Annotated in this window: 50 protein-coding genes and 2 pseudogenes; 31 read left to right on the forward strand and 21 right to left on the reverse strand. The window is 74.7% G+C overall.

Features of this window, described 5'->3' with window-relative positions:
* The 9 genes and pseudogenes from ACFXPX_RS18960 to ACFXPX_RS19000 all read left to right on the forward strand — a co-directional run.
* Positions 1–269: pseudogene (locus ACFXPX_RS18960) on the forward strand (hypothetical protein); the annotation flags it as partial.
* Positions 266–556 carry a hypothetical protein gene (locus tag ACFXPX_RS18965; RefSeq protein WP_375884252.1) on the forward strand — a complete coding sequence of 97 codons (291 nt, stop codon included), beginning with the start codon at positions 266–268 and terminating at the stop codon, positions 554–556. The pseudogene ACFXPX_RS18960 and the gene ACFXPX_RS18965, both read left to right, overlap by 4 nt.
* 263 nt (positions 557–819) lie before the next feature.
* On the forward strand, positions 820–960 hold the full coding sequence (locus ACFXPX_RS18970; protein WP_380642328.1) for a hypothetical protein: 141 nt from the start codon (positions 820–822) through the stop codon (positions 958–960).
* A complete protein-coding gene (locus ACFXPX_RS18975) occupies positions 957–1,913 on the forward strand; it encodes a trypsin-like peptidase domain-containing protein (protein ID WP_380642330.1) in 957 nt (318 codons plus the stop codon). Before ACFXPX_RS18970 ends, ACFXPX_RS18975 begins: the two co-directional genes overlap by 4 nt.
* A gap of 4 nt (positions 1,914–1,917) precedes the next feature.
* Positions 1,918–3,471 carry a hypothetical protein gene (locus ACFXPX_RS18980; protein WP_380642332.1) on the forward strand — a complete coding sequence of 518 codons (1,554 nt, stop codon included), beginning with the start codon at positions 1,918–1,920 and terminating at the stop codon, positions 3,469–3,471.
* Positions 3,472–3,592: 121 nt separating this feature from the next.
* Positions 3,593–4,678 (forward strand): AAA family ATPase, encoded by a 1,086-nt coding sequence (locus tag ACFXPX_RS18985; protein ID WP_380642334.1) that lies wholly within the window; start codon positions 3,593–3,595, stop codon positions 4,676–4,678.
* An 11-nt stretch (positions 4,679–4,689) separates the two neighbouring features.
* On the forward strand, positions 4,690–10,602 hold the full coding sequence (locus tag ACFXPX_RS18990; protein WP_380642336.1) for an SAV_2336 N-terminal domain-related protein: 5,913 nt from the start codon (positions 4,690–4,692) through the stop codon (positions 10,600–10,602).
* On the forward strand, positions 10,599–11,006 hold the full coding sequence (locus ACFXPX_RS18995; protein WP_380588493.1) for a hypothetical protein: 408 nt from the start codon (positions 10,599–10,601) through the stop codon (positions 11,004–11,006). The genes ACFXPX_RS18990 and ACFXPX_RS18995 overlap by 4 nt, the downstream gene beginning before the upstream one ends.
* A complete protein-coding gene (locus ACFXPX_RS19000; protein ID WP_380642338.1) occupies positions 11,003–11,317 on the forward strand; it encodes a DUF3027 domain-containing protein in 315 nt (104 codons plus the stop codon). The genes ACFXPX_RS18995 and ACFXPX_RS19000 overlap by 4 nt, the downstream gene beginning before the upstream one ends.
* A gap of 17 nt (positions 11,318–11,334) precedes the next feature.
* Here ACFXPX_RS19000 and ACFXPX_RS19005 read toward each other — a convergent pair whose 3' ends face one another.
* From ACFXPX_RS19005 to ACFXPX_RS19045, 9 genes are all read right to left on the reverse strand, one after another.
* Positions 11,335–12,222, reverse strand: coding sequence for a 2OG-Fe(II) oxygenase family protein (locus ACFXPX_RS19005; RefSeq protein WP_380642340.1), 888 nt, complete (start codon positions 12,220–12,222; stop codon positions 11,335–11,337).
* A 121-nt stretch (positions 12,223–12,343) separates the two neighbouring features.
* Positions 12,344–13,279, reverse strand: coding sequence for an SAM-dependent methyltransferase (locus ACFXPX_RS19010; RefSeq protein ID WP_380642342.1), 936 nt, complete (start codon positions 13,277–13,279; stop codon positions 12,344–12,346).
* Positions 13,276–13,917 carry a cysteine hydrolase family protein gene (locus ACFXPX_RS19015; RefSeq protein ID WP_380588482.1) on the reverse strand — a complete coding sequence of 214 codons (642 nt, stop codon included), beginning with the start codon at positions 13,915–13,917 and terminating at the stop codon, positions 13,276–13,278. The genes ACFXPX_RS19010 and ACFXPX_RS19015 overlap by 4 nt, the downstream gene beginning before the upstream one ends.
* Entirely contained in the window at positions 13,914–14,180 is a 267-nt protein-coding gene (locus tag ACFXPX_RS19020; RefSeq protein ID WP_380588478.1) for a hypothetical protein, read from the reverse strand. The genes ACFXPX_RS19015 and ACFXPX_RS19020 overlap by 4 nt, the downstream gene beginning before the upstream one ends.
* Before the next feature lie 28 nt (positions 14,181–14,208).
* Positions 14,209–14,742 carry an EF-hand domain-containing protein gene (locus ACFXPX_RS19025; protein ID WP_380588475.1) on the reverse strand — a complete coding sequence of 178 codons (534 nt, stop codon included), beginning with the start codon at positions 14,740–14,742 and terminating at the stop codon, positions 14,209–14,211.
* Positions 14,743–15,014: 272 nt separating this feature from the next.
* Positions 15,015–15,770, reverse strand: coding sequence for an FAD:protein FMN transferase (locus ACFXPX_RS19030; protein WP_380642393.1), 756 nt, complete (start codon positions 15,768–15,770; stop codon positions 15,015–15,017).
* A gap of 30 nt (positions 15,771–15,800) precedes the next feature.
* A complete protein-coding gene (locus ACFXPX_RS19035) occupies positions 15,801–16,310 on the reverse strand; it encodes an FMN-binding protein (RefSeq protein ID WP_380642344.1) in 510 nt (169 codons plus the stop codon).
* A 24-nt stretch (positions 16,311–16,334) separates the two neighbouring features.
* Positions 16,335–17,702, reverse strand: coding sequence for a ferric reductase-like transmembrane domain-containing protein (locus ACFXPX_RS19040; protein ID WP_375884283.1), 1,368 nt, complete (start codon positions 17,700–17,702; stop codon positions 16,335–16,337).
* Between the two features lie 265 nt (positions 17,703–17,967).
* Entirely contained in the window at positions 17,968–18,933 is a 966-nt protein-coding gene (locus tag ACFXPX_RS19045) for an NAD(P)-dependent alcohol dehydrogenase (RefSeq protein ID WP_380642347.1), read from the reverse strand.
* A 99-nt stretch (positions 18,934–19,032) separates the two neighbouring features.
* Here ACFXPX_RS19045 and ACFXPX_RS19050 point away from each other — a divergent pair, with 99 nt between their 5' ends.
* Together ACFXPX_RS19050 and ACFXPX_RS19055 are read left to right on the forward strand one after the other, a co-directional pair.
* The gene (locus tag ACFXPX_RS19050; RefSeq protein ID WP_375884286.1) at positions 19,033–19,719 is read left to right on the forward strand and encodes a TetR/AcrR family transcriptional regulator; all 687 of its coding nucleotides are present in this window, start codon (positions 19,033–19,035) and stop codon (positions 19,717–19,719) included.
* Positions 19,720–19,774: 55 nt separating this feature from the next.
* On the forward strand, positions 19,775–20,947 hold the full coding sequence (locus tag ACFXPX_RS19055; RefSeq protein WP_380526568.1) for a macrolide family glycosyltransferase: 1,173 nt from the start codon (positions 19,775–19,777) through the stop codon (positions 20,945–20,947).
* Positions 20,948–21,005: 58 nt separating this feature from the next.
* Here the strand turns inward: ACFXPX_RS19055 and ACFXPX_RS19060 are convergent, their stop codons facing one another.
* The 3 genes from ACFXPX_RS19060 to ACFXPX_RS19070 all read right to left on the reverse strand — a co-directional run bounded on the left by ACFXPX_RS19060 (position 21,006) and on the right by ACFXPX_RS19070 (position 23,225).
* A complete protein-coding gene (locus ACFXPX_RS19060; protein ID WP_375884291.1) occupies positions 21,006–21,422 on the reverse strand; it encodes a nuclear transport factor 2 family protein in 417 nt (138 codons plus the stop codon).
* A 14-nt stretch (positions 21,423–21,436) separates the two neighbouring features.
* Positions 21,437–22,438 carry an ArsR/SmtB family transcription factor gene (locus ACFXPX_RS19065; protein WP_380642349.1) on the reverse strand — a complete coding sequence of 334 codons (1,002 nt, stop codon included), beginning with the start codon at positions 22,436–22,438 and terminating at the stop codon, positions 21,437–21,439.
* 196 nt (positions 22,439–22,634) lie between these two features.
* Positions 22,635–23,225 carry a cysteine hydrolase family protein gene (locus ACFXPX_RS19070; protein ID WP_380642351.1) on the reverse strand — a complete coding sequence of 197 codons (591 nt, stop codon included), beginning with the start codon at positions 23,223–23,225 and terminating at the stop codon, positions 22,635–22,637.
* A 207-nt stretch (positions 23,226–23,432) separates the two neighbouring features.
* Between ACFXPX_RS19070 and ACFXPX_RS19075 the strand changes: the two genes are divergently transcribed.
* A complete protein-coding gene (locus ACFXPX_RS19075) occupies positions 23,433–24,494 on the forward strand; it encodes a GlxA family transcriptional regulator (protein WP_380642353.1) in 1,062 nt (353 codons plus the stop codon).
* Here the strand turns inward: ACFXPX_RS19075 and ACFXPX_RS19080 are convergent.
* From ACFXPX_RS19080 to ACFXPX_RS19090, 3 genes are all read right to left on the reverse strand, one after another.
* Positions 24,460–25,950 carry a sensor histidine kinase gene (locus tag ACFXPX_RS19080; protein WP_380642355.1) on the reverse strand — a complete coding sequence of 497 codons (1,491 nt, stop codon included), beginning with the start codon at positions 25,948–25,950 and terminating at the stop codon, positions 24,460–24,462. The two genes, ACFXPX_RS19075 and ACFXPX_RS19080, sit on opposite strands and share 35 nt — an antisense overlap.
* Before the next feature lie 20 nt (positions 25,951–25,970).
* A complete protein-coding gene (locus tag ACFXPX_RS19085; RefSeq protein ID WP_380397058.1) occupies positions 25,971–26,687 on the reverse strand; it encodes a response regulator transcription factor in 717 nt (238 codons plus the stop codon).
* Between the two features lie 270 nt (positions 26,688–26,957).
* Positions 26,958–28,232 carry a citrate synthase gene (locus ACFXPX_RS19090; RefSeq protein ID WP_380526576.1) on the reverse strand — a complete coding sequence of 425 codons (1,275 nt, stop codon included), beginning with the start codon at positions 28,230–28,232 and terminating at the stop codon, positions 26,958–26,960.
* Positions 28,233–28,389: 157 nt separating this feature from the next.
* Between ACFXPX_RS19090 and ACFXPX_RS19095 the strand changes: the two genes are divergently transcribed.
* From ACFXPX_RS19095 to ACFXPX_RS19115, 5 genes and pseudogenes are all read left to right on the forward strand, one after another.
* Positions 28,390–29,541, forward strand: a complete 1,152-nt coding sequence (locus ACFXPX_RS19095) for a citrate/2-methylcitrate synthase (protein ID WP_380588448.1) — start codon at positions 28,390–28,392, stop codon at positions 29,539–29,541.
* Positions 29,542–29,706: 165 nt separating this feature from the next.
* Positions 29,707–30,165, forward strand: a pseudogene (locus ACFXPX_RS19100) ((5-formylfuran-3-yl)methyl phosphate synthase); the annotation flags it as partial.
* 152 nt (positions 30,166–30,317) lie between these two features.
* Complete coding sequence (locus ACFXPX_RS19105; protein ID WP_380642357.1) at positions 30,318–30,464, forward strand: SDR family oxidoreductase; 147 nt, start codon at positions 30,318–30,320, stop codon at positions 30,462–30,464.
* A 108-nt stretch (positions 30,465–30,572) separates the two neighbouring features.
* Positions 30,573–31,046 (forward strand): hypothetical protein, encoded by a 474-nt coding sequence (locus ACFXPX_RS19110; RefSeq protein WP_380588436.1) that lies wholly within the window; start codon positions 30,573–30,575, stop codon positions 31,044–31,046.
* Positions 31,047–31,507: 461 nt separating this feature from the next.
* Positions 31,508–31,675, forward strand: coding sequence for a hypothetical protein (locus ACFXPX_RS19115; protein ID WP_380642359.1), 168 nt, complete (start codon positions 31,508–31,510; stop codon positions 31,673–31,675).
* A 296-nt stretch (positions 31,676–31,971) separates the two neighbouring features.
* Here ACFXPX_RS19115 and ACFXPX_RS19120 read toward each other — a convergent pair whose 3' ends face one another.
* Positions 31,972–32,790 (reverse strand): alpha/beta hydrolase, encoded by an 819-nt coding sequence (locus ACFXPX_RS19120; protein ID WP_380642361.1) that lies wholly within the window; start codon positions 32,788–32,790, stop codon positions 31,972–31,974.
* 223 nt (positions 32,791–33,013) lie between these two features.
* On the opposite strand from ACFXPX_RS19120, the gene ACFXPX_RS19125 reads away from it, so the two are divergent.
* Complete coding sequence (locus tag ACFXPX_RS19125; protein ID WP_380588430.1) at positions 33,014–33,820, forward strand: hypothetical protein; 807 nt, start codon at positions 33,014–33,016, stop codon at positions 33,818–33,820.
* A gap of 291 nt (positions 33,821–34,111) precedes the next feature.
* On the opposite strand, the gene ACFXPX_RS19130 is transcribed toward ACFXPX_RS19125, so the two are convergent.
* Complete coding sequence (locus tag ACFXPX_RS19130) at positions 34,112–34,465, reverse strand: DUF6401 family natural product biosynthesis protein (protein ID WP_375884320.1); 354 nt, start codon at positions 34,463–34,465, stop codon at positions 34,112–34,114.
* Positions 34,466–34,607: 142 nt separating this feature from the next.
* On the opposite strand from ACFXPX_RS19130, the gene ACFXPX_RS19135 reads away from it, so the two are divergent.
* On the forward strand, positions 34,608–35,534 hold the full coding sequence (locus ACFXPX_RS19135) for an LLM class F420-dependent oxidoreductase (RefSeq protein WP_375884322.1): 927 nt from the start codon (positions 34,608–34,610) through the stop codon (positions 35,532–35,534).
* Positions 35,535–35,779: 245 nt separating this feature from the next.
* Here the strand turns inward: ACFXPX_RS19135 and ACFXPX_RS19140 are convergent, their stop codons facing one another.
* On the reverse strand, positions 35,780–36,139 hold the full coding sequence (locus tag ACFXPX_RS19140; RefSeq protein WP_380642363.1) for a hypothetical protein: 360 nt from the start codon (positions 36,137–36,139) through the stop codon (positions 35,780–35,782).
* Positions 36,140–36,474: 335 nt separating this feature from the next.
* On the opposite strand from ACFXPX_RS19140, the gene ACFXPX_RS19145 reads away from it, so the two are divergent.
* The 3 genes from ACFXPX_RS19145 (at position 36,475) to ACFXPX_RS19155 (ending at position 39,650) form a co-directional block, all read left to right on the forward strand.
* Entirely contained in the window at positions 36,475–37,710 is a 1,236-nt protein-coding gene (locus tag ACFXPX_RS19145; protein ID WP_380642365.1) for a helix-turn-helix domain-containing protein, read from the forward strand.
* 275 nt (positions 37,711–37,985) lie between these two features.
* Positions 37,986–38,549, forward strand: coding sequence for an AAA family ATPase (locus ACFXPX_RS19150; RefSeq protein WP_380526686.1), 564 nt, complete (start codon positions 37,986–37,988; stop codon positions 38,547–38,549).
* Between the two features lie 114 nt (positions 38,550–38,663).
* The gene (locus ACFXPX_RS19155) at positions 38,664–39,650 is read left to right on the forward strand and encodes a zinc metalloprotease (RefSeq protein WP_380588415.1); all 987 of its coding nucleotides are present in this window, start codon (positions 38,664–38,666) and stop codon (positions 39,648–39,650) included.
* A gap of 59 nt (positions 39,651–39,709) precedes the next feature.
* Here ACFXPX_RS19155 and ACFXPX_RS19160 read toward each other — a convergent pair whose 3' ends face one another.
* Positions 39,710–40,105 (reverse strand): hypothetical protein, encoded by a 396-nt coding sequence (locus ACFXPX_RS19160; protein ID WP_375884337.1) that lies wholly within the window; start codon positions 40,103–40,105, stop codon positions 39,710–39,712.
* 148 nt (positions 40,106–40,253) lie between these two features.
* Between ACFXPX_RS19160 and ACFXPX_RS19165 the strand changes: the two genes are divergently transcribed.
* Both ACFXPX_RS19165 and ACFXPX_RS19170 read left to right on the forward strand, forming a co-directional pair.
* Positions 40,254–40,706, forward strand: coding sequence for a universal stress protein (locus tag ACFXPX_RS19165; protein WP_380526690.1), 453 nt, complete (start codon positions 40,254–40,256; stop codon positions 40,704–40,706).
* A gap of 64 nt (positions 40,707–40,770) precedes the next feature.
* Entirely contained in the window at positions 40,771–41,673 is a 903-nt protein-coding gene (locus ACFXPX_RS19170; protein WP_380642366.1) for a DNA-formamidopyrimidine glycosylase family protein, read from the forward strand.
* Here the strand turns inward: ACFXPX_RS19170 and ACFXPX_RS19175 are convergent.
* Both ACFXPX_RS19175 and ACFXPX_RS19180 read right to left on the reverse strand, forming a co-directional pair.
* Positions 41,621–42,256, reverse strand: coding sequence for a uridine kinase (locus tag ACFXPX_RS19175; protein ID WP_380526694.1), 636 nt, complete (start codon positions 42,254–42,256; stop codon positions 41,621–41,623). The two genes, ACFXPX_RS19170 and ACFXPX_RS19175, sit on opposite strands and share 53 nt — an antisense overlap.
* Positions 42,257–42,338: 82 nt before the next feature.
* Positions 42,339–43,664, reverse strand: a complete 1,326-nt coding sequence (locus tag ACFXPX_RS19180; protein WP_380642368.1) for a PQQ-binding-like beta-propeller repeat protein — start codon at positions 43,662–43,664, stop codon at positions 42,339–42,341.
* Positions 43,665–43,813: 149 nt separating this feature from the next.
* Between ACFXPX_RS19180 and ACFXPX_RS19185 the strand changes: the two genes are divergently transcribed.
* The 7 genes from ACFXPX_RS19185 (at position 43,814) to ACFXPX_RS19215 (ending at position 52,632) form a co-directional block, all read left to right on the forward strand.
* Positions 43,814–44,350 carry a Uma2 family endonuclease gene (locus ACFXPX_RS19185; RefSeq protein ID WP_380642370.1) on the forward strand — a complete coding sequence of 179 codons (537 nt, stop codon included), beginning with the start codon at positions 43,814–43,816 and terminating at the stop codon, positions 44,348–44,350.
* 135 nt (positions 44,351–44,485) lie between these two features.
* The gene (locus ACFXPX_RS19190; protein ID WP_380642372.1) at positions 44,486–47,083 is read left to right on the forward strand and encodes a SpoIIE family protein phosphatase; all 2,598 of its coding nucleotides are present in this window, start codon (positions 44,486–44,488) and stop codon (positions 47,081–47,083) included.
* A gap of 36 nt (positions 47,084–47,119) precedes the next feature.
* Positions 47,120–48,790 carry a sensor histidine kinase gene (locus tag ACFXPX_RS19195; RefSeq protein ID WP_380642374.1) on the forward strand — a complete coding sequence of 557 codons (1,671 nt, stop codon included), beginning with the start codon at positions 47,120–47,122 and terminating at the stop codon, positions 48,788–48,790.
* Between the two features lie 127 nt (positions 48,791–48,917).
* A complete protein-coding gene (locus ACFXPX_RS19200) occupies positions 48,918–49,586 on the forward strand; it encodes a response regulator (protein WP_375884477.1) in 669 nt (222 codons plus the stop codon).
* A 554-nt stretch (positions 49,587–50,140) separates the two neighbouring features.
* The gene (locus ACFXPX_RS19205) at positions 50,141–50,911 is read left to right on the forward strand and encodes a transglycosylase family protein (RefSeq protein ID WP_380526703.1); all 771 of its coding nucleotides are present in this window, start codon (positions 50,141–50,143) and stop codon (positions 50,909–50,911) included.
* Positions 50,912–51,028: 117 nt separating this feature from the next.
* Entirely contained in the window at positions 51,029–51,733 is a 705-nt protein-coding gene (locus tag ACFXPX_RS19210; RefSeq protein ID WP_380642376.1) for a class I SAM-dependent methyltransferase, read from the forward strand.
* 143 nt (positions 51,734–51,876) lie between these two features.
* The gene (locus ACFXPX_RS19215; protein WP_380642378.1) at positions 51,877–52,632 is read left to right on the forward strand and encodes an SDR family oxidoreductase; all 756 of its coding nucleotides are present in this window, start codon (positions 51,877–51,879) and stop codon (positions 52,630–52,632) included.
* Positions 52,633–52,754 lie beyond the last annotated feature (122 nt).

Genomic DNA, 52,754 nt, shown 5'->3' on the forward strand with positions numbered 1-52,754 from the left:
TCACCGCGGCGGGCCTGACCCTGTCCGCCGCGTGGTGGCTCCAACTGCGCAGCTACCGGGACCTCAACGCCGCGAAGTTCAAAGTCATCAACGAGCTGGAGAACGGCCTGCCGGCCAAGGTCTTCACCGACGAGTGGAACCACCTCAAGCAGACCCCGCGCCAGGCCGGGCGCAAGCGGTACGCGGAACTCGGCATCTCCGAACGGCTCGTCCCCTGGGTGTTCGCCGCGGTGTATCTGGTGATCCTCCTGGGAACGCTGCTCGAATGACCTACCTCGACGAGCTCGCCGACCTCATCCGCTCGTGCCTTCCGGCCGCCGCCGCGCCGCCGGCCGACTCCGACGACCTCTTCCGCAGCTACGCCGTACTGCTCCGGGCGAAGGGGACGCAGGTCACGGACGAGGACGTCCACGACGCCTGGTCGGCGTGGATGCAGTCGACGAACGCCGACCACGGCGCCCTGGTCCCCTTCCAGGACCTCACCCCGGAGACCAGGGCCCTCGACGCCCCGTACGCGGAGGCGATCCGCGCCGCGGCGCGCAAGGCCGGACGGTGACGACCGGCGGCCGGCCCCGGCCCGGGGAGCGCGGCCACTGAGACAGGAGTCCTCGCGCTCCGAAGGGCCTCGTCACTCGACAAGGCCGCCTGCCGGAAGGAGGCGTGAGTGACCGTCACCCACCGGAAGCGGGGAACTCCGGACGGGCGGAAGACGGCCGAACGGCCCGCGCGCTCGCGGTAGGGTGGCGCGCGCGGTCGGGGAGGCCGCAGGCAGGCACGGCGGTTCGGGCGTACGGCCCGGACGTTCGGGAGGGGAGCGGCGTGGCCGGGGACGTGACGGTGGAGACGATCGACCTGGGGGACGGCACCACGGTACGGGCCGAGATGATCGGCGAGGTGGGCTTCGCCGAGGCCGAAGGAGCCGGGGCCGCCCCGGCCGCCACCCCCGCCGCCGCGGAGTGACCGGCCCGCACCTCGACGGCGCTCGGGCCGAGGCGCTGCACCGCTGCGCCGTCCGGATCGAGGCCGCGGGCGCCTTCCTGGGCAGCGGCTTCCTGGTCGCCCCGGGCCTGGCGGTCACCTGCGCGCACGTGGTGCTGGACCGGCGCGGCCCGGCCGAGGGCCTGGTGGTGCGGCACGGGGCGAGCACGCACCCCGTGCCGCCCGACGCCGTCCGGGCCGAACCCGCCGAGCTGGGCACCGGCCCCTTCGAGGCGTTCCCCGACCTCGCGCTGCTCGCCGTCCCGGCGCTCGGCCCCGGCCACCCGGTGGCCCCGCTGGCGGGCGCCGAGGCCGAGCCGGGGACGTGGCTGACCGCCCTCGGGCACTCCACGGCCACCCCGACACCGGGGGTCAACGAGGACACGGTGGCCCTGCGGGTCGTCGGCCGGTCCGGGGAGTTCACCGCCGTCACCGGCTTCGTGCAACCCGGCCTCAGCGGCAGCATGCTGGCCGGGCCGGACGGGCTGGTGCGCGGCGTGCTCAAGAGCACCCGCTCGCACAAGCAGGACCTGGGCGGCTGGTACGTGCCGCTGGCCGCCCTGGTCGCCTTCCTCGGCCCGGAGGTTCGCGCAGCCGCGCCCCCACCGCCGCCCACCGACGCCGACCTGGTGACGGCGCTGATGGCCCTCCCGTACACCGCGCGCGCCGACGGCCGGTTCGACCTGCTGGAGCGGATGGGCGAGCACCTCGGCCTGCCGAACTCCTTCGAGGTCGAGGAACGCTCCGACCGCCGCGACCACCTGTTCCGCATCGTGCGCCGCTGCCGCCACCACCGCGACGCCCCGGCGGCCCTCCGCGCGCTGTACACGGCACTGGAGGAACTCGCCCCCCACGACGGCGCGTTACCGCACCTGCGGGACGTGCTCGGCCGGGCCGCCGGGGACCGCCCCGCGGACGGTCCGGGGAGCTGGTAGGCCGATGCACCCAGGCGCGAACGGCGGCAGGCCGCCGCAGGCCGCCGTCGAGCGGGGCCCCCACCCCGCCGTCGAGCGGGGCACCCACCTCGCCGCCCCGTTCGAGGAGGCCGAAGCCCTGCTGGCCGATATCCTGTTCGACTTCCAGGGCATCTCCCGACGGGACTTCCGCCAGGGCGTGCTGGAGACGATGGGCCGCTCCCCGGCGTCCCGCCTCTTCCACCTGGACGTCAAGGAGGCCGACACCCCGCGCGAACACGTCCTGGAGATCCTGCGGAGCATCCGCTGCGCCCGCGACCCCCGGGCCGTCCTCGGCTCGCTCGGCGAGGCGCTCAGGGACCACGACCCGTACGGCGGCGCCCTGCCCTGGCTGGAGGTGACCGTGCTCGCGCTGACCGCCGAGACCGGCCTCCCCGCCCGCGCCCTGCTCCACGCCATCACCCTGCTGCGCACCCTGGACCCGGCCCCCGGCCCGCACCAACTGCTCCTCCACGTACCCCCGAACGCGCCCGGCCGCCACCGGATCGACGAGCGGACCACCCTGCCCGAGGTCCTCACCCGCCTGCTGGACCACTTCGGCGGCCCCGACGCCGGCTACGCCCTGGCCTTCCTGGACGGCCTCGCCCGGGACCGCGACCTGCTGCTCCGGCACCCCCGGCTCGGCGACCTGGGCGCCCTGCTGTGCAGCCTCCCAGTCGCCCGCCCCGCGCCCCGGGAGGAGACGGCCGTCCGCCTGATCGTGCAGATCCGGCTGGAACCCGAGACCCCGGAGCACATCGAGGCCGGCCGCTACCACCTCCGGGCGTCCTGCTACCGGCAACCGCTGGCCGGCGGCCCGATCGCCCGCCTCCACGACCTCGTCGCCACCGACTCGCTCGCCCTGGAGGACCTGGTCGCCGAGGGCAGCGCCCGACTGGCCGGCTGGCAGACCCTGCTCGCCGAACTCGGCCGGAACCGGCGCAGCCCCGTCCGGATCGAGTTCCTGCTGCCCAGGGAACTGCTCGGCCACAGCGCCGAACTGTGGTCCCCGACCCTGGACGGACGCCGGATCGGACTGCTGCACCCGGTGGTGGTCCGCTACCTGGACCGCTACATCAACCCGTGGCTGCAGACCGAGGCCTGGTACGACCGGTGGGAGCACCTGTTCGCCGACACCCTCGACCGCGACGCCGCCGACCGGATCGACTGGCCGCCCCTGCACCCCGAACGGGTCGCCGACCTGCCCGGCTGGCTCGACGGCCGCCCCACCGTCGCCTGCCTCGCCCTCGACACCCCGTACGACGAACTCGACCCCCGGGTGCGCGCGGCCGTGCTCGACGCCGTGGAGATCGACGGCGTCCCGGCCATGCTGTGGCGCCGCACCCCCGGCGCCCCGACCGAGGTGGTCGACGCCCTGCTCCGCAACCGCCCGCGCTCCCTCGCCCACCTGCCGGAAGCCGTCCACCGGCACCGCAAGGTCACCCGGGAGGCACCCACCCAGGACGGCGTCGCCCTCTTCTGGGACGACCCGAACTGCATGGACCCGGACCAGGACGCCGGGTTCCCGGGGATGGTGTGAGGCGGAGGGTGTGAGGCGGAGGGTGTGAGGCGGAGGGTGTGGGCCGGACGATGCGAGGCGGATGGCCGGCGGTGAAGCGTGAACCGACGGCGCGGGAAACGACCGCACACAGGGCCGAGGAGTGGGAAACGATGAGAACGAGAACGAGGACGAGGACGAGGCGGTAACGATGCCCGAGAACTGGTGGATCTACCGGGGCACCGGCGTGCCCCACGGCGGCATCGCCGCGCTCCCGCCCGCCCCGGCCTGGCGCTCCTTCGGCGACTGGCTCGACGGCGACGAGGAACTCCCGCCGCCCCCCGTCCAGGAGGCCGCCGGCTTGACGGCCCGCCGCCTCGGCCGCGTCCAGCAGGCCACCGCCTACCAGGCCGACGAACGCGAGGTCCACCTCGTCAACCTGGCCCTCCACCTGCGCCGCCCGCTGCTGATCACCGGCAAGCCCGGCGTCGGCAAGTCCACCCTCGCCTATGCCGTCGCCCACGAGCTGGGCCTCGGCCCGGTGCTGCGCTGGCCGATCAGCAGCCGCTCCACCCTGCGCGACGGCCTCTACACCTACGACGCCATCGGCCGGCTCCACGAGGCCGGCCTGCACGCGCCGCAGGACGGCCCGCACCGCAGGCCGCCCGCCATCGGCCGGTTCCTGCGCCTCGGCCCGCTCGGCACCGCCCTGCTGCCCTGGCGCACCCCCCGCGTCGTCCTCATCGACGAGATCGACAAGAGCGACATCGACCTGCCCAACGACCTCCTCAACGTCTTCGAGGAGGGCGAGTTCGAGATCCCCGAACTCCAGCGCCTCGGCCCGGGCCCGCAGGAGGTCGCCGTCGCCGACCCCGGCCGGCGCGCCGTCGTCCGCGGCGGCCACGTGCGCTGCGCCCACTTCCCGCTGGTCGTCCTCACCAGCAACGGCGAGCGGGAGTTCCCCTCCGCCCTGCTGCGCCGCTGCGTGCGGCTGGAGATCCAACCGCCCACCGAGGAACGGCTGGCCGCCATGGTCGCCGCCCACCTCGGCGCGGACGGCAGCCCGGACGGTACCCAACGCGCCGAGCTCATCACCGAGTTCCTGCGCCGCCAGCGCGAGGACGGCGCCGACCTGGCCAACGACCAGCTGCTCAACGCCCTGCTGATGGCCGAACGCGGCCTGTGGGGCAGCGGACCGGGGCGCGACGTCATCCAGGACGTCCTGCTGCGCCCGCTCAACGAGAGCTGAGGCGGCGGCCGGTGGACGGGTTCGGTACGGACGGCGAGCCGGCGGTGCACGCCGCGCTGCGGCAGGCGCTGGCCGCCCTCGTCGCACCCGAGGACGGCGCGTCGCAGCCCCAGGATCTAGCCGACGTGCTGTGGATCTCCCAACTGGCCGGCCTCGGCCCGCTCACCGCCACCGCCACCGACGCCGATGCCGATGCGGACCCGGAGTCGCCGGGCGGCCACCCCGCACCCCCGGCCACCCCGCACCCGAACCCGCACCAGCCGTCCGCCGACCCCCGCCAGGACCCCCGCCGCCCCGCCGACACCGACCCCGACCCCGACCGGCCCCGACCGCCCGCCCCCACCACCCCGCGGCCCGGCCCCAAGGTCGAACTCCACCCCCGCCACGCCCCCGCCGAACCCGCCGACCCCGACCACCCCGGCGGCCCCGCCCGCGGCGCCGAGGTCGTCCAGGTCACCCGGCCCCCCGCCCTGCCCGGCGCCCTCGCCATCGCCCGCGCCCTGCGGCCGCTGCGCCGCCCGCTCACCCAGCGCCCCGGCGGCCGCAGGCCCTCCCACCTCGACGAGGAGGCGACGGCGGAGGCCACCGCCGAGGCCGGGGTGCTGCTGCCGGTCTGGCAGCGGACCGAGCCCCGCTACTCCGTCGACCTGCTGGTCGACACCGGCGCCACCATGGCCGTCTGGCACGACCTCGCCGGTGAACTCGCCACCCTGCTCGAACGCCACGGCGCCTTCGAGGAGGTCCGCACCTGGTCCCTCGACACCGACCGGGGCACCCCGCACCTCACCCCCTTCCGCCGCCGCCGCACCGCCGCCCCGCCCCCCGCCGCCCCCGACCCGAACTGGTCCCGCCCGCTCGCCGACCCGCACGGGCGCCGGCTCCTGTTCGTCCTCACCGACGGCGTCGGACCGGCCTGGTACGGCAGGGAGTTGGTGCCCTTCCTGGTTTGCGCCGCAGCCGCCGGACCGGCCGCCGCCCTTCAGGTGCTGCCCCGCCGGCTCTGGCACCGGACGGCCCTGCGCGCCGCCCCCGTCGAGGCCCGCGCCGCCACCCACGGCCGGCCCGTCCCGCGGCTGCGCACCGAGAGCACCCTGCCCGGCATCCCGCGCGGCCGGGCCGGCGCGTCGGCCCGGGCCTCGGTCGGCTGGCTGCCGGTCCTGGAGATCGACGCCGACTGGATCGCCCCCTGGGCCGACCTCACCGCCGGCCGCACCACCGGCTGGACGCCCATGCTGGCCGCACCGCTCAGCGGGATCCCGCGCCCGCCGCGCCCGCGCACCAGGGACACGGCCGCGCGCCCGCCCGCCGACCGGGTCGCCGCCTTCCGGGCCGGCAGCTCCCCGAACGCCCACCGGCTCGCCTGCCACCTGGCGGCGGCGCCGCTCAGCCTGCCCGTGATGCGGCTGGTCCAGCGGTCGACCGTGCCGGAGTCCGGGCAGCGGGAACTCGCCGAACTGTTCCTGTCCGGGCTGATCGAGGTGCGGGAGAAGGCCGCCGACCCGGACGAGGTGGTGTACGACTTCGTCGACGGCGTCCGGGAGGAACTGCTGGGGGAGCTGACCCGCACCGAGTCGGTCCGGGTGCTGGAGCACGTCCTCGCCAAGGTCTCCGGCCGGGTCGCCGCGACCTTCGGCGGCACCCTCGACTTCCGCGCCCTCGCCGCCGCGACCAAGGACTCGCGGCACCGGCTCCCGGAGCGCAGCCGCCCGTTCGCCGAGGTCGCGGCACGGGTCCTGGCCGGGGCCGGCGGCCAACACGTCACGATCGCCCGGCACTTGAGCAGCGCCGTCGGCGACCGGACGTTCCGGCGGGAGCTGCTGACCCCGCCCCCACCGGTCACCAGCCCGCCGGACCCGCCGCGGATGATCGGACGGCAGGAGGAACTCGACCGGCTCGTCCAGGCCTGCGAACGAGGGGGCACGAGGACCCGGCTGATCGCGATCGAGGCGGCCCAGGGCATGGGGAGGCGCCGCCTCCTCCAGGAGTACGTCCGGTTGCACGGCGGGCAGCACCCCTTCATCCACTGGATCAACGGGCAGACCGCCGACACGATGGCCACCGGCTTCGAGCGGTTGCGGGCCGCCCTGGGCGCGGAGAGCGCCGACCGCCTCGACGAGCGGCTCGACGCCCACCCGAACTGGCTGGTCATCGTGGACGACCTGTGGTCGGACGACCTGTACCCCCGCGAACTCGCCCGGCTCCTCGACTCCGAGGGGGGCCGGGTGATCGTCACGACCAACTCCCGCGAGGGAAAGCCCTTCCTGCAGTCCGCGACGACCATCGTCCTGGCCTTCCTCACCGAGGACGAACTCCGCGAGGAGATCCGCCACCGCCTCGGCGACGCCTACCGGCGGATCGAGTACGCCCAGGAGTTCCAGCACCTCCTCGACCGGATGCCCCGCCGCCCGGAGGAACTGGCGACCTGGCACCTGGACGAGAAACTGGCCGTGCTGGTCGGGCCGGAGGGGGCGGGGGACTCCTACTCCACCGTCCGCAGCTTCCGCCTGCCCAGCCCGGCCCTGGCGATCGCTGCCGTGGGCCGCCTCGACAGCGTTCACGTGCACGTCGCCGTGTACGGCGTGGACGGCGTGGTCCGCTCCATCGACGTGTCGACAGGGCAGGAGATGGGCCGTCGACTGACCCTGGCGGCAGCCGTCCCGTCGATCGTCGCGATGGCGCAGGTCAGCGAGAACCCGCCCCTCCTCTGCACGGCGGACTCCGCCGGCGGACTCGCCTACTGGGACGGCTACGACGGAACGCTCGTCTCTACGCAGAGCAGCGTTCTCGTCTCCCCGGCGGCCATGGCGCCCTTCGTCGGTAGCGACGGGGAGCAACTCCTCTGGACGTCCGACACCGACGGGCGGATGCATGTCCGGAGCCCCCAGGACGGCGATGCGAGCCTGGAGCTGAGGGGCCTGCCCGGAGGCCATCGTTCCTGGGCCATGACCGTGCTGCCCCAACAGGACGGGCGGCAGCTCCTGATCGGCGTCGACCCGACCGGACGCCTCCACCGCTGGCAGCCCGAGGACCCGTCGACCGTCGAGTTCTTCGCCGCCGCCGTGGTCGACCCCGGCCGGGCGCGGACGATCGTCGGGATCAGCGGCGATGACACCCGCTGCGTGCTCGCCTCGATCGGCGACCGGGACACCCACATCCACATCTGGGAGTTCGAGGGCCGCTGGCGCGGCGACCAACGACGCGAGGCCGAAGCACCGTTGCTCGCCCAGCGCTACCGCCTCACCGAGCGGATCGCCCGAGGACGGCAGAGCGAGGTCTGGCGGGCCCGGGACGAGCAGAACGGTACGACGGTCGCGGTGAAGATCTTCCACCGGAGCCGCCTGCCGTCCGCCATGGACGAGGACTCGTTCCTACGACAGGCCGGAAAGCTCACCGAGCTCGACCACCCGGGCATCGTCGCCTGCCACCGCGCGGGCGTCGACGGTGAACGCCTCTACCTGGTCCTCGAATTCATCGACGGCCCGGATCTGGAACACGTCATCAACGGGGGCTCGGCGTCCACGGACGAGATCGCGGTGGTGGTCCACGGTGTGGCCGAGGCACTCGCCTACCTCCACGGCAAGGGGATCGGGCACGGCAACATCGACACCTCCAACATCCTCGTCCGCCCTGACGGCAGCCCGGCCCTCTGTGACTTCGGGATCGACTTCAGCGGGACCGGATCGGCGTACCTGACCAGCGACCTCCGGGCCCTCGGCGGCCTCCTCCAGGAGGCCGGAGGGCCCGAAGCCCTGCAGCGGCTCGCACGTGAACTGTTGGACACGGACCCGCGCCGACAGCCGTCCGCCCTCGAAGCCGCCCTGCGGATCGAATCCGCAGGGACCCTTCGACCCGCCGAACGTCTGGTGGCACAGCCGCTGAGGTTCGCACTGCTCGGAGCCGTCCGGGTATGGCGGGGGAGGGAGTCGATCGAACTCGGCCATCCGGTTCAGCGGGCAGTGCTCGCCGCACTGTTGAAGTACCGTGGTCGCCCGGTCCGGGCCGAGGTGCTGATCGAGGCGGTGGGGGAGCGGTCGGCGGGGTCCGAGCGCGAACTCGACCGGATGCGGCTCCACGTGCGGGAGTTGCAAGCCGCGCTGAATCCTCCTGCGGCCCGGCGCAGGGTGCTGGAGGAGTTGTCGGACGGACACACCTGGGTGCTGAACGTCCGTCCCGAACAGATCGACGCCGAGCTCTTCGAACGATCCCTGCGGCACGCCGAGGCGGCCTGGGCGGGACGCGATCCGGCAACCGCCCGACAGCACGCCGTGGAGGCGCTCACCCTCTGGCGGGACCCTCCCCTGGCCGACGTGCCCGGGCCGTCGGCGGAACAGGAACGGGCCCGCCTCGACGAACTCCACCGACGCGCTGTGGAACTGGGCGCACCCGCTGGTGCTCGCCTGCGCTACTCCTTGCTCGGCCCGTTGCGTGTGCGGTTGGGCGACGCGCAACTGTCCATCGGCAACCCGCAGGACCGGGCACTCCTGGCCACGCTCCTGCTGCACGCTCCGGAGCGGGTGTCCACCGCCGCGCTGATCGATGCGGTGTGGGACGATTCGTCGTCGCGCCGACCGGACGTGGACCTGCGGGCCCAGGTGCGGCGGTTGCGCTCCGTCCTCGGCGACCGTACCGACCCCGGCGACGAGGCCGAGGTCCTCCAGACGGTCGCCGACGGCTACCGGCTGAACGTCGAGCCGGAATCGGTGGACCTGGCCGTGTTCGAGCAGCGCCTGGCCGAGGCCCGGCAGACGCAGGAGGCCGGGGACGCGTCCGAGGCGTACACCCTGCTGCGATCCGCGCTCGACCTCTGGGACGGCCCGGCGCTGGACGGCGTCCCCGGGCCGTACGCCTCCGGCGAGCGCACCCGGCTGACCGAGCGGCGGATGGCGGCCACCGAGGAGATGTACGCCACCGGCCTGGCACTCGGGCAGCACTCGGAGCTCGCGAACGCACTCGAACGGCTCGTCCACGAGAACCCGTTGCGCGAGCGGTTGTGCGCGCTGCTGATGCTCGCCCACTACCGGTCCGGTCGGCGGACCGTGGCACTCGTCGCCTACGGGCAGCTCCAGCGCGCGCTGCAACAGGAGTTGGCCGTTGTGCCGAGCCCGTTGGTGACGCGGCTGTACGAGATGATCCGCACGGACGATCCCGAACTTCGCAGCCCCGGTGGGGTCGAGGCGGTCATCATGGCCCCCGGTTGGGTGGACGCGTCCATGATCGCGGCCCCCGACCGGTCCTCCCACGGCAGTACCTCGCAGGGCGTGGTGATCGGGCTCGACGACGTCCGACAGGCCCCGGTGTCCGTCGACTTCCAGGCCGGCCCGCTGTTCGCCGTCTTCGGCGACACCGGGTCCGGGAAGACGGCGCTGCTCCGCCTGCTGGTCAAGCGGCTCACCGAGCGCTTCACCCCGGACGAAGTGGGCTTCCTGGTGGTGGACTTCGAGGCCTCGCTGCGGGCCGAGGTGCCGCCCGAGTACCTCGTCCACTACGCGGGGGACATGTCGAGCCTGGCCACCCTGGCCCGGATCCTGCGCATCGCGGTCACCAGCCGGACACCCGGGTCACGGGGGCACAAGGACATCGTCCTCGTCGTGGACGACCTGGACGTGGTCGCCGCGAACGAGGACAACCCGTTGCCCTCCCTGGCCGCATTCCTGCCGCGGGCCGGGGAGCTCGGCCTCCGCGTGATCGTCGCCGACCACTCCGTGGGCGCCGGCCAGGCCCGCACCGCCGACCCGTTCCTCGGGGTCGTGTGCGGCTACGGGGGGCAGGGCGTGCTGCTGTCCGGTGACGGCCGGGAGGGCTACCTGCTCGGCAGCGTCACGCCCCGGCCCCTCCCGCCGGGCCGGGGAATCCTGGTGACGTCCGATCGCCCGTCCGGAACACTGTTCCAGGCCACCTGGGTGCCGGACGGAAGAGACCGATGACGACTGACGACGACGCGATGCCACTCTTTCGAGCCGTCATGATCTTCGACTGGTACGACGGTCCCCGGGCAGGGGTCGCCCGGGTGGAGACCGAACGCGGGAACTGGTGGTACTTCCGCACGCTCGCGACCCGCTTCGACCCGGACGACCTCGACCACGTCCTCTACGCCCTCTCGGCGATCCCGGTGGAGGGATCGGCCCTCCTGGAGTCCGAGTTCGGCGATCCAAGGCTCGGGCCGTTGATCTGGCCGGGCGACCCGGGGGAGGTGTCCGCGCGGGTGGCCGAGGTGGTCGAGGCGGCGGAGGCGGACGTGTCCGACCCGATGTACGTCGGGCGAGTGGCCGGGAGCGACCGGCGGTGCGAACTGTGGAATGCGCACGGGTCGTTCGCCCTCGGGCGATGACCGGGGGTGGCGAGGAGGCGGACACGGCGACGCATGCGGCGGAGAACCCGGAGGAGCTGGACGCGGTCCACGGCCGGTGGATCACTCGGCGTCACCGTGGAGCTTCGGACGACGATGAGTACCCGGACGAGTGGTACCGCCAGCAGTGCGGCTTCTGCCGTCACTGGTTCCCGTTGGCCGGCACCCTGGGGCTGGACTACGGGGCGTGCGCGAACGGGGAGTCGGAGTTCGACGGGACGGTGCGGTTCGAGCACGACGGCTGCGAGCGCTTCGCGCGCTCGGGCCGGTGGTCCGTCCCGTCGGACTTCTGACGACGGCCGGCGGGGGATCAGAGTGCCGGGACCTCGGGGAGGCCGAACATGCCGGGGTTGGTGCGGATCTTCTCCCGCAGGTCGACCCGCAGGTCGACCCGCTCGGCTCCCCGCTGCGCCCCCGGCTCCGCCGTCCAGGCGTACACGGGCTCGGTGAGTTCGGGGTTGACGAAGTACATCAGTGCGGTGCGCTCGGGCAGGCGCAGGTTGCGGACCTGGTGGTAGAGGGCGGGGACGCGGCCGGCGGTGAGGTCGGTGAGGACCGAGCCGGGCATCAGGATGACGTCGTCGGGGGCGGTGTCCACCGGGCGGGGGGTGCCGTCGAGGAAGAGTTCGAGGCCGGGGGCGGTGGCGTGGATGACGGTGACCAGGTGGCCGTCCTCGTGGCGGTCCTGGAGCAGGTCGCGGTCGGAGCCGGTGGCCGCGTAGTCGTTGAGCTGGAGGTAGGAGGCGGCTTCGAAGGCGGGGGCCCGGTGCCCGCCGAGTCGGGTGGCGAGCTCGCCGACGGTGTGGGTGACCAGTGCGGCGAGGTGGCGGCGCCAGGCGAGCAGGGCGGCGGTGAGGTCGGGGAGTTCGGCCGCGTGGGGGATCAGGTCGAGGCGGTCGTGCCAGAGGGTGAAGCAGTCGTTGAGGTCGGGGCGGTCGGAGCGGACCGAGAACTCGCGGCCGAGCGGGCGGTAGCCGGAGTTGAAGTCGCCGGTCGAGTAGCGGAACTTGCGTTCTGTCGGCCGGCCGAAGAACGTCCGGCTCTCGCCGAGCACCCGGTGCAGCAGGTGCGCCGCGCCGTCGTCGAGCGTGACCCGGGCGTAGCCGTCGCGCAGCAGATCGTCGGCGGCCTGCGCGGCGGCCCGCACGGCGGCCTGCGCGGCGACGTGGGTGGCGGTGTGCGTGGCAACGGTGTGCATGGTGCGTCCCTCCTCCGTACCCGGGCCCTTGATCGGGCCCCGGATCGACGGTACGCGGAGAAGATGCCGGGATTTTGAACCGTTGACGGAACGTGTGTACCGGGCGTGCGTCAGGAGTGTGTCAGGGCCGGACGGCGAAGACCCAGCGGTTGGCGGCGAGGGTGTCGTCCGGTTCGGGGAGCGGCCCGCGGCCGTAGTGGCGGGTGAACTCGAAGGGGGTGTGGTCGGTGGTGGACCAGCCGTGCGCGCGCAGGTCGGCGGGGGTGTCGGGGCGGGGTTCGGCGTCGAAGAGGGCGAGCAGGTCGATGCCGGTCCGGTCGCGGGTGGCGGTGTAGACGGGGTTGGTGCGGACGGCCGCGGACTCGATGCCGAGCTTGGCCTCGTAGGCGAGGGTGGAGCCGGGGGCGCTGAGCCGGGCGACGGTGGCGAAGAGCTCGCGTTCGGCGGTGCCGGGCAGGTAGAGCAGCAGGCCTTCGGCGAGCCAGGCGGTGGGCCGGTCGGGGCGGAAGCCGGCGTCGGTGAGCGCCTGGGCCCAGTCGGTGCGCAGGTCGGTGCCGACGGTGACCCGGTGGGGGGTGGTCGGACGGGCTTCGATGCCGTCCAGGACACCCTGTTTGAAGGCCAGTACCTCGGGCCGGTCGACCTCGTAGAGGGCGCAGTCGGACGGCCAGTCGAGCCGGTACGCCCGGGCGTCCAGTCCGGCGCCGAGCAGGACGACCTGGCGGGCGCCGAGTTGGACGGCGCGCAGCAGCTGGTCGTCCAACGCCCGGGTGCGCAGGGCGAAGTAGCGGCCGAGCCGGCCCCACAGCGGGTCGGCCTCCCCGGCCGGGACGTCCTGGGGGTGGAGCGGCCAGTCGGCGGCGGCGGGGACGGCGCGGACGAAGTGCTCCGCGTACGGGTCCCGGGCGAGGGCGTCGGGGCGGTGGGTCTCGATCGCCCGGGCGGCGGCGACCAGGACGGCGGTGAGGGCGACGCCTTCGGTGACGGCGTGGCCGTCGGTGCCGGGGGTGCCGGGGGTTCCGGTCGGGTCGAGGGTCTCGGTCGCGCCGACACTCATGTGCGCTCCTGTGGTCGGGGGGCGGGGGTCTCGGGAGGGTTGGTCCAGACGTCGAGCCGGTCGCGGGTGGTGACGCGGGCGCCGTACACCCGCTGCATGAAACCGAGGACGGCCTCGTCGGGCAGGTGCAGCGCTGCCGTGCAGTCGGCGAGGACGGTGATGTGGAAGCCCTTCTGGAAGGCGGTGCGCGCGGTGGTGTCGACGCACACGTCGGCGAACACGCCCGTCATGGCGAGGTGGTGGACGCCGCCGTCGACGAGGTGCCGTTCGAAGCCCGCGCTGAGGAAGGCGTCGAAGCAGGCGTGCTTGGTGAACACGGCCTCGTCCGCCCTCGGCGTCACGGCGTGGAACTCGGCGCCCCAGCTGCCGTCGAGGCACTTGGGCCGTTTGCCGAGCGCGGCGTCCCGGTGGCGCCAGCTCGCGCCCTGGTGGGCGGGGTCGCCGAGGAAGCGGACGAAGACCACCTCGGTGCCGTGGGCGCGGGCCGCCTCGACGGCCCGGGCGGTGTTGGCGGCGACGGTGGCGAGCCGGGTCGGGTCGCCGGGGTAGCGGGCGGCGGCGACGGGCCCGGCGCAGAAGTCGTTCTGCAGGTCGACGACGACCAGGGCGGTACGGCCGGTCGGCGGCGCGGCGTTCACGCGACCGCCCCGGGCAGGGCGCCGGCGGCGGTGTCGGCGGTGTCTGCGGTGGCGTAGGCGGTGACGTGGCAGGCGTCGGCGTGCCGCTCGGTGTCCGCGGCCTCCTCGCGCAGCGGGACGGAGGAGTGGTACGTCCGGGGGGAGCGGGTGATCTCCACTGCGGTGTCGTGGAGTTGGGCGATCCGGTGCGGGGTCTGCTCGAAGACGGTCGCGAGTTCCGCGCCCGTTCCCCGGCCGACGGCGCGTGCGACGACGGGTGCCAAGGTGCCTCCTCGGGGCAGGGTCGAGGGTTCAGGCGATCGGGGTGCCGACCAGCAGGTCGCCGGGGATGCCGGCCTTGTCCGGGGCGTAGAAGTCGCGGATCCCGTCGGCCCAGGTGGCGACGGTGATCCGGTCGTCGGGGGTGGGGCCGAAGGCGTCGAACAGGGCGTCGATGTTGGCGGGTCCGAAGCCGATCGCGGTCATCAGCGCGACGAACAGCGGCCGCTCGACGTACCCGTCGCCGTCCGGGTTGCCGAGTGCGGACAGCGCCTGGGCGAACTCGGCGGCGGTCGGGCCGAAGCGCTCGGGCGCCAGGACGAAGGCGCGGAACTCGTCGCGGCTGACCACGCCGTCGCCGTCGACGTCCAACTCGCGCTCCAGGGTGGCCCAGTAGCGTCGGAAGGCGGCCCGGATGGCCTGCTTCGCGGGCTCGCCGGAGTCGGTGGCGGCCTCGACCACGCGGGCCGACATCAGCGCGAAGTCCTCGGCCTCGATCACTCCGTTGCGGTTGGCGTCGAAGAGGGTGAAGACCAGTTCGACCCGCTGGGCGGCCTCGGTCAGCATGAACGGCTCCTGGGACGTGGTGCGTCGGGGAACGGGGCGCCTCGGCGCCCGGTGGTTCCCCCACTATCGACGACCGGGCGGGTGTGAGCGGGGGCATGATCGTCGTGTTCACCTGATGGGGTGAAATCGTCCGAATGGCCCGGAGGTTGCCGGTGCCGCCCGCGCGTCGTAAGGACTCGCCCGCGCGTGAGGACAGGCCCGCGCGTGGGGTACTCGCGCGCACGCAGGCCCGCCCGCGCGTGGTCCCGGCCGCGCGGCGCCGGTCGCGGGCGTCAGCGCGCCGTGGCGAGCTGCCAGTCGGCGGGACCGGCCGGCGGCAGGTGGCCGGGCAGGCCGGGGGTCCAGCGCTTGGTGCCGTCCGGCAGGACGGCGAGCGCCTCCACCCCGGGCCGGCGGGCCGCCCAGGCGAGGGCCCGGTCCGGGCCCATCGCGAAGGCGGCGGTGGCCCAGGCGTCGGTGCGGGCGATGCCGGTGCCGGGGGCGCCCACCAGGGTGAGCGAGGCGAGGCCCTCCGCCGGTCGGCCGGTGTGCGGGTCCAGGACGTGGGCGCCGCGTTCGGCGGTGCCGGAGGTGGCGATCGCGAGGTCGCTGCCGCCCAGGACGGCGGCGAGTGCGCCCGGCCGCCCGGGGTGGGCGACGCCGATCTGCCAGGGCCCGCCGCAGGTCTGCACGTCGCCGCCGCCGTTGACGCAGAACTGCCGTGCCCCGGCGGCGCGCAGCAGCCGGGCGGCCTCCTCGACGGCCCAGCCCTTGACCCAGCCGCTGGGGTCGAGCCGGCCGCCGGGGCGCTCGGTGAAGTAGCCGTCGGTCTCGGTCGCGACCTCGCGGCAGGCGTCCAGGACCGTGCGGACCTCGGGATCGCAGTCCGCGAGGGCCAGTTCGCCCCGGTCGAGCCGGCTGATGTCGCTCCCCGGCCGGTACGGGGAGAACACCGCGTCGATCCGGTGCAGCCGGTCGGCGACCTGCCGCAGCGCCTCGGGGGTCCCGGGGCCGGGGTCGCGGACGGCGATCGAGAACACGGTGCCCATCACGGGCTCGGCGTGCCGCAGCACCGGGCGTCAGCCCTTCGCCCGGTCGAGGGCGCTCTGCAGCGAGCGGATGTAGCCGTCGCTGGTGTAGGTCGCGCCGCTGACGGCGTCGATCTGGGCGTTCTGCGCGGAGATCGCCTCCTGGTTGAGGGTGGGGAGGGCGTCGGCGTTGATCTCGCGGTCCCGGCGGTCCTCGGTGGGGTACTTGACCACGTCGACGCCGGTGATCCGGCTCCCGGCCAGGGTGACCTGCACCTGGACCGGGCCGTACCGGGTGTTGATCGTGTCGCCGCTGACCTTCCGGGTGGCGCCGCCCGCCGGCGCGGGCGCGGGGGACGCGGACCCGGTCCCGCTGCCCGAGGACGACCCGGACCCGGACCCGGACGTGGACGCGGACCCGGAATCGGCCCCGGCCCCGGACGAGCTACCCGCCCCCGAGCTGATCACGGGCGCGTTCCCGGTCGCCTGGTGCGGTTTGAGGGAGAGCAGCAGCACCACCCCGGCGGCGGTGGCGGCACTGGTGACGACGGCTCGGCGCATGGACGGCTCCTCGTGTGGTCGGGCTCAGAAGGCGAAGGACTCGTGGTGGATCCGCCCCGGCCGTACCCCGGCCGCCCGCAGCGCCCGGACGGCCTCCGCGGTGACGGCCTCGGGCCCGCACAGGTACACCTCGTGCTCCGCGAGCCCCGGCACCAGCCGGGCCAGCGCCGCCCCGAGGTCGCCGACCTGCTCGCGGGGGCCGAGCAGCTCGTGCACCGTCGCGCCGCGCCGCCGGGCGATCTCCGTCAGCTCCGCCCGGAACAGCACGTCCTCGGCGCGCCGGGCCCGCTGGACCAGGGTGACCTCGCCCGGCAGGGTCTCGAACAGGGCCCGCAGCGGGGTGATCCCGACGCCCACCCCGAGCAGCAGCACCCGGCGCCGGCGCTGCCGCCGCCCGGTGAACGCGCCGTACGGCCCCTCGGCCCGGACCGGGGTGCCCGGGCGCAGCCGGGCGACGGCGGCGCTGTGGCCGCCGAGGTCCTTGACGGTGAACCGGAGGAAGTCCGGGCGGGCCGGTGCGGACAGCGAGTACGGGTTGGCGGCCCAGCGCAGTCCGGGGGCCTGGAACTGGAGGCGGAAGAACTGGCCGGGCTCGGCGCGGAGTTCGTCGAGCCGCCGACCGGACAGGAACAGCGACACCACGCCCGGTCCCTCCGGCCGGATCTCGGCGACCCGCAGCCCGTGCCGCCGGTCGAGCAGCCAGGGCCGCAGCAGCCGGAACCAGCCGAGCAGCGCCGCCGTCCCGAAGTAGAGCGCGTACCAGGCGGCCCGGCCGGGCCCGCCGCCGAGGTCGGCGCCGGTGGTCAGCTGGTGGGCGAAGGCCAGCGCCACCGCGAGGTAGGTGGCCAGGTGCAGGTGGTACCAGGTCTCGTAGGAGAGCCGGCGGCGGGCCGCCCGGGCGGAGACCGCTCCGGTGCCGAGCATCAGCAGGGTGCCGAAGGCGGCCTTGAGCATGTCGGGGTAGTGGAAGACGATCTCCACGCCCTCGTCGAGCGGCCCGCGCCCGTCGGTGAGCGCGTACCCCCAGACCACGGTCAGCAGGTGCACGGTGACCAGGCCGACCAGCCAGCGGCCGCCGTACGCGTGCCAGCGGGCCAGCCGGTCGGCGCCGACCCCGCGCTCCACGGCCGGCAGCCGGGCCATCAGCAGGAGCAGCACCGGTGCGGCGTACCCGGCGAGCAGTCCGGTGATCCGCCCGGCGCCGGTCAGCCAGCCGGCCGCGCCGGCCACCGAGGAGGTGTCCGCCCACCACAGTCCGAGCACGCCGAGCGCGCCGGCGGCGATCAGGCCGAGCGCGGCGCCCGGCGGCAGCGCGAGCGGCGGGCGCTCGGCCGCCCGGTGACGCGGGCCGGCCGGCGCCTGCCGGGACTTCGGTGCGGTGGCAGTGGCCATCGGGGAACCTCCTTGACTCCCGGGGGCGGCACGGCCCCGCCCGGGCGGTCCACGATCGCACCGCAAGCTCTGAGTCGCCTCTGAGCGGGCCCGCCGCCGGCGCCCGCCAGAACCACCGTTTCCCCTGGTCAGAGGCCGTATGGGGCCCACGAACGGCCCCCGCTGATCTCACGGCTTTCTCATCGCGGCAGCCCGGAAGCCCGGCAACCCGGCAACCCGGCAACCCGGCAACCCGGCAACCCGACAGCCCGGCAGCCCGGAAGTCCTAGCCGACCCGGACCACGTACTTGCCCCGGACCCCGCCCGCCTCCAGCGCCCGGTGGGCCGCCGCCGTCTCCTCCAGGGGGAAGACCGTGTCCACCGCGGGGCGCAGCTTGCCCTCGACCACGTGGCGGGCGAGGTCGTCGAAGTCCGCCTGCCCGGGGTTGCCGCTGAAGAAGCGCACCCGGCCGCGTCCGTGGACGGTGCTGGCCGCGAGGTAGCCGAAGGACGCGGCGGGCCGTTTCGGGTCGAAGGCGAGGGTGACCATGCGCCCGCCGGGCGCCAGTCGGCGCCGGTAGGCCCGCAGGTCGGTCCCCGCCGTGTCCAGGACCACGTCGAAGCGGTCCAGGTCCGCGGCCCGCACCGTCCGGTGGTCGATCGCCCGGTGCGCGCCGAGCCCGCGGACGAAGTCGAGGCCGGTGGCGCGGGCGAGGGCCGTGACCTCGGCGCCGTAGGCCCGTCCGAGCTGGACGGCGGCGTTGCCGACACCGCCCGCCGCGCCCCGGACGAGGAGCCGCTCGCCGAGGCGCAGCCCGGCCTTGTCCCGCAGGGCGGTGATGGCCGCGGTGGCCACCGGCAGGGCGGCGGCGTCCACCAGGTCGATGCCGTCGGGGAGCCGCCCGACCCGTGCGGCCGGCACGCTCACGTACTCGGCGGCGCTGCCGAACCCGGAGGTGCGGCCCAGGACTCCCCACACCCGGTCGCCGGGCGCGAACCGGGTGACTCCGGCACCCGGTTCGGCGACCTCGCCGGTGAAGTCCAGGCCGACCCGCTGGGGGAAGGTCCGGCCGCTCAGGAGCCGCAGACGGCCCGAACGGACGGTCAGTTCGCCGCCGTTGACGCTGAACGCGCGCACCTTCACCAGCACTTCGCCGGGGGCCGGCTCGGGGCGTGGCACGCGGCCCACGTACAGCACCTCGGGGCCGCCGTAGCGGTCGTACAGGACGGCCTTCATCATCCGGTCGTTCATCGTTCTCCCTTTCCGGCCCGGGGACTTGCGGGTCCGGCAGCGACCGTAGGCTCTCAAGTGGACGCAATCGTCCGTTTGGACCGGAAGCGAGAGACAGTGATGGTGGATTCCTCTCGGATCACAGCCCGGGGCGGGGTGCGGGCGGACGCCCGGCGCAACCGGGAGCGCGTCCTCGTCGCCGCCCGGGCGGTCTTCGCGGAGCACGGGATCGACGCCCCGATGGCCGCCGTGGCCCGTCGGGCCGGGGTCGGCGTGGCGACGCTGTACCGGCACTTCCCGACCCGGGACGCCCTGGTGCGGGGCGCGTTCGCGCAGCAGATGCAGACCTGCGCGCGGGCGCTCACCGAGGCCCTGGCCGCCCCCGACCCCTGGCAGGGCTTCCAGCGGTTGATCGAGACGGTCTGCGCGCTGCAACGGGAGGAACGCGGGTTCCCGGCCGCGTTCGTCACCGCCTTCCCGGACAGCGGGTCGCAGCACGCGCACGCCCGCCGACGGGCCGAGCGCGACGTCGCGACCCTGGTGCGCCGGGCGCAGGCCTCGGGCGCGCTGCGGCCCGACTTCCACCCCTCCGACCTCGCCGTGGTGCTGCTGGCCCACTGCGCCCTGGTCACCGCCCTGCCCGACGACGGTGCGGCGTCCCGGCGCCTGGTGGCCTACCTGCTCCAGTCGTTCCGCGCCGACGGGGCCCGCGGACCGCTGCCGCCGCCGGCCGCGCTGACCCTGCGCGACCTCCCGACCGCGGCCGACGGCCGAACCCCCTCGCCGCCCGCCCACCCCGGTACATGACGTAACGTCAGAAGCTCACGCGCAGGATTCTGACGACCACGTGAGAGGTACCGACATGCCCCGCCCAGCACACATCGCGATGGTGAACATCCCGGCGCACGGCCACGTCAACCCCAGCCTGGACGTGATCCGGGAGCTGGTCTCCCGCGGCCACCGCGTCAGTTACGTCAACGACCCGACCTTCGCCGAGCAGATCGGGACCACCGGCGCCCGGCTCGTGCCGTACGAGACCGGCCTGGAGATCCTCAAGGGCCGTGCGGTCGTGCCCGGGACCAATGTGCACGGCATGGTCTTCGGCGAGGCGCAGGCCATGCTGCCCCGGATGCGGGAGGCCTTCCACGACGACCGGCCCGACCTGGTGCTGTACGACTTCATGGCGTACGCGGGACGGGTCCTGGCCGACGGCTGGGGCGTCCCGTCGATGCTGGTCTCGCCGTCCCGGATCGCCCAGGCCGACCCCGAGGCGGAGCCGTTCCGGACGGTCATGGCGGCCCTGGAGGCGGAGGGCGTACCGGAGCGCTTCGCCAAGTGGCTGGCCGAGAACGGGGTGGCGCCCCGCGACATGTTCTCGTACATGCTGCGCCCGGACCGCGGGCTCGCGCTGATCCCCCGGGCGCTCCAGAGCGCGGTCGACGAGGTCGACCCCGAGGTCTTCTCCTTCGCCGGCCCCTGCCTCGACAACCGGGAGCACCAGGGCGGTTGGACCAGGCCGCAGGGCGCGCAGAAGGTCCTGCTGGTCTCGCTCGGCTCCGCCTTCACCCACCAGCCGGCCTTCTACCGGGCGTGCCTGGAGGCCTTCGGGGACCTTCCCGGCTGGCACGTCGTGCTCCAGGTCGGCAAGGCGACCGACCCGGCGGAGCTGGGGCCGATCCCGGCCAACGTCGAAGTGCACCCCTGGGTCCCGCAGTTCGCGGTGCTGCGCCAGGCCGACGCGTTCATCACCCACGCCGGGATGGGCGGGTGCAGCGAAGGCCTGTACTGCGGGCTGCCGATGGTGGCGGTGCCCCAGGCCGCCGACCAGTTCGAGAACGCGGACCGGCTGGTCGAACTCGGCGTCGCACGGCGCCTGGACACCGAGCAGGCCACCGCCGAGGCGCTGCGCTCCGCCGTACTGGAGCTCACCACCGACCCGGCGGTGGCGGCCCGGCTGGCCGAAATCGGCGGGGAGGTCCGCGCGGGCGGCGGCGCGTCGAGGGCCGCCGACCTGATCGAGGCCGCCCTGGTCTGACCCGGCCCGCGCGCTGCCCCCGCCCCCGCCCCCGCCCCTGGCCGGGGGCGGCGTGCGGTCAGCGCGGCGCCGTCGCCCCGCCCAAGGGGGCCCGGCGCGGCGAGACCCGGCGGTGACTGATCCGCCAACCGTCCGCGGTGCGCACCACGGTGTCCTCGTAGGAGACGGAGCCGCAGGAGCCGTCCGCCCGGACCCCCAGCCCCTTGGAACGGACCCGCACCCGGCCGTCCGCCCCCGCCGTGACGACGACATTGGTGACGTGGTGCGCGACCGGGTTGCCCGCGCCCAGCGCCCGTGCCGCTGCGCGGACGGCCGCCACTCCGGACAGCGGCTCCTGGCCGAACTCGGTGAGGTCGTAGACCGCGTCGACGGTGAACACCTCGTCCAGCCGGTCGAGGTCTCCGTCGTCGACGAGGTGACCGTGCATCGAGACCAGGTCGACGACGGCCCAGCGGTCCTCCGGGGTGAGCGACACGAGCGTCCTTCCGGTCAGACCGAGTCGGGGGTCGGGGCGGGGGTCGGGGTGGGGAGGCGGCCGGTGAGGAGGGCGCGGCCGAGGGGGGTGGGGCGGTGGGTGACGGTGCGGCCGTCGCGGTCCTTGGTGGTGAGGCCGGAGTCGGCGAGGACGGTGGCGTGTTCGCTGGCGGAGGCCGTGGAGATGTCCAGCAGCCCGGCCAGGTCCTTGGTGGAGCACGGGCCGTGGGTGGCGATGGCCTCCAGGGCGGCGGCGCGGGTCTGGCCGAGCAGGGCGGTGAGGTTGCGGCTCGGGGCGGGTTCGGGCTCGGGCTGCAAGGGGCCGCTGATCCTCGCCGGGTAGAGGAGGACGGGCTGCTGCCCAGGGTCCTCGAAGCGGGCGATGACGGGGCGGCGGGGGCCGAACACGCAGGGCTGGAGCAGGAGTCCGCGACCGTCCAGCCGGATGTCGTGCCGGCAGGCCCCCACCAGCGGGAAGCTGAGCACCGGGCGGCGCCAGGAGACGGACGGGTGCAGCGAGGCGAGGACCCGGTCCGGTTCGCCGAGCCGGCGGCGCCGGCCGTGGTCGGTGGTGACGATGGTCTCGATCTGCCGCCGGTAGGGGTCGATCGCGCGGGTCTGGTAGTCGGCGGTGACGTTGCCGAGCAGTCGCCGGGCCCGCCGGTCGCCCGCGGCCACGCCGCGCGCGAAGGCGCTCAACTGCCTGGTCCCGCCGACCGATCGCAGGTGGTCGCGGAGCGGTTCCTCGGGCGCCTCGGCGGTGGCGCTCTCGGTGGCGCCGGGGTCGCGGCGCACGGCGAGGAACTCCGGGATGGCCGAGGGGGTGTAGAGGTCGAAGAGCAGCGCGGTCCGGGGGTTCCAGGACGCCCGCAGCCGGTTGCGCCACACCTGGAAGCGTGGATCGCAGCGGCCGCTGACCAGGCCGTGGACGCTGAGGGACAGCTCCATCGACATGTCCGGACGCTCCGCCACCCGGACGCGGTCCAAGTCGTCCGTACCGAAGATGATTCGCAGCACGGACAGGATCGTCGCCCCGCGGGCGGCCGCTCCGCAAGACCGTTCGGCGAGGACCGAATCCATTGCCCTCCGGCCCCGGGGCCCGGCAGGCTCGGAGGGCCGGCGGGGCGGCGCCCGCCGCCCCGCCCGGGCGGGGTGCCCCGGGTGACGGACCGGGGCGCCCCGCCGGCGCGGGGGTGGCGGGACGCGGCCGGGCTCAGCCCAGCTCGGCCGCCGACTCGACGACCACGCCGTACAGGTCCCCGACGGTGGCGAGCGCGCCCCGGTGGACCTGGGCGGCGGTGAGCTCCTCGGCGCCGGAACCCAGCGGGCGGGTCGCGCAGGCGTCGGCGACCACGGTGGGGCGGTTGCCGCGCAGGAAGGCGCCGGCGGTGGTGAAGGCGACGCACATGTGGGTCATGAACCCGGCGACCACGACCTCCTGGTGGCCGGCCGCGTCGACCAGTTCGCCCAGCTCGGTGCCGACGAAGGCGTCCGGGGCCTGCTTGACCACCACCCGCTCGCCCTCGGCCGGGGCCACCGCCGGGTGGATCTGCCCGATCTCCTCGCGGATGTCGTACGGGGTGCCGGCGCCGCCGTCGTTGACGACGTGGACGACGGTGGCGCCCTCGGCCCTGGCCCGGGCGAGCAGGCCGGTGGCCGCGTCGAGGGCCTCGCGCCAGCCGGTCAGCTCCATCACGCCGCGGGTGTAGGTGTTCTGGTAGTCGACCAGGACGAGGGTGCTCGCGCCGAGCCGGGCGGGCTTGTCGTCGAGACCGGTGAGGGTGCGCAGGGTGGTGCTGGGCATGGCTGTGCCGCCTTCGGGCCTGGGGGGTGTCGGGGCAGGTCACGCGGGGTGCGGCCTGCCCCAGGAACGCTACGGGCGGGCCCGGTGTGGCGGCAATGCCGTCTAACATGCAGAATCCGACATCGGCGTCGGCATCGACCGTCGGCGCCGACATCGACCGTCGGCACCGGCACCGGCACCGGCACCGGAGTGAGGGAGGGAGGCCCCGTGGAGAGCGCGCAGCAGCGGCTGGTCGTCATCGTCCTGTTCGAGGGCGTCGACCTGCTGGACGTCACCGGACCGCCCGAGGTGTTCGCGCTGCTCCGGCGGGAGACCGGGGACGCGGTCGGCTACCGGGTGGTGCTGGCCGCCGCCACCGCCGAGCCGGTCACCACCGCGGCCGGGGTGCGGATCCTGCCCGACCTGACCTTCGACCGGGCCGCCGCCGAGGGCGGCATCGACACCCTGCTGGTGCCCGGGTCGGTGGAGGTCGACGCGGCCGGTCGGGTCCGGGCGGTGGCCGACCCGGAGGTGGTCGGGCAGGTGCGCCGGCTCGCGGCCCGCTCACGCCGGGTCGCCTCGGTGTGCGTCGGAGCGCACCTGCTGGCCGCCGCCGGGCTGCTGGACGGCAAGCGGGCCACCACCCACTGGTCGACCGCGGGCCAACTCGCCGCCGAGTACCCGCAGATCGAGGTCGACGCCGACCCGATCTTCATCCGCGCGGGCGAGGTCTGGACGGGCGCGGGCATCAGCGCCTGCCTGGACCTCTCGCTCGCCCTGGTCGCCGAGGACTTCGGCGAGGAGCTCGCCCTGCGGGTCGCCCGCCAGCTGGTGATGTACCTCAAACGCCCCAGCGGCCAGAGCCAGTTCAGCGTCCCGCTGGAGCCGGTCTCCACCACCCGGCGGATCGAGGAGCTGCGCCACCACATCCTGCGCCACCTGACCGGCCGGCTCACCGTGCCCGAGCTGGCGGCCCACGCGCACCTCAGCGAACGGCAGTTGATCCGGATCTTCAAGACCGAGCTGGGCACCACCCCGAGCGCCTACATCGAGTCCGCCCGGGTCGAACTCGCCCGCCACCGGCTGGAGTCGGGCGACGACACCCTCGAACGCATCGCCACCGCCTGCGGGTTCGGCACTACCGACACCCTGGTACGGGCCTTCCGCCGCCGACTGGACACCACGCCGACCGACTACCGCCAGCGCTTCCGTACGGCCGTCACGGTCGGAGCGTCCGTCACGGGTACGACGGACGTCACGGCCCCACGGGCTGACACAGCCGGACCGTGAACACCGTGCGGCCCGGCCGGCTGGCCGCCTCGACCGTGCCGCCGTGCGCCTGGACCACGGCCCGGACGATGGCCAGGCCCAGCCCGGTCGAGCCGGTGGCCCGGGAGCGGGCCCGGTCGCCCCGGACGAAGCGTTCGAAGACCCGTTCCAGCAGCTCCGCCGGGATCCCCGGCCCCTCGTCGGTGACGCTCAACTCGACGTGCTCGGCGCCGGGTTCGAGGCGCAGCTCGACCGCCGTGCCGGCCGGGGTGTGGGTGCGGGCGTTGGCCAGCAGATTGGCCACCACCTGGCTCAGCCGGTGCTCGTCCCCGTGCACCAGGACCGGCTCCTCGGGCAGTGCCAGGCGCCAGCGGTGGCCGGGCCCGGCCACCCGGGCGTCGGCCACGGCGTTCAGCGCGATCCGGGTGAGGTCCACCTCGTCCCCGGCCAGCGGGCGGCCCGCGTCCAGCCGGGCGAGCAGCAGCAGGTCCTCGACGATCGCGCCCATCCGCAGGGCCTCGGCGTCGATCCGCTCCAGTGAGTGCCGCACCTCGCCGGGCACCTGGCCCGGGTGGCGCAGCGCCAGTTCGGCGTGGCCGCGGACGGCGGCCACCGGGGTGCGCAGTTCGTGGCTGGCGTCGGCGGCGAAGCCGCGCAGCCGCTCCTCCACGGCGTGCCGGCGGGCCAGCGCGTCGCCGACGTGGCCGAGCATCCGGTTGAGGGCGGCGCCGACCCGGCCGACCTCGGTGCGCGGGTCGGCGTCGGGGACCCGCTCGGCGAGCAGCACCTCGCCGCTGGCGAGCGGCAGCGCGCTCACCCGCTCGGCCATGCCGACCACCCGGCGCAGCGGGCGCAGCGACCAGCCGACCCAGACCGCCCCGGCGGCGCCGGCCGCGGCGACGGCGATCGCGAAGACGGTCAGCTCCAGGGTCTCCAGCCGCGTCACAGTGTCCTCGGCCGGGCCCAGCGGCAGCCCGCTGACCAGGACGTCGCCGTCCCGCCCGGCCACCGCGCGGACCCGGTAGTGGCCCAGGGGGCCGCCGAGGTCCAGGGTACGGGCCGGGCCGCCGGCCGGCAGGGCGGCCAGCGAGCGCTGCTGGTCGGGCGTGAAGGCGACCCGGTCGTCCGCGTTGTCCGGGTCGTCGACGTCGTCGGCGTCGCCGTCGACCACCCCGGCGGCGGTGACCTTGCCCCCGAGCAGTCGCACGCCCAGGGTGCCGGGGGTCTGGGCCCGGGTGTCCGGGCCGGCGCCGGTGCCGGTGTGCTCCAGGCTGGCGGCGTACCGGCCGCCGGCCTCGGCGAGCTGCTGGTCGAGGCGGTCGACCAGGAAGTGCCGCAGGGCGGCGGCGGTGGCGAAGCCGACGGCGGCGCAGGTGACCACCAGCAGCACCAGCAGTCCGGCGATCAGCCGGGCCCGCAGGGTGCGGGGCAGCAGCTTCCGCAGCGCCCTGGTGACCCGCGCGGCGGCCCGTCCCACTGCGCGCGTCGTCGCGCGCCTCACTGCGCGGCCTTGATCAGGTAGCCCGCGCCCCGGACGGTGTGGATCATCGGGCTGCGGCCCGCGTCCAGCTTCTTGCGCAGGTAGCTGATGTACAGCTCCACGATGTGCGCCTGCCCGCCGAAGTCGTACGACCAGACCGCGTCCAGGATCTGCGCCTTGCTGAGCACCTGCCGGGGGTGGCGCATCAGGTGGGCGAGCAGCGCGTACTCGGTCGGGCTGAGCTCGATGGTCTCGCCGTCCCTGGTGACCTCGCGGGCCCGGTCGTCCAGGACGAGGTCGCCCAGCACCAGGGCGTGCGCGGGCGGTCGGCGCGGCCCGTCCGTCGGCGCGGCCCGGCGCAGCAGCCCGCGCAGCCGGACCACCACCTCGGCCAGGCTGAACGGCTTGGTGACGTAGTCGTCACCGCCGGCCGCGATCCCCGCGATCCGCTCCTCGACGGCGTCCCGGGCGGTGAGGAAGAGCACCCGCACCTCGGGCTGCTCGGCGTGGATCCGGCGCAGCACCTCCAGGCCGTCGAGGTCGGGCAGCATGACGTCGAGCACCACGGCGTGCGGCCGCCAGTGCGCGGCCTCCCGGACGGCCTCCAGACCGGTGGTCGCGCCGCGGGCCTGCCAGCCCTCGTAGCGGACGGCGCCGCAGACCACCTCGACCAGGTCCGGTTCGTCGTCGACGACCAGGACGCGCCAGTCCGGGCGGTCGGCGGTGTCGTCCATGCTGCTCCCTCGGCTCCCTCGGCTCGGCGGCGGACGGCGTCCATTCCGGCGGCGTTCGTGCCGGCGGCGCTCAGTCTGGCCCACCGCGATGAGAAACCCGTGAGATCAGCGGAACCGGCTCGTGATCCCCGCAGGGCTACTGACCTGCGAAAACAGGGCCGGGGAGGGAGTGCCGGTCGCGGCGCGGACCGGCGAACCTGTGGTCCGGCGGCTGGTCGGCGCCGCGCGCGAGCACTTCCCGCGCGGCATCCTCCTGTTCCACGCGGGACGTCATGCACTGAGCGCGGAGCCCGCCCGGTCGTCCTGCGGGCGCGGCCCGGTGTAGGTGGCCCGGGCGCGCATCCGCAGGGGTTCCTCGCGGTACTCCTCCACCGCGTGGGCCAGCCAGCCAGGGGTGCGGGCCACGGCGAAGATCACCTCGCCGGCCTCCGCGGGCAGTCCGGTGGTCAGCGCCATGGCGGCCAGTGCCAGGTCGATGTTGGCCCGCTGCGCGGGCCGGCCGGCCGGGCCCGCGGCCGCCTCCACCGCGGCGACCGCCGCCACCACCTCCGCTCCGCCGTCGAGTCGGCGGACCGCGTCGAGCAGGGCGACCGCGCGGGGGTCGCCGTCCGGGTAGAGCCGGTGGCCGAGCCCCGGGATCGGCCGGCCGGTGCGCAGGTAGTCGGAGACCACGGGGACCGCGCCGTCGGCCAGGACCTCGGCGAGCATCCGGTGCGCCAGCGGGCTGGCGGCGCCGTGCAGGGGGCCGTCGGTGGCACCGAGTCCGGCGGAGACCACCGCGTACGGATGCGCCCGCGCCGAGGCGGCCACCCGCGCCGCCACGGTGGAGACCGCCAGCTCGTGGTCGATCAGCAGCACGAGGGCCCGGTCCAGGCAGGCCAGCTCCCCGGGGGCGGGGGCGGCGGGCGCCAGCCGGCTCCACAGCCGCGCGGCCAGCGGGGCGTCGGGCCCGGGGTCGGGCGCGGTGCGCGGCAGGGCCTCCACCATCCCGGCGATCAGGGCCGCCCCGGCGGCCCGGACGGTCTGCTCGCGCAGGTCGAAGCGGAGCGGGTCGAGCGCGGCGGCGACGGTGACCGAGATCCGGAGCCGGTCGGGCAGCCGGATCCCGTCGGGCAGCGCGGCGGCGGCCCGGGCCAGCGCCTCGGCGGTGGCCGGCGGCACCCGCAGCTCCACCGGGGCGTCGGTGTCCAGCCCCCAGAACCAGCCGATCACGGCCTCGAAGCCGTGCCCGGCGGCCAGGTCGACGGCGTCGCGGCCGCGGTAGTGGAGCCGGCCGTTCTCGATCAGGGTCAGCCCGGTCCGGACCTCGACCGGTTCGCTGCCCCACCCCGGTTCGGCGCCCGACGGCTCGCCCGCCGCCGGTCGCACCGGCGCGCGACGGCCGCGGGCGGCCAGCTCGGCGACCTCGCGGGCGTCGAAGGTGCTGCCCTTGCCTCCCGGGGCCCGCTCGCTGCTGAGCTGCCCGCGGCTGGCGTAGGCGTACACCGTCTCCACCTTCACGCCGAGCTGCTCGGCGACCTGCTGGGTGGTCAAGCGTTCGGCCATGGTCCGTCCTCGTCGTCCTGTGACGCCTCCGCGCCTTGATGATCCACAGTATTACACATTGATTTCAATCAACATTGACAACATGGATCAATGGTCGGAGAGTACAGAACGTCGCCGGAGCACCCGGCCGGGAAGATCCACGAGAAGGGCCACTGCCATGCCGAGCACCACCGAGATCGAGGTCCCCCGCGGCCTCAAGGGCGTCGTGGTCACCGAGACCGAACTCGGCGACGTCCGCGGCCTGGAGGGCTTCTACCGCTACCGCCAGTACTCGGCGATCGACCTCGCCGAACAGCGCACCCTGGAGGACGTCTGGCACCTGATGCTCCTCGGCGAACTGCCGGACGCACCCGCCCGCGCCGCCTTCCTCGCCCGCACCACCCCGCTGCGCCGCCTGCCGGACGCCCTGCGTCCGCTCCTGCCCGCACTGGCGGCGAGCACCGCGCACGGCGGCCCGCTCGCCACCCTGGGCGCCGCGCTCTCGGTCGCCGCCGCCGACCGCGGCATCCGCCCCCTCTACGACACCGCGCCCGAACAGCGGATCGAGGACGCGCTGTTCGCCACCGCGCTGGTCCCCACCGTCCTGACCGCGCTGCACCGGCTGCAGCAGGGCCGCCAGCCGGTGGAACCGCGCGACGACCTCGGCTACGCCGCCAACTACCTCTACATGCTGACCGGCGAGGAGCCCGGGCCCGCCGAGGCCCGGGCGATCGAGCAGTACCTGATCTCCACGGTGGACCACGGCTTCAACGCCTCCACCTTCACCGCCCGGGTGATCGCCTCCACCGGGGCCGACCTCGTCGCCTGCCTGGTCGGCGGGCTCGGCGCGCTCTCCGGGCCCCTGCACGGCGGCGCGCCCAGCCGGGCCCTGGACACCCTGGACGCGATCGGCACCCCGGACCGGATCGACGGCTGGATCCGCGAGCACGTCCTGGCCGGCGACCGGATCATGGGCTTCGGCCACGCCGTCTACCGCACCGAGGACCCGCGGTCCCGGATGCTGCGCGGCGTCGCCGAATCCTTCGGCGGTGAACTCGTCGACCTCGCCGTCCAGGTGGAGGCCCGGGTCGAGGCGATCCTGGCCGAACTCAAGCCGGGCCGCGAACTGCACACCAACGTCGAGTTCTACGCCGGCGTGGTGATGCACCTCTGCGGCCTGCCGAGGGAGATGTTCACCCCCACGTTCGCCGCGGCCCGGGCGATCGGCTGGAGTGCCAACATCCTGGAGCAGGCCGCCGACCCCAAGATCATCCGCCCGGCCGCCCGCTATACCGGCCCCGCGGCTCCCCAGCCCCTGCCGACGGCCTGACCGCTGTGACCGCCCTGGCCGCCCGCGTGCTGAGGGCTCCGGGCTCCGGGCTCGGGGTGGATCGGAACAGATTCATCCGAACGAGTGAACGACACAGGTGCCCCATGCCCACCCCTCGCTAACGTGCCCGAGGATTCTCGGCAGACCATCGGAGGGGTGGGTTCCATGGAAGCGGATCGGCGTTTGCTGGTCAGTGTGTTCGGACCGCAGGAGGCACGCGAGGCGGCGCTCGGCGGTGCCCGCATCATCGACAGCGAGGACCCGCGCAGCGCCCTCGGCACCATCAAGCCGCGGCGGATCATGGACATCGCCGACGCGGTGCTCGCCGCCCGCCGGGCACTGCCCGTCCAGCTGAGCACCAACATCGGCGAGGACCAACTGCTCTTCCGCCGGGCCGACAACGGCCTGGCCCTGGCCAAGTCGGCCTACGAGCAGGTCGGCAAGGCGGCGCAGGCCGCCCTCGGAAAGGCCCTCGCGATGGGCACCCGGGTGCACCCGTGCGGGATCGTCAAGGTCGGCCTGGACGGCATGACGGCGGATCAGGCCGGCGAGGTGCTGCGCGAGATCGTCGCCACCGTCCGCAGGGCCGACGGCCTGTCGGCGACCCGGGTGATGGCCGTGCTGTTCGCCCAGGACCTCGACCTGTGGGACACCCGGAAGACCCTCCCGCAGGTCCGCCGCGCCCTGGTCGGCCTGCGCGAGTACCAGCCCTGCGCCCCGCCCCGGGGCCGACCGCCACCGACTTCAACGGCGGCGTCATGCGGGATGACGACGGAATGCGCCAGGGGCTGGCCGGACAGACCGCGCTCGGCCGCGTCGGCGAACCCGAGGAGATCGGCGACGCCATCGCCACACTGGCGTCGGAGGGCCTGAGCTGGAAGACCGCCCAGCGCATCGAGGTCTCCGGCGGCTTCCTCGTCTGACCGACCGACCGACCGATCGACCGACCGGGCGGGCGGGCCCGTCCCGGGCCGCGCCGGATGGTGCCCACGTAAAGTGAGATCTTCGATGGAGTGGCAGGGGTGGAGACCGTGGAGATCACCGTCCAGTGGATACGGACGTCCTGGACGAAGCGGTCCCGGGGAGGAGAGGCCGCAGCTCGCAGGAACGCGGCCCCGGTCGGCTTCACCATCCCGAACGCGCCGTCCTCGTTGGCGCACGTGGTCCGCATGCATGAGCGTGACGGCTTCGAACCCAGTGGCGGCCAGGAGGAACTGGGCAAGGTCGACGTCCAGCTTCGCGAGGCCGACGGACGGTTGCGGGTCCTTCCCCGAGTGCAGCCGCTGTTCGCCGTACCGGCTCGGCCGCGGCGTCCCCCGGCTGTGCGTCTTGTCCCCGGACAGTGGGTCCGTTGGCAGCTCAACTACCGTTTCAGCAGTGCGGCGGGGACGCAGGACTGGTCGTACTGGCTGGATACCTTCAATGTCGCCTACGGCCCCGTGACCGCCGATGCCTTCTCGTCGGAGTCCACCGTGTTCATCGACGAGCGGGGACCACTCCGGTAGCGGCTTGGTGGTGTGACCGAGCACCGGGGTGTCCGGCCTCCGCTTCGGTGCTGCTGGGCTGTCCGAGGTCGACCAGGAGTCTGTCGATACGGTCGCCGGTGCAGCGGTGGCGTTCGACCGCGCGGTCCCAGCCGCGCTCGGCGGCGTCGCGGGCGAGGGCTTGCTCAACTTCGCGTCGCGCCCGCAGTCGTGGCGCGTACCCGGGCGTGGTGGCGAACGTCGCGCAGGTCAGGTAGAGGTCGCACGCGCAGGGGCCCTCCACGGGAAGCCTGAGACAGCGGCCGAGTTCGAGCTCGGTCCTGAAGAAGTCGGTCCTGAGCCAGCCGATCGACGCGTCCTGCAGGGTGCCGTTGCGCAGTTCGTCGCCGCGGCGGCCTATGGCCGACCCTGACCCAGACCGTTGGCCTGTCCTGGTCTGTGGCCGCCACACCCGCGACGACTTCACCCTGTTCCCCTGCGGCATGGTCGAATTCCTCCGCAAGCTGTTCCTGGACGAGTTCGACCCGTACCCACTCAGCATCGATCTTCGCGACGCCTCACCGCGCTACGTGCACTGGTTCGAGCAACAACGGCGCTCGAAGGCGGGCTTGGACCGGTACTCCGGTGAACCACGGCCGGCCAACCAGTAGGGGTTGTCGAGGCCCTGCTGGTCATGGCCACTCGTTGATCGCTGCGACCAGCACGGCGTCTCGCTCGGCCCCTGCCAGAGCTGATCCAACTCCCGGCCCTCAACGCCTATGAGGCCTACTCGTCCCGTGCCAACCGTGCCAAGCGCGCCTACCTGTGCAAACGCGGCATCAAGGCCGTCGTCCCGGAGATGCGGGACCAGACTGCCCGAGTTGAATACGCGAGCTCACCATTACCGAGGCCGGTCTCACCCTCTGGGCCGAGGGCGGCCCCGGCGGTAAGGCGTGGGGCGCCGGGGTCAGGGGGTGGCGGTGCGGGGCTGGCGGGGGAGCGGGAGGGTGAGGGCCTCGGGGGAGGCGGGCGGGAGGGCCAGGGCGGAGGCGGTCTCGGCGGGGAGGGAGCGGAGGCCGAGGAGGCCGGTGGTGAGGCGGGTGGTGGCGCGGTGCCAGTCGGGGATGCGCTGGAGCATGGCGTGGCCGCTGCCGGTGACGGTGTAGCCGCAGACGCGGGCGCCGGCGGCGCGGCTGCGGGCGGCGAAGGCGTGGGTGTCGGCGGGCAGGGTGACGGTGTCGCGGTCGCCGTGCAGCAGCAGGACGTCGCGGTCGGCGAGCTGCTCGCAGGGGTCGGCGGCCGGGCACCAGGGGGCGAGGGCGACCAGGCCGGTGACGGCAGGGTGCCCGCCGGCCCGCAGCGCGGCGCGGCCGCCCATGGAGTGGCCGACCAGGACGGTGGGCACGGGGCCGAGCGCGGCCGTCAGTTCGTCGAGTGCGGCGGACGCGTCCCGGGCGGCGTCGGCGCGGGCACCGTTCCAGCCCCGGTGGCGGTAGCGGACGGTGGCGATGGCGACGTCCTGGCCCGCGGTCTCCCGGGCCAGGCCGCGCAGGAAGCCGTGCATCCGCAGCAGCGGGAGGTTGAACCGGCGGGGCCGGGCGAGGTTGTGCTCCTCACCGCCGTGCAGGACCAGGACGGCGGCCCGGGCCACCGGGGGCCGCACCTGCCAGCGCAGCGCCCGGTGCGCGGCCGCACCGGCACCCGAGCCCGTACCCGCGCCCGCACCTTCGCCCGCGGTGGCACCCGGGCCCGCACCGCCACCGTTCACCTTCGCACCGTCCAGCACCGTCCAGCTCCGTCCCGCCCCGTCACCGTCGATCCGCAGTCCGTGGCCCCCGCCCCCGTCGGCCCGGACCGCCACTGTACGCGTGCGGACGGCGGGACCGTTCACCCGACGGAACCATCCCGGACATTCCGGCGCGCGCGGTCGGGGTGGGGTGCTGCTATCCACGAAGGGTGGGGGGTCGCCTGCGCCGCTCGTGGCGCCGTGTCATCGAGTGGAGGACTCCGTGGCTCAGCAGCTCGCACTCTCCGTCGACTTCGGGTCGGGTTTCACCCAGGCCTGGGGCAAGATCGCCAAGGTCGTCCCGCAGTTCATCGCCTTCCTGGTGATCCTCGCCATCGGCTGGTTCGTGGCCAAGGCGATCGCCCGGATCCTGGACCGCGTGCTGCGCCGCGTCGGTTCCGAGAAGGTCGCCGAGCGGGCCGGGATGGCCCGGTACCTGAGCGGCTCCAAGTACGACATGACCGGCATCATCTGCAAGATCGTCTACTACGCGGTCCTGCTGATGGCGCTCCAGCTGGCCTTCGGCGTCTTCGGGCCGAACCCGATCAGCGTGATGATCCACAGCATCGTCGCCTGGCTGCCCAGGGGCATCGTCGCGGTCGCGATCGTGGTGGTGGCGATGGCCATCGCCAACGGCGTGCGCGACATCGTCGGGAACGCGCTGTCCGGCGCCTCGTACGGGCGCACCGTCTCCACCGTGGCCTGGGCGTTCATCGTGGCGCTCGGGGTGATCGCGGCGCTCGGCCAGGCCGGGATCGCGACCGCGATCACCGGGCCGGTGCTGATCGCGGCGCTGGCCACCGTCACCGGGGTGCTGGTGGTCGGCGTCGGCGGCGGTCTGATCATGCCGATGCGCCAGCGCTGGGAGCGGTGGCTGGACAGCGCGGAGCAGGAGACCGCCCGACTGCGCGGCACCGCCTACCAGGCCGGCCGCTCGGACGCGCTGGCCAACCAGCCGATCCGCCCGACCACCCAGACCGGCCCGGGCAACCCGCCGGTGCCGGGGATCGACCCGGGCGAGAATCGGTAGATCGGTCTACGGGGTCTGGCTGGTCTGCCCGGTGCACCCGGTAGGCCCGGTAGGCCCGGCGTATCGGGCCTACCTGGTCCACCTGGCCTGATGGGAGATCTCTAGACCGGTCTACATATCCATTGGGCTCCACACAAGATAGGTAGACCGGTCTACAGGCTCAGAGAAGCCTGTAGACCGGTCTACCTATTAGCCTCGCCACCAGAAGACCGGTCTGCATAGTTTTCCCGCGATGCCGCGATGCCGCGATGCGCGATCGGTGGACCGGGTCCACCCCCCCGCCTCCTCGGATCAGGCCTCCAGCAGACCCTGGTCACGCACCAGCCAGCAGATCGCCGTCAGCCTGGTCACGGCGTAGTCGTAGCCGACCGGCTCCCGCCAGCCGATCTCGGTGAGCGCGTCCAGGAAGCCGAGCGCGTAGTCCGACAGTTCCTCACGGTCCAGCGGCTGGGGCGCGAGTTCCGCGCCCTGTGCGTACAGCAGCTCGCGCAGCATCGCCGCGTGCTGGTCGACGGCCGCGACGAAACCGGGCTCGAAGGCGAACTCGGCCAGCCGGGGCGTGAAGGCGGCCACGATGCCGGGCAGCGGGCAGCCGGCCGGCTCGTCGGGGGAGCGCCGGAAGGACTCGTCGGGGGTCGCGAACATCCGTCCACGGTAGGCGAACCGCTGTGGTGGCGAGCCGGGCTGTGACGGTTCCGTGCTGAGACCTTGGCCACCTTCGGAACGTTCCGTGGCATGGCCGGTTCCCTGTGTTCCCGAACGGGTGGTCCGTACCAGAATGGCCCGCATGGACCTCCGCATCTTCACCGAGCCCCAGCAGGGCGCGAGCTACGACACCCTCCTCAAGGTCGCCCGCACGACCGAGGAGCTCGGTGTGTTCAGCGCCTTCTTCCGCTCCGACCACTACCTCAAGATGGGCGACGTGGACGGCCTGCCCGGCCCCACCGACGCCTGGATCACGCTGGCCGGCCTGGCCCGTGACACCAGCACCATCCGCCTCGGCACCCTGATGACGGCCGCCACCTTCCGGCTGCCGGGCGTCACGGCGATCCAGGTCGCCCAGGTCGACGCGATGAGCGGTGGCCGGGTCGAGTTCGGCCTCGGCGCCGGCTGGTACGAGGCCGAGCACGCCGCGTACGGCATCCCGTTCCCGAAGGAGAAGTTCGGGCGGCTGGAGGAGCAGCTGGAGATCATCACCGGGCTGTGGCGGACCAAGCTCGGCGACACCTTCGACTTCGCCGGGGAGTACTACACCCTCACCGACTCGCCCGCGCTGCCCAAGCCCGTCCAGGAGCGCATCCCGGTGCTGGTCGGCGGCTCGGGGCCGAAGCGCACCCCGGCGCTGGCCGCCCGCTTCGCCGACGAGTTCAACCTGCCGTTCGCCTCGCTGGACGACACCGCCGCCCAGTTCGGCCGGGTCCGGGCCGCCGTCGAGCAGGCCGGACGCTCGGCCGACGACCTGGTGTACTCCAACGCCCTGGTGCTCTGCGTCGGCCGGGACGACGCCGAGGTGGCCCGTCGGGCCGCCGTGATCGGCCGCGACGTGGCCGAGCTCAAGGAGAACGGCCTGGCCGGCACCCCGGGCGAGGTGGTGGAGAAGCTCGGCCGGTACGCGGCGGTCGGCAGTGAGCGGGCCTACCTCCAGGTGCTCGACCTGAGTGACCTCGACCACCTGGAGCTGGTCGCCGCACAGGTGGCCCCGCAGCTCGGCTAGCGAGCCGGTTCGGAGTCGGTTCGGAGTCGGTTCGGCGCCTCATGGGTCGCCGTGCGTGCCGACTGCCGGGAAGCGGCCGCGGTCCGGGGCGTGAGCGCGGTGTCCTGGGCCGCAGCGACGTTGCCGCCGGTTCACTGACGGCCCGCCGGAGACCCCGGCGGGCCGTCGGAGCAGGTCCAGCGCCACGACTTCGTCCGTGTCGCCGATCCGGACGAAGTCGTGGGTCACCCGCGGATGTCGGTGGACTACCGGGAGACCGTCCGGCCGTCCTGGCTGCCGTTGTCGGTCGGGTACAGGTGCGCCCACGAGAGGGTGCACGAGAAGGTCCACCACGCGTTGTTGTACCCGGACTGGTACTTGTCGTTCCAGTTGAAGGAGTAGTAGTTGCCGCAGACGTCCTGGGCGGTGATGTAGAACTCCTCGTCGGTGTCACCGATGTTGACGTGCCAGCCGACGACGTTGTTGTTCGCGTAGACCTGGTACCACGAGCCGTGGCTGCTGCTGGCGCTGTCCGAGCCGCTGGAGGACGCGGACGCGGTGCCTGCCGCACCGAGCACCGTCGCGCCGGCGATGGTGAGCGCGACGAGGATCTTCTTCGCGTGCAAGGTTCTCTCCCTTGGTAGCTGGGGGTGGAGACGGAGCCCGTCGGCGTTTGCCCGCTCGCCCGGGTTCGGCCCGCCGGCGCTCATTCATCCGCACCGACGGCCCGTCCGAAAGCCCCGGCGCCGTACAGCGGACACCGGACGACAGACCCGGACGCCCGGGGGCTCCCCACGGTCGGCGCGGCGGCGCAGGCGAGGGCCCGGCCGGGGAGGCGATCACGAGTTTGCTCGTTCACACGCGCGCGACCACGTTCTTCCGGTACAACCTGACATGTCTGGACAGGCGTGGACGGGCAAGGCCCGTCCCACCTGTCACCGGGGGCAGACGGGAGGGCGTGATGGGCCAGGAGGACGAGGTTGCCGACTTCCTCGACCGCTTGAGACAACTGCGGGCCCTCGCCGGCAATCCGTCGTTCCGGACGATGTCCAGGACGTCGGGAATCGTGTCGCACTCCGCCCTGCACGAAGCGCTAGCCGGCCGGCGGTTACCCACCTGGCCCGTGGTGCGCGAGTTCGTCAAGGCCTGCGGCGGCGACGAGGCGGAGTGGCGCCGGGCCTGGGCCGCAGCGGCGAACCCGGCGAGAGGGCCCGGTCGCCTCCCGTCCGACGCCGCCCACGAGGCGGACCACCCGGTCGAGCAGCCCGCCGGACCCGCAGGACCCGCCGGACCCGCCGAGGCGCTCGGCGCGACCGGCTCGCCCCGGCCCGCGCCCGTGCCGGGACGGAGGTGGTTCGGGCGGCGCGGTGGGGTGGCGTCCCACGGAGCCGCCCTGCTGGCGGGCATCGTCATAGGCGCCGTCACCGGCTACGTCGTCGGCAGCCCCGCCTCCGCCCAGCGGGAGGTGACCGCAGCGCAGCAGTGCCAGGACGCGATCAGTGACGACGGCGTCCAGCAGCCGCTCGCGGCCCACGGTCAGCGGGCCCTGGACGCCGCCGACCCCGCACCGGCCGGCCAGTCACCGGGCGCACCGGCCTGGGTCGGCCGCCCCGGCGCGGAGGCTCACATCCTGACCGGCACGAGCGCCACGGTCCCGATCACCCAGAACGTGGCCGCGGGCGACGCACTCATCGTGTCGATCATGCTGACGTCCACCTGCCCGGCCCCACTGACCGTCACGGACAGCCGCGGCAGCCGCTACCAGCTGGTCGCGGACGTGTTCGACACCCGCCACCACCGCGTGGCCATCCTCGCCGCGTTCGACGTGGCCGCCCTCTCGACCGCCGACCACCTGGCGGTCACCTACGTCACCGCCAGTAAGTACCACGTGGTCGTCGACGAATACCGCGACATCCACTCCGTGGCCGCTCGTGCGACCGGCCTCGGGGAGTCCGGGGGCACCAGTTTCGGCATCACCGGCCCCACCTGCCGGGCGGGCCAGCTCCTCGTCGGCGCCGTGGGTTCGAACAGCGGCACCGGCCCGCTGTTCGAGCCCGGCTGGGCCGACCTGCCGACGGTGAAGTTGTCGTCCTACTGGCTGACGACCGGCTACCAGCTCGTGCGGACGCCGGGCCCCTGCTCCCTCTCCGGAGCCACGACCGCCCAGTGGGGCGCGGTTCTGGCCGTGCTGCAGTAGGACCGCTCCGACCCCCGAACCAGCTCACTGGCCGGGCCTCCGTCGAGGCCTCTCGCACCTGCCCTGACCACGGCTCTTTACTCGTTCTTGGTCATACGCCATGCTCGTGGCAGGGAACGCGAGTGGAAGCGGCGGGCGGAGGGTCGGTGACGGGGACACGAATACCGCGGGCGGCGGCGCCACGGGTGTCGCCGCCCCGTGGTGTCGAGGGTCGTGGTGTCGAGGGCCGCGCTGCCGATTGCCGGACGGGCGCGGATCGGATCGTCCGCGCCGGTGTGCACGAGCTGCGCGGCTCCGGGCCGGCCGTGCTGCGCTATCCCGCCGGTGACCTGTTGGTCGTCACCGGGCTGCCCGGCAGTGGGAAGAGCACCCTGATGCGCCGCAGTGTCCGCGCCCCGCTGGTGGATTCCCAGCTGGTCCGCGAGGAGTACGCGTCCCGGCTGCCCGGCCGCCTCCCGTACGCGCTGTACCGTCCGCTGGCCCGGCTCGCGCACTACCGGCGGCTGCGCCGGGCGGTGCTGGAGGGCGGGCCGCTGGCCGTGCACGACTGCGGCACGCTGCCCTTCGTCCGGTCCTGGCTGGTGCGGGCCGCCGCCCGGCAGGGGCGCCGGGTGCACCTGCTGCTGCTCGACGTGGACCCGCGGGAGGCCTGGGCGGGTCAGCAGCGGCGCGGCCGGTGGGTCTCGCGTTACGCCTTCGCCCGGCACCGGGGCGCGGCCGCCCGGCTGCGCGGGCTGCTGCTCGGGGCGGGGCGGCCGCCGGTCGGCTGTGCGTCGGCCGTGGTACTCGACCGGGGTGCCGCGCGCGCCCTGCGGGAGATCGACTTCTCGGCGTCGTAGTGTCGGGCGGGTCCGCGCCGGGCGCCGGTCGCCGGTGGACGGGCCCGAGGCGCGGCCGATGCCCCGTCATCTCCCCCCGCCCCCTCCCTGGTCATCTCCCCGTCAGGAGCGCTGATGCGCCGTACTGCCCGGGTGCGCTCGCGTGCCCCCCGCCTGTTCCCCTGCGCCGCCGCGCTGGTCGCCGCGGCCGGTCTGAGCCAGTTCGCCGCCCCGGCCCCGCACCGTACGGTGGCGGCTGTCTGCGACGGTACTGCCGCCGAGACCGCCGCCGATGCAGGTGTCGACCCCGCCGCCCGGAAGCCGGCGGGCAGTCAGGCGGGCCGGGACCCGAACGCCGTGAGCGCCGACCGGGCCCGGGCGATGCAGGCGGACCTGGAGCACCGGCTCGCCGCGCTCGGCCCCGCCCACGTCCCGCTGGCCGCCGAACCGACCACCATTCCGGTGTACGTCCACGTGATCCACTCCGGGGACGCCGGCCGGCTGGGCGAGGGTGCGGTGGCCGCCCAGATCGACCACCTCAACGCCTCCTACGGCGGCCAGGGCGAGGGCAACGCCCCCACTCAGTTCCACTTCGACCTGGCCGGCACCGACTACACCGACAACGCCGGCTGGTACTCCGGCATGACCCCCGGCTCCGCCGCCGAGCGGTCGATGAAGAGTGCCCTGCGCAAGGGCGGCGCGGGCACCCTCAACCTCTACACCGCCCACCTCGGCCAGTCCCTGCTCGGCTGGTCGACCTTCCCCGACGTCTACCGCTCGAACCCGGTCGACGACGGCGTGGTGGTCCTGGACGACTCGCTGCCCGGCGGCCCCGCCACCCACTACAACGAGGGCAACACCGCCACCCACGAGACCGGCCACTGGCTCGGCCTCTTCCACACCTTCCAGGGCGGCTGCCTGCCCCCGGGCGACTACGTGGACGACACCCCGCCCGAGCGCAGCGCCGCCTACGGCTGCCCCGAGGGCCGGCACACCTGCCCGGGCGGCGGGCTCGACCCGATCCACAACTTCATGGACTACAGCTACGACTCCTGCATGACCCAGTTCACCCCGGGGCAGGTCCAGCGGATGTCCAACTCATGGGCTGCCTACCGCAGTTGAACGGGAGTGGAGCGGCCGAGGTCGATCGAGCTCGGCCGCGGGCCGGAGCAGGAGGCCGGTCAGCAGCAGACGTGGAGGTAGAGGAGCGTCCGGCCGTCGGCGGCACGGAACTCGTACGCGTGGTGGTCCTCGGCGAGCGCCTCGAGCCAGGCGGCCGGACGCTCCTCGGGGGTCAGCAGCACCGGGACCAGTGCCTCCGGGAAGTCCTCGTGCCAGCCGTCCCAGCCGCCCAGCGTCATCTCGTCGGCGCCGGCCGCCAGCCGCTTGGCCAGCCGCCGGTCCAGCGGGCCGCGGGCCAGCCGCCAGTAGCAGCCCAGGGCGTCCTGGAAGCCGCCGGCCGCCACGGGGGTCAGGCGGTACGGTCCGGCGCTTCCGTCGGCGGGCGGCAGGGTGGCGGCGACCTCGGCGATGACCTCGGCGAAGCCGCCGGCGCGGCGGCGCGGTTTGCTCGGCATGGGGGCATTCTCGCGGGCGGTGCCGGTCGGCGGCACCCGAATTGAATGCGGAACGCCGGGTGCGGCGTGGCAACTACCGGGTGCATGCCCGATTTGATCTATGTTCGGACGATTGGTGCCGAGCAGGAGTGACCGAAGGAGCAACCGCATGAGTGCCCACACCCGGATCGTCGTCGGCGTCGACGGCTCGCCCGCCTCGGAGCAGGCGCTGCGCTGGGCGGTCGACTACGCCAAGGCCGTCGGCGGGACGGTCGACGCCGTCACCGCCTGGGAGTACCCCGCCTTCTACGGCTGGGGCGGGACGGCCGTCCCCACCGGGGAGTCCCTCAACCCCGAGGAGCTGGCCGGCCAGACCCTGGCCGAGAGCGTCGCCAAGGCCGTCGGCACGGACCCGGGGGTGCCGATCGCCGAGAGCGTGCTGCCCGGCAACGCGGCCGGCGCCCTGCTGCAGGCCGCCAAGGGCGCCGCGCTGCTGGTCGTCGGCAGCCGCGGACTCGGCGGCTTCTCCGGCGTGCTACTCGGCTCGGTCAGCCGCCACGTCACCGAGCACGCGCCCTGCCCCGTGGTCGTGGTGCGGGAAGGCCAGGTCGAGGCCCCGTAGTCGAGGCGCGTAGCGGCGAGGGGCCGGTGCCGCACCGGGCCGCCGCGCGGACCAGAATGGAGACATGCCAGAAGGTGACTCCATCTACCGCGTGGCGGCCCGGCTGCACGAGGCCCTCGCCGGTCAGCAGCTGACCAGCGCCGAGCTGCGGGTGCCCGCGCACGCCACCGCCGCGCTCGCCGGGCGCCGGGTCCTGGAGGTCCGCCCGCGCGGCAAGCACCTGCTCACCCGCATCGAAGGCGGGCTCACCCTGCACACCCACCTGCGGATGGACGGCCACTGGGAGGTCTACCGCCCCGGCGAGCGCTGGACCGGCGGCCCCGCCTTCCAGATCCGCGCCGTCCTCGGCACCGAGCACGGCACCGCCGTCGGCTACCGGCTGCCCGTCGTCGAACTGCTGCGCACCACTGACGAACGGCGGGCCGTCGGCCACCTCGGCCCCGACCTGCTCGGCCCGGACTGGGACCCGGTCGAGGCCGTCCGTCGCATCCTCGCCCGCCCCGCCCGGCCGCTCGTCGAAGCCCTGCTCGACCAGCGCAACCTGGCCGGGATCGGCAACGTGTACGCCAACGAACTGTGCTTCGTCGCCGGGGTCACCCCGTGGACCGAGGTCGGACAAGTGCCGCACCCCGACCGGCTGGTGGAGCGGGCCCGGCAGATGCTGGAGGTCAACAAGCTGCGCCCCGGCCACATCACCACCGGCGACACCCGGCCCGGCTACCGGCACTGGGTCTACGGCCGGGCGGGCCGCCCCTGCCCGCGCTGCGTCACGCCCGTGCTGACCGGACGCCAGGGCGAGGCCCCGCGGGACCGGGCGGTGTTCTGGTGCCCGTACTGCCAGCGCGGGCCGGCCCCGGCCGCCCCGGCCGCAACGTCCGCAACATCCGGCGCGCCCGCCACGTCCGCCAGGTCCGCTAGGTCCGTTCGACCAGGGCGGGGTGCCGCGGGTCGTCCACCCGTACGGTGAGGTCGGCGGCCTCGGTCGGCCCGGTCTCCGCCTCGTAGCGGGCGAAGGCGGGCAGCGTCCACTGCTCGTCCGCCGGAGTGCGGCGGGCCAGCGCGGCCGGGGTGAGCGCCAGGTGGACGCTCAGTTCGAGCGGCAGCCAGCGGCCGAGCAGCAGGGCGCCGTCCAGCAACAGCACGCCGCCGGGCGGGAGTTGGACGTACGGGGCGCGGGTCGAGCGGTCGGTGGCCGGGTCGCGCAGCGAGGGCAGCACCCGGCCGGTGCCGCCCGGCTCCAGCGGGTCCAGCACCTCGCGCAGCAGGGCGCCGTCGTCCAGCCAGAGATCGTGGAAGGCGTCCGCGTCCCGGTGGCCGTACTCCAGCCGGATCGAGGCCGGGCGAAGGAAGTCCGCCGCCGACACCCGCAGCGCCGGGCGGCCGCGCAGCCGCAGCGGCTCCACCAGGGCGTCGGCGAGCAGCCCGGGCCGGGCGGCCGCGGCGCCGTCCACGGCGACCCGCAGCCACCGCTCGCCGGCGCCGGGCAGCTCGCTGATCCGGTCGGCGAGCAGCTCGGCCAGCTTGTCGGGGGAGATCGGGTGTACCTGCACCAGCACATCCTGCCGCCCGGGGCGCTCCCGGCCCAGCGGTTTCAGGCCGGCGCTCTCAGGTCAGCGGTTCAGGCCCCCGCTCTCAGGTCAGCGGGAGCGCGTGCAGGACGTCGTCGTGCCCGGCGAAGAGGCGGGAGCCGTCGGCGGCGAGGTTCCAGACGTCCTTGCCCGGGCCGGAGTCGTGGAAGGTCCACCCCGGCGTGCCGGTCGCGGTGTAGATCGCCGCCACCCCGCCCGCCGCCGGACCGGGCACGTACAGCGTGCCGCCGACGACCAGCGGACGGCTGCGGTTGTCCAGCAGGAACGGCAGCTTGACGGACCAGAGAACCGCGCCGGTCCGTGTTTCGAGGCAGGTGACGACGCCGTCGTTGCGCAGCACGAAGACCCGGACGGTGTCCGGGACGGGCGGCAGGGCCCGCCAGGACTCCCCCCGGGCGGCGGTGTGGTTCCAGGCCGGCTTGCCGTCGGGGCCCAGCAGGTACACCCCGCCGTTGCTGTCGGGCACGAGGAAGCTCGTCCCGGAAGCGACGCACCAGCCGAAGTCCTGGGTGACGGCGGCGGTCGACACCTCCTCGCCGGTGGTGGCGTCCCGGACCACCAGCTCGAGGCGTTCGCCGGTCGACCGGACGCAGGCCAGCAGGTTCTTGTTGTAGGGGGCGGTGGCGGCGGCGGGCCGTTCCTGGTGGTCGACCGCGACGGACCAGAGCAGGGAGCGCCGGTCCAGTTGTACGGCGAAGATCCGGCTGCTCGGCGCCGAGCTGTCCGAGCGCGGCCAGCTCAACAGGCAGCCGTAGAGGACGCCGGCGCTCAGGCAGGTGAGCTGGACGTCACCGTCCAGCTCCTCGGGCAGCGCCAGACTCCAGTCGGCGGTCGGGTCGGTGAGGTGGTGGGCGTCCAGGTGGCCGCGGGAGGTGGCGGTGAGCAGGTAGTCGCGCCAGACCGCGATCTTTCCGGCGGGCAGTTCCAGGTCGCTCGGCCAGTCCTGGGGTGCCGGCGGGTCGAACACCAGCAGCCGTCCGGGACGACCGGTGCCCGGGTCGAGGGCCTGCCACCCCGCCTTGGAGAGGAAAGCCGGCCCCTGGGGCGCGGCGAGCAGCCGCTCCGGGGTCATCACCTGCGGGCCCCGGTAGGTCCACAGTGGCGTCGGCCCGGACAGCGCGGTCGGCTGCGGCCGGCTCGGCGACGGCGTCGGCGTCGACCCGTCGCCCTCCACCCGGCCCAGCGCCCACGCCGCCCCGCCGGCCGCCAGCACCCCGGCCCCGATCAGCAGCCCGCGCCGGCTCAGCCGGGGGCGGTCACCGTCCGGACCCCCACCGCCGAGCACGTCCCCGGGCACCGCGTCCGCACCGTCCGCCTCCCCGTCCCACTGCCAGGCGGCGTCCTGCACCGGCCCCTCGGGCGACTTCATCCGGTCCTCACTCCCACCCCCGGCGGCCACCGTGCCACCACCTGCCGGGGAGGATATCGAACGGTCCCCGAACCATCCCAAGCCGCGACCTCGGCCGCACTAGGCTGCGCCCGACACAACGAGTACCGGCCCGCCCAGGAGGCCCGAGGATGTCCACCGTGACGGCCGAGCAGTACGACGGCTGGACCGAGGAGCAGTGCGCCGACGTGGAGATCGTCGGCGGGGTGGTGGTCGCCCGTCCGAGCCGCTCGGCCCGCCACAACCGGATCGCGCGGTTGGTGGCGAACGCCCTGGACGACGCGGGCGGGGCCGACTGGAACGCCGACTGCGGCTTCGACCTGCGGCTGCGGGACGTGCCGCTCGACAACCGCTGCCCGGACGTGGTGGTCTACCGGGCCGACACGGTCGAGGAGATGCCGGCCAGGCCGGAGCACGTGCTGCTGGTGGTCGAGGTCGTCTCACCGGGCTCGGAGACCACCGACCGGCTGGTCAAGCCCGACCAGTACGCGAAGGCCGGAATTCCCTTCTACTGGCGGGTCGAGCAAGCGGCGGGCCGGGTGCCGGTCGTCCACACCTGTCCGCTGGACGAGGCGAGCCGGGTGTACCGGGCCGGGGAGGTGTTCACCGGACTGGTGAAGGCCGCGGTGCCGTTCCCGGTGGAGGTCGACCTCACCGATCTGCCGTAGCGCGTCACCCGCTCGGCGGAGCGGTTCGCTCGGCCGGGTGAGGGCGTCCGTGCCGGGGCGGGTGGGGCCGGTGGGCCGGCCGGGGCGGGCGGGGCTCGCCTTGACACGGTTCCGGGCCGGACGTAGCAAGGGAGCATGCGCGATCCGCGGCCGACCGGCGGGGACGCCGAGCCGGTCCGTGCGGCGGGCCCGGAGGCGGCGCACGCGCGGGACGAGCTGTTGGCGGAGGCCGTCCGGGAGGTGCTGGCGTCGACCGCGGCGTACGGGGCGATGGTGCACCTGCGCTCGCGGGACGGGCGGTCCCTGGTGCTGCGGACCCTCGCCGGGGTGCCGCTGTCGATCATGAGTCCGTTCCGCCGGGTCGCGGCGGCCGGGCCGCTGCCGGTCGCGGTCTGCTTCCGCACCGGGCGGACCGTCACGCTGTCCGACTCCGAGGACATCGTGCGGCGCTTCCCGCAGCTGGCCGTCGGGCTGCCGTACGACTTCGTCTCCGCCTGCGTGCCGGTGGGGCACGGCGGGGAGCGGTTCGGGGTGCTCAGCGTGCTGTGGCCCGCCTCGGACGACGGCGTGCCGGACGGGGACGGCGGGCGGCCGGAAGCGGTCGCCTCCCGGCTGGGCGCCGGGCTGGCCGGGGTGGCGGCGGCCGGGCAGCCGGTGGAGCCGGCCGGGGACGCCGCCGTGGTGGAGCTGTCGCCGCCGACGGCGGTGACCACCCGGGTCGGGCTGTTCGACTGGGACGTGGCCAGTGGCGCGCTCGCGGCGGACGTGCAGTTCCGGGAGATCTTCGGCCTCGCGCCCGGCGAGTTCGACGGCACGGTGCGCTGCCTGACCGGCCGGATCGCCCCCGGTGACGTGCCCGAGTTCCGGGCCGCCGCCCGCACCGCCCTGGAGCACGGCGAGGTGCTGGCGGCCCGGGTGCGGGTGCTCGGAGCGGCCGGCCGCCCGTACCCGGTGGAGCTGTGGGCCCGGGTGCCCGGGGCGATCTCCGACGGCGGGACCCACCTGGTCGGCGCCGTCCTGGACGTCCGTGCCCTGACCGCGGCGGCCGCCGCGGTCGAGCGGCTGCACGAGGGGCTGCTCTCGCTCGACCCGGACGGTCTGATCAGCTACGTCAACCGGGCCGCCGAGCCGCTGCTCGGGGCCGGTGCCGAGGAGCTGGTCGGCCACCACCCCTGGGAGGTGCTGCCCTGGCTCGCCGACCCCTTCTACGAGAACCGCTACCGCGCCGCCCTGCTCTCCCAGCAGCCCACCGCCTTCCTGGCCGTCCGCCCGCCGGACGGCTGGCTCGCCTTCTCGCTCTACCCCGACCCGCACGGCGTCACCGTCCGGATGGTCGCCGCCGAGGCCCCGCCGGGCGCGGCCGAGCCCCCGACCGCCCTGGCGCCGCCCGCGGCCACGGCCGGGGCGGGCACGGGCGGCGTCGGCGGCACCCACCACCTGCTCCAGCTGGCCAGCGCGCTCACCGAGGCCGTCACCGTGCGGGACGTCTGCCGGGCGGTGGCCGAGGAGATCCTGCCGGCCTTCGGCGGCCAGGAGCTCGCCATCTACGGGGTGCGCGAGCAGCGGCTGCACCTGGTCTCGCAGAGCGGCTACCCCGACGGCTTCCTGGACGGCTTCGAGGGCACCCCGCTGGACGCCCGGGTCCCCGGCGCGGAGGCGCTCAGCACCGGCACCCCGATCTTCTTCGAGTCGGTGCGCGAGCTCGCCGCCGCCTACCCGGGCCTGGCTCTGGACGAGATGGGCGCCTGGGCCTTCCTGCCGCTGATCGCCTCCGGCCGCCCGGTCGGCAGCTGCATCCTCGGCTTCGACCGGGCGCACCCCTTCACCGTCGAGGAGCGCGGACTGCTCACCGGCCTCGGCGGCTTCATCGCCCAGGCCCTGGAGCGGGCCCGGCTGTACGACGCCGAGTTCGCGCTGGCCCGCGGCCTGCAGCAGGCCCTGCTGCCGCACCGGCTCCCGCAGGTGCCCGGCATCCGCACCGCCGCCCGCTACCTGCCCGGTACCCAGGGCATGGAGATCGGCGGCGACTGGTACGACGCGATCGTCACCGGCGACGACCTCACCCTGGTGATCGGCGACGTCGAGGGCCACAGCGTCGGGGCAGCCGCCGCGATGGGCCAACTGCGCAGTGCGGTACGGGCGTTCGCCAGTGGCGGCGAGCCGCCCGGCGAGGTGCTGGCCCGCACCAACCGGCTGCTGCTGGACCTCGACCCGGGGCTGCTCGCCAGCTGCTGCCTGGTGCGCCTGACCCCCGCCGACGGCACCGTGCGGATCGGCCGGGCCGGCCACCTGCCGCCGGTGCTGCGGCACCCGGACGGACGGGCCGAGGCGCTGTACGTGCCGGGCGGGCCGCTGCTGGGCGTGGACGACGGGGCGGCGTACCCGGTCAGCGAGCTGCGGCTGCGGCCCGGGTCGCTGCTCGCCCTCTACACCGACGGGCTGGTGGAGGACCCGGCGCTGGCGATCGACCAGGGGGTGGACCGGCTGCGGGCGGCGCTGGCGCACGGGCGGGCGGGGGAGGCACTGGAGGAGCTCGCCGAGCGGCTGCTGCGCGAGGTCGGCTCGACCGGGCGGGTGGACGACGTGGCGCTGCTGCTCACGGCCTTCGGGACCGACGGCGGGGTGGGCGGCCCGGGCGGCGGGACGGACGGCGGGGTGGGCGTCGGCCCGGACGGTGGGACGGACGGCGCCGGAGCGGCGACTTTCGTCGGCCCGGGCTGCGACGAAGGGTGACCGCGGCCGGGGCGGCCGCCCGGTTAGCCTCGACGGGTGGAAGCAATCGCACGGGCCTGGTCGACAGCGGTACGGACGGCGCTCCCGGGGCCCTGGCGCCCCCGGCGAGTGGTCGGCGAGGCCGTGGCGGCCCTGCTGATGGGCGCGCTGGCGGCCCTGCTGGAGCTCGCCGCCGCCACCGACCTGGCGGTGCCCTTCGGGCTGGCCGTCGCCGCGCTGTGGCTGCTGCGGCGCGGCTTCCCGGCGACGGTGCTGGTGCTGACCGGGACCCTGGCGGGCTGGTCGCTCGGGCCGTTCCCGCTGCTGGTGTGCGCGGGCTGGGTGGCCGGGGCGCGGATCGGCCGGGTGTGGCGACTGGTCGGCGCCTTCGTGCTGAGCTACCTGATGTTCTCCATGTTCGGGATGCTCAAGGACGGCGCCTCGTACTCACCCAAGCTGATCATCGGCTTGTCGCTCGGCATCTTCCTGGTCTTCGCGGGTCTGCCCGCCCTCTACAGCCGCTACCGGGCGCAGCGCCGCGCCCTGCTGGACGCGCTGCGCGAGCGCAACGACCAGCTGGTGCGCGAGCGGGCGATGGTGGTGCACCAGGCCCGGCTGCGGGAGCGGCACCGGATCGCCCAGGACATGCACGACAGCCTGGGCCACCAGCTGGCGCTGATCTCCGTGCACTCCGGCGCGCTGGAGGTGGACCGCACCCTCAGCGACCGGCAGCGGGAGGCGGTCGGGGTGCTGCGGCAGGCGGCGGTCGCGGCCATGCGCGAGCTGCGCGAGGTGGTCGGGGTGCTGCACGACGAGTCGACGGCGGTGCCGCCCGCGGTCGTCGGCGCCCCGGGCGCGGCGGGGTCGCGCGGCGGGGTCGACGGGATCGGGGGGTTGGTGGAGTCCTCCCGGGCGCCCGGGACGGTGGTGGAGCTCTGCGTCGAGGGGGAGCGGCGGCCGCTCGCGGCGGCGGTCGACCACGCGGCGTACCGGATCGTGCAGGAGGCGCTCACCAACGCGCACAAGCACGCCCCCGGCGCGCCGATCGCGGTCGCGCTGCGGTACGAGCCGGACGCGCTGGTGGTGGAGGTGACCAACCCCCGCGCGCCGGAGCTCGTGGGCGCGCGCTCCGGCGTGGGGCCAGTGGTGAGCGGCGGACAGGGGCTGACCGGCCTGCGGGAGCGCGCCCGGCTGGTCGGCGGCATGGTGCACGCGGGCCCGACGCCCGAGCCGGGCTTCCGGCTGGCCGCCGTCCTCCCCTACGAGGGGGCGGAGGCCGAGGGCGCCGCCGCCCTGACGGCCGAGGAGGAGTGGGCGGCCGGCGGGCTGCCGCCGGTGGACGGCGGGCAGGACGGCCGACGCCGCCCGGCGCTGGGCTGCGCGGCCGGGGTGGGGGCGGTGACGCTGATCGTGGCGGGCCTGGTGGCCTGGGGCGTGGTGGCCTTCGTCCGGGGCGCCAGCGACTCGACGGTGCGGCAGTCGGTCTACGACCAGATCCGGGTGGGCGACTCGCGGGGCGAGGTGCTGAAACAGCTCCCGCCCGGCAACGACTTCTTCACCTCCGACTTCCAGTCCGCCGGGCCGCCCCGGCCGGAGGACTCGCACTGCCGCTGGTACTCGCTGGCGAAGGAGGGCCAGGGCGACTCCTGGTCGGACGACCACGTGGCGCGGTTCTGCTTCAAGGGCGGGGTGCTGGTGGAGAAGGTGGAGTACACCTCCAAGGGCTGAGGTCGGCCGTCCGTCGTCGCGGCGCCCGGCCCCGGCCCGCTCTCCCCGGCCCCGGGCGGGAGGAGGGTGCGGCCGGGATGTGAGGATGGAGTTCCAGCCGCACCACCGTTCGAGGGGAATGACCAGCGTGATCCGAGTCCTCGTCGCCGACGACGAGCCGCTCATCCGGGCCGGGATCAGGATGATCCTGGGGTCGGCCGAGGACATCGAGGTGGTCGCGGAGGCCGCCGACGGCCGGCAGGCGCTGGAGCTGGCCCGGGCGCACCGGGTGGACGTCGTCCTGCTGGACATCCAGATGCCGGTGATGGACGGACTGACGGCGCTCGGGGAGCTCGGCAGGGTCGCGCCCGGCGCACGGGCGATCATCCTCACCACCTTCGGGGAGCGCGAGAACGTCCTGCGCGCCGTGACCGAGGGCGGCGCCGGGTTCCTGCTCAAGGACACCGCGCCGAACGAGCTGATCCAGGCCGTCCGGGCCGCGGCCGGCGGGAACGCCTTCCTCTCCCCGGCCGCCACCCGGCACATCGTGGACTCGCTGGCCGCCGGGCGCAGCGGCTCGGCGGCCGCCCGCGGCGCGCAGGCGCGGCGCCGGCTGGAGGTGCTCACCGGGCGCGAGCTGGAGGTGCTGGCGCTGCTCGGGGAGGGCCTGTCCAACGCGGACGCGGGGGCCCGGATCCACATGAGCGAGGCGACGGTGAAGACCTACGTCAGCCGGATCCTGGCCAAGTTGGGCTGTGAGAACCGGGTCCAGGCGGCGCTGCTGGCGCGGGACGCGGAGCTCGACGGCCGTAGCTGAGCGGGGTCGCGCGGTCGCGGTGGGTGTCGCCGGTGACGGATGCCACTCAATCGGTGGTCCGAATCGGGAACTCCGGATGGACTGGTGACGGTCCGTCATCTTCCGATTGCGGACGGTCGATGGTGTGCGGGAGTCCACGAACGGACAGATGTGAGCGCGGGCACGGAAATTGATCGTTCGATCTTTAAAATGCGGTCAAACCTGGTCGAACCGGGCGCCGTTTCTTGATCGATACCGCCGGTAACAGTCAACTGACCTGCGAGAACCAAGAATTGCTTGCTGAGCCCCGGATGTGCCCCTAGCTTTCTTGGCGGCGCAACGAGCGCCACCCGGGTTCACCCCGACGCACGGCCCGCCGACTGACCCCCGGCGCGAGGGCGGTGCCCGCCGACGAGACCGGCCCGAACGGGCCGTCGGCGAGTGGAGGTGGCCGGGGCGGCACGGCACGTCCGACACGTGGCCGGCCGCCCGACGAGCGAGGTGAGCGCAACCGACCGGCCCGTGTCCCGGGCCTGGTTCCGCCTGCCCGCCCGGGGCTTGCCGAGAGGACATTCATGACTTCCCGTCACGAGACCGCCGCTGCCACCGAGACCACCACCAGCAAGCGCAACCGCCTGCGGATGGCGGTCGTCGCGGGCGCCGCCGTCGCGGCCCTGCCGGTGGCCGGCCTCGTCACGGCCACCTCGGCCTCCGCCGCACCCTCCTCCACCTGGGACGCCGTCGCCCAGTGCGAGAGCGGCGGGAACTGGAGCATCAGCACCGGCAACGGCTTCAACGGCGGACTGCAGTTCACCCCCTCCACCTGGGCCGCGTACGGCGGAACCGCGTACGCCCCCCGGGCCGACCAGGCGACCAGGGCGCAGCAGATCGCCGTCGCCGAGAAGGTGCTCGCCTCGCAGGGGCCGGGGGCCTGGCCCGTGTGCTCCCAGAAGGCGGGCCTGAGCAAGGGCGGCGCCCCGGCCGCCGTCGACACCTCGGCGGGCTCGGGTGCCGCGGATCGGGCGACCCCCGCCAAGCCGGCCAAGCGGTCCGCGAAGGCGGCCCCCAAGGCCGCCCCGCAGGCGGCTCCGAAGGCGGCCGCCCCGAAGGCGCAGCCGCACGCCGCGCAGGCCCCGCAGGGCCGCCCGTCGGCCAAGCCGGCGCAGTCCGCTCCGGCGGCGGCGAAGAACACCACCGGTGGCGAGTACACCGTCCGCAGCGGTGACACGCTGAGCGACATCGCCGCCAAGTTCGGCGTCGACACCGACGGCCTGTACGGCAGGAACGCCCGCACCATCGGCGCCGACCCGGACCTGATCTTCCCCGGGCAGACGCTGACCGTCTGACGCCCTACCACGCTGCGACGCGATCCGGCGGCCACCCCTGCGCGGGGTGGCCGCCCGGCGCGTTCGGGGTCCTGGCGCATCGGGTTCGCTGGAGCCCTGCACCAGTAAGGTCGTCTGATGGTCCGACTGATCAGTGACAGCGAGCTCAGCGCCTCCTCCGTGGTGGCCAACAGCACCATGAACCGCGGGCGCGGGCTGCGCGGTGTCAACAGCTACACCCGCGAGCTGGGCTTCGACCCCGCCGCCTGGCTCCGGGAGTACGGCGGCGCCGCGCCCGGCTGGCTGGATCTGTGCAGCGGGGAGGGGCGGGCGCTGGTCGAGGCGGCCCGGGTGCTGCCCGCCGGCGCCGAGCTGACGGGGGTGGACCTGGTCGGGCCGCTGGTCCCACCGCCCGTCCCGGCGGCCGGGGCACGGCTGCGCCTGGTGACGGCGGCGCTCGCGGACTGGGCGCCCGAGCGGTCGTACCAGCTGATCACCTGTGTGCACGGCTTGCACTACCTCGGCGACCAGCTCGGCGCGATCGCCCGCGCCGCCTCCTGGCTGGCCCCGGACGGCCGCTTCGCCGCCCACTTCGACCCGGAGTCGGTGCGCCGCCCCGACGGCTCCGGCGCGGGCCGGGCGGTGCTCGCCGCGCTGCGGGCGGCCGGGTTCGAGTACCGCGCGCGCCGTCACCTGCTGCTCCTGGACGGCGGACGGCCGGTCGCGCTGCCCTTCGGTTACGCGGGCGCCGACCCGTCGGCCGGGCCGAACTGGACCGGGCAGCCGGCGGTCGGGTCGTACTACCACTCGCTGGTCGCGCCACGGGGGCGCGTGGAGTTGTAGTTGAAGATTGAACGCAACGTCCGAATACCGCCGGAGACGTCAAGGGATCCGGATCAGGATCGACTCACACACCGAGAGCGGAACGCCGGCCGGCAGACGGCCGGGACGCGATCGGACCACGGTGCACGAGGAGACCCGAAGACATGACGATGAACGGTGCTGCGGCGCTCGACGGCAAGGTGGCCCTGGTGACCGGCGGCAGCCGGGGGATCGGGGCCGCGGTCGCGCTGCGGCTGGCCGAGGACGGCGCCCACGTGGCGCTGACCTACCAGGGCTCGGCCGGGCGGGCCGAGGAGGTGGTCGCCAAGATCACCGCGATGGGGCGGACCGGCTGGGCCGTGCGCGCCGACAGCGCCGACCCGGCGGCGGTGCGCGCTGCGGTGGCCTCGGTCGCCGAGCGGTTCGGACGGCTGGACATCCTGGTGAACAACGCCGGCGTGGGCGCCGGCGGGCCGATCGAGGAGGTCGGGCTGGAGGAGCTCGACCGGGTGCTGGAGGTGAACGTCCGGGCGCCGTACCTGTACGCCCAGGCGGCCGTCGAGCACCTGGCCGAGGGCGGGCGGATCGTCGCCATCGGCAGCTGCGTCGCCCAGCGCGTCGTCTTCCCCGGCGCCGCGCTCTACGCGACCAGCAAGGCCGCGCTGATCGGCCTGACCAAGGCGCTGGCCAGGGAGCTCGGCCCGCGCGGGATCACCGCCAACCTGGTCCACCCGGGCCCGATCGACACCGACATGAACCCGGCCGACGGCGACTCCGCCGACTTCCAGCGCGGCTTCGTCGCCCTCGGCCGCTACGGCACGGTGGCCGAGGTCGCGGGCGCCGTCTCCTACCTGGTGGGTGAGGACGGCCGCTACGTCACCGGTGCGGAACTGTCGGTGGACGGCGGCTTCGCCGCCTGACCTCCCGTTCGGCGGGGCGGCGGTGTCGTGCCGGGCGGTCGTCGGCGACCGCGCGTTCGATCGCCCGGCCCGACCCGTGCGCCGCCCGACCGCGAGGTGTGCCAAGACCGCGGCGGACGCGC

The organism is Kitasatospora sp. NPDC059146, from assembly GCF_042786665.1.
Classification (GTDB): domain Bacteria; phylum Actinomycetota; class Actinomycetes; order Streptomycetales; family Streptomycetaceae; genus Kitasatospora.

What these genes read in the sequence shown, in the direction of transcription:
- ACFXPX_RS18965 (WP_375884252.1), top strand. Translation starts at nt 266, where the DNA reads ATGACCTACCTCGACGAGCTCGCCGACCTCATCCGCTCGTGCCTTCCG.
- ACFXPX_RS18980 (WP_380642332.1), top strand. Translation starts at nt 1,918, where the DNA reads ATGCACCCAGGCGCGAACGGCGGCAGGCCGCCGCAGGCCGCCGTCGAG.
- ACFXPX_RS18995 (WP_380588493.1), top strand. Translation starts at nt 10,599, where the DNA reads ATGACGACTGACGACGACGCGATGCCACTCTTTCGAGCCGTCATGATC.
- ACFXPX_RS19000 (WP_380642338.1), top strand. Translation starts at nt 11,003, where the DNA reads ATGACCGGGGGTGGCGAGGAGGCGGACACGGCGACGCATGCGGCGGAG.
- ACFXPX_RS19005 (WP_380642340.1), bottom strand. Translation starts at nt 12,222, where the DNA reads ATGCACACCGTTGCCACGCACACCGCCACCCACGTCGCCGCGCAGGCC.
- ACFXPX_RS19010 (WP_380642342.1), bottom strand. Translation starts at nt 13,279, where the DNA reads ATGAGTGTCGGCGCGACCGAGACCCTCGACCCGACCGGAACCCCCGGC.
- ACFXPX_RS19025 (WP_380588475.1), bottom strand. Translation starts at nt 14,742, where the DNA reads ATGCTGACCGAGGCCGCCCAGCGGGTCGAACTGGTCTTCACCCTCTTC.
- ACFXPX_RS19030 (WP_380642393.1), bottom strand. Translation starts at nt 15,770, where the DNA reads ATGGGCACCGTGTTCTCGATCGCCGTCCGCGACCCCGGCCCCGGGACC.
- ACFXPX_RS19035 (WP_380642344.1), bottom strand. Translation starts at nt 16,310, where the DNA reads ATGCGCCGAGCCGTCGTCACCAGTGCCGCCACCGCCGCCGGGGTGGTG.
- ACFXPX_RS19040 (WP_375884283.1), bottom strand. Translation starts at nt 17,702, where the DNA reads ATGGCCACTGCCACCGCACCGAAGTCCCGGCAGGCGCCGGCCGGCCCG.
- ACFXPX_RS19045 (WP_380642347.1), bottom strand. Translation starts at nt 18,933, where the DNA reads ATGAACGACCGGATGATGAAGGCCGTCCTGTACGACCGCTACGGCGGC.
- ACFXPX_RS19050 (WP_375884286.1), top strand. Translation starts at nt 19,033, where the DNA reads ATGGTGGATTCCTCTCGGATCACAGCCCGGGGCGGGGTGCGGGCGGAC.
- ACFXPX_RS19055 (WP_380526568.1), top strand. Translation starts at nt 19,775, where the DNA reads ATGCCCCGCCCAGCACACATCGCGATGGTGAACATCCCGGCGCACGGC.
- ACFXPX_RS19070 (WP_380642351.1), bottom strand. Translation starts at nt 23,225, where the DNA reads ATGCCCAGCACCACCCTGCGCACCCTCACCGGTCTCGACGACAAGCCC.
- ACFXPX_RS19085 (WP_380397058.1), bottom strand. Translation starts at nt 26,687, where the DNA reads ATGGACGACACCGCCGACCGCCCGGACTGGCGCGTCCTGGTCGTCGAC.
- ACFXPX_RS19090 (WP_380526576.1), bottom strand. Translation starts at nt 28,232, where the DNA reads ATGGCCGAACGCTTGACCACCCAGCAGGTCGCCGAGCAGCTCGGCGTG.
- ACFXPX_RS19095 (WP_380588448.1), top strand. Translation starts at nt 28,390, where the DNA reads ATGCCGAGCACCACCGAGATCGAGGTCCCCCGCGGCCTCAAGGGCGTC.
- ACFXPX_RS19105 (WP_380642357.1), top strand. Translation starts at nt 30,318, where the DNA reads ATGCGCCAGGGGCTGGCCGGACAGACCGCGCTCGGCCGCGTCGGCGAA.
- ACFXPX_RS19115 (WP_380642359.1), top strand. Translation starts at nt 31,508, where the DNA reads ATGGTCGAATTCCTCCGCAAGCTGTTCCTGGACGAGTTCGACCCGTAC.
- ACFXPX_RS19130 (WP_375884320.1), bottom strand. Translation starts at nt 34,465, where the DNA reads ATGTTCGCGACCCCCGACGAGTCCTTCCGGCGCTCCCCCGACGAGCCG.
- ACFXPX_RS19135 (WP_375884322.1), top strand. Translation starts at nt 34,608, where the DNA reads ATGGACCTCCGCATCTTCACCGAGCCCCAGCAGGGCGCGAGCTACGAC.
- ACFXPX_RS19145 (WP_380642365.1), top strand. Translation starts at nt 36,475, where the DNA reads ATGGGCCAGGAGGACGAGGTTGCCGACTTCCTCGACCGCTTGAGACAA.
- ACFXPX_RS19155 (WP_380588415.1), top strand. Translation starts at nt 38,664, where the DNA reads ATGCGCCGTACTGCCCGGGTGCGCTCGCGTGCCCCCCGCCTGTTCCCC.
- ACFXPX_RS19160 (WP_375884337.1), bottom strand. Translation starts at nt 40,105, where the DNA reads ATGCCGAGCAAACCGCGCCGCCGCGCCGGCGGCTTCGCCGAGGTCATC.
- ACFXPX_RS19165 (WP_380526690.1), top strand. Translation starts at nt 40,254, where the DNA reads ATGAGTGCCCACACCCGGATCGTCGTCGGCGTCGACGGCTCGCCCGCC.
- ACFXPX_RS19170 (WP_380642366.1), top strand. Translation starts at nt 40,771, where the DNA reads ATGCCAGAAGGTGACTCCATCTACCGCGTGGCGGCCCGGCTGCACGAG.
- ACFXPX_RS19180 (WP_380642368.1), bottom strand. Translation starts at nt 43,664, where the DNA reads ATGAAGTCGCCCGAGGGGCCGGTGCAGGACGCCGCCTGGCAGTGGGAC.
- ACFXPX_RS19185 (WP_380642370.1), top strand. Translation starts at nt 43,814, where the DNA reads ATGTCCACCGTGACGGCCGAGCAGTACGACGGCTGGACCGAGGAGCAG.
- ACFXPX_RS19190 (WP_380642372.1), top strand. Translation starts at nt 44,486, where the DNA reads ATGCGCGATCCGCGGCCGACCGGCGGGGACGCCGAGCCGGTCCGTGCG.
- ACFXPX_RS19205 (WP_380526703.1), top strand. Translation starts at nt 50,141, where the DNA reads ATGACTTCCCGTCACGAGACCGCCGCTGCCACCGAGACCACCACCAGC.
- ACFXPX_RS19210 (WP_380642376.1), top strand. Translation starts at nt 51,029, where the DNA reads ATGGTCCGACTGATCAGTGACAGCGAGCTCAGCGCCTCCTCCGTGGTG.
- ACFXPX_RS19215 (WP_380642378.1), top strand. Translation starts at nt 51,877, where the DNA reads ATGACGATGAACGGTGCTGCGGCGCTCGACGGCAAGGTGGCCCTGGTG.